The sequence below is a fragment of the Sorangium sp. So ce726 genome (genome assembly GCF_051521405.1).
In the GTDB taxonomy this organism is placed as follows: domain Bacteria; phylum Myxococcota_A; class Polyangia; order Polyangiales; family Polyangiaceae; genus Sorangium.
Genome location: NZ_CP150349.1, coordinates 11944315 through 12001985, shown reverse-complemented (window position 1 = coordinate 12001985; position 57671 = coordinate 11944315). Strand labels below are relative to the sequence as shown.

Genomic DNA, 57671 nt, shown 5'->3' with positions numbered 1-57671 from the left:
CCACCCCTCCCCTCACCCCTCCCCGAGGTTCGGCCGCGGCAAAACGACCGCATGGGTCACCCGAGCGGGTGCACTTCGTACCTCGGAACGCTGATGATCCCCTCGTCGCTCACGAGGCCGCACAGCGCCGGGTCGAGAAGGACGTCGGCCACACAGCGCTGGTCCGACCCGACGGCCATCAGGCCGCCGATCAGCCGCACCCCATGGCTGTAGTCGGCGTAGGTGTCCTCGTGCGGCAGCCGCCGCCGGAGCGACGTGTCCAGCGGCTGCCACGGCTTGCCGTCCGCCTTGTAGAAGCCGAAGATCGCCAGCCGGCGCGCGTAGTGGTGCAGCCGGTTGGTCACCACGACGTCCTTCTTGTGTCCCGCGAGCAGCTCGCCGAGCTCGCCGACCCGGTGCTGCTCGATGGCCAGGTGGTGGTCACGAAAGCGCTCCACCTTGGTGCCGTCCTGGGGATCGAACGGGATGGCCGTCTGCTTCCGCGAGGCGGCATAGATGTCCTTCACGAGCTTCTTCGTCGGCAGCACGCAGCCGCACGCATCCGCGACGCGCTGGGCGGTGACGCCGGTGAGCGGCATGCGCAGGAAATCGTTGTCCGGCCCGATCGCCAGGTAGTCGGCGCACACGTACGCGACACCGCGCTTTCCGCCGGGCGCCTCGACCGTGACGCGATGGAAGCGGCGCAGGAAGCTGGGCACGTTCCCCCGCAGCACCTCCTGGAGAAAGAGCTCCTCCCGCGCCGCGAGCGACAGGCCCCGGACCTGCTCGTAGAACCTCGTACCGGTCAGCGCGCCCGGATCGCGCGGCGGCAGCCAGTCGAGGCCCGTCCCGTCGAACACCGATGCCAGCTGCGCGGACGCGGGCTGCGCCTGGCTCGATGCGAAGAACGCCACGGCGCCCCCGGCGTCGTTCGCCCGAGCCGCCACGACCGGCTCGGGGGTGGCCGTCACCGTGAACCGGAAGCCGCTCCCCGCGAACGTGTAGCTGCGGGTGCCGGCCACGTCGTAGCCCGGAGTCGCCGTCGGCCCGCTCGCCGCTCCCTGGAGCTCTGCCTGCGGCCCCGCCGCGCGTAGCGCGCCTCCCGCGGCCGCCCCCTGGCCGACGATGCCCATGAGCGCTCGGCCCAGCGCGCGCGGCAGCTCGAGCGCGCAGGGCGGGCGCGGCAGCGCGCGCTGCATGGCGTCGCGCGTCTCGGGCCCGACCGCGCCGGTCACGGGCAACCCCATCTCCTGCTGGAAGATCCGCGTGGCCGCCTCGGTCTCCTCGCCGAAGTCACCGTCCGCGCCGAACCGCGGCAGGAGCCCGGCGCGCCACATCAACAGGTGCTGTTGCCAGGCCTTCACCTCGGGCCCCGTGGCGCCGCGCGCGAGGCCAACGCCGGGCGGCGCGGCGCCGTAGTCGATACCGGGTATCCGGCCCGCGTGTGTCCAGCCGCGGTCCAGCGCCGGGAACACCCCGACGCCATGCGCGGTGTCGCGCGCCTCGATGGTGCGGCCGTCGCCCAGGCTCATGGCCACGTGGGCGTGCTCGGGGCGCCCGCCCGTGAACGGGTCCGCCGAGAAGCGGAACAGGAGGGCGCCGCGGGTCGCGATCGCCGTGTCCACCGGCATGAGCAGCCGCGCCGCCTTCACGTGGCGCGCCTGCATCCAGGAGCCGTCAGGCATCGTGGGCTCGACGGCGAGCTGGGCGCAGCCCCACTCGATGAGCTCGGAGCAATCGAACGCGGAGGGATTGGGATCGGTCAGGCGCACCTCGTGGCCGAAGATGTATCTGTCATCCGCCTGCGAGAGCAGCTTCTGGCAGAGCGCGTCGGCCGTGGGTAGCGGGTCAGACGTCACGGACCCGGCCTCGAGCCTGGCGAGGCGCCGCAGCTCGCTCACCGTTCCATTGAACAGGTTGGCGTCCACCGTGTTGGTCCGGATGCCCGGCATCACGGCCTTGGCGGTGATCTGCCAGAACGACCACGCAGACCAGGGGTCCCAGGTCCTGAGCGGCTTCTTGTGCGCCCAGTCCGCCCATGCCTTCGGGTCGGCCGGGGGCCTCGCCCGCACCGAGTCGAGTCCATAGGTATAGTTCGCGATCCAGAGCGGGCAGTCGACGAACTCGGAGCTGCCGCCGAGGTGATCGTGCCAGAAGTTGTGGCGGGTATAGAGGATCACCGAGCGGCCCGGGTAGCGCGACTTCACCTCCTGGACGAAGCGACGGGTCCACACCTGAAGAGCCAGGGTGTCCTGCGACGTCCAGACATGGCCATTGTCGCCCGCGTGCTGCGTCTCCTCGAGGTCGAGCACGATGTCGAGCTCCCCGGGCTCCAGGTCGCCGACCACGCTGCAGAGCTTCTGTGCCTGCTCGGCGGGGTCGAGGCGCGGCAACGCATAGTGGTAGTACCCCCGGAGCAGCCCGCAGCGCGCCGCCTCGGCCCGGTTGGTTGCGAACTTCCTGTCGACCCCCTCCGTCCCGTACGTCGCCCGGATGAAGACGAAATCGAGACGTGAGGCGAAGGCGTCCCACTGGATATTTCCCTGGTGGACCGAAACATCAGCACCGCTCAACATAGGCTCTCACCTCCCCCGCACGCGCGGAGCGCGGCCTCGTGTCTAAAAGCCGTGCCCTGCGTGCGCGCCCTCACGCTCATGTCGCGCCGCCCGGGCGACGTGATCCCCGGGGTAGTTCAATTGCTATAGCAGGGCGGCGCGTCCGTCGAGGAGGTCGCCGTCGCGGCGCATCCGTCCCTGCGGTCATGACGGCTATGGCGACGGCGGAGGGCGGCGATCAGCGCGTGTGTTGGAAGCCGAACGAGCTCGAGAACGAGGCATTCGAGAGCGTGCTTCGGCTGGAGGAGTCGGGTACAGCGACACACTCGCCAAGTGCAAGGAGAGGGGGTTGACGCTCTCGCGACTTCGATTGTCCGGCGCGCCCGGCGGGATGCCCAACCTGTGAACCAACCCTCGCATCGAGCACCAACGCAAGCTCGGAACACGCGCATGGATAAACAGCGCGCGGAGATGCAGGCAAAGCTAAGCAAGGAGCTCTCGGTCTGGGAGCAACAGAGAGCGCTGGCGCTCGACACCACGACGAAGGAGATCGTCATTGCTCTCAAGAAGCAGCTTGACGGTTCGCACATCCACTATGTCCTCCGGGTGCATAAGGACAAGCAGCTCGTGCAGCTCATGGACACCGGCAACGGAGCCAACTTCTGGGCGAAGATCAAGCGGGAACGCCCGGGGCGCGGAGCGCTCGTCGAGTACATGCAAGCCGGCATCGTCGACGGCAGCGCACAGAACAAGGTCGGCCCCGGGCAGATGCTCGGCTTCTGCGGCATGGGCGTCACGCCACCTCCTCCCGAGGACCTCGGTGAGATGGCCGGGTTCATCAAGAAGGCGCGCCCGATCGGCCTGTTTCGCCTTGTGGTGACGCGGCGGGCCAGCAAGGCGGCGCTGACACTGGACGACGTGCTCTATGTGAGCCGGCTCGCGCGCATGTACGGCAGCTCGCCGGAGGAGAACTACACGATCGCACAGATGCTCTGGGCGATCCGGAACACCCCCGGCTTCACGAACCTGCAGCCGTGGGTGATCTTCTTCATTCCGCGAGGGGTCCTCGCCCGGTCGATGTGGGCGCATGGCGGGCGCGAGATGACGCTGAGCATGTTCATGTCTGAAGTCGCCCCCAGCCAGGAAGACTTCGGTAAAGCTCGAAGCCTGGTATTCTACAAGCACTATTTGCCCGCCGTGGCGATCACGAACAGCGGGCAGCAGCACCCGGACAACGCGGGCAAGGCGCAGTTCCAGTGCCGATGGAAGTACATGACCGGCGGCTCAGGCAAGGCAGAACCGAGCGCCGCGTGGCCCTCGCCGATAGAGAACAAACTCAAGGCGACCGCCTGGAATAAGATCCTTGTGCACCCGAGCTTCGAAAAATGGTCCGAGGAGCGGATCGACGCGCTCACGCCCTCGATGTTCCTGGACGGCGCCGCCTCAGCCGAGGGAGATGACGATGCTCAAGCGATTTCGTGACGGCTCGACCCTGATCACGGCAGCCATCTCGGTCCTCCTCGCCGGCTGCGGCGCAGCGAGCGCGCCCTCGAAGAAGGGTGAGGGGCGGCAGCTCGGCGTGCGTACGCCGGCGACGGCGAGCGCCGCGCCGACCGGACCAGATGAGGATCCGGGTGCGGGTCTGTTCTCGTTGCCACGAACGGAAGACCCCGCTCCCGCCTTGGGCCGCTGCGAGCGGGGAGACATGGAGTCTTGCCGCGCCGCCGGCTGGCTGTTCCTCCACGGATTCGGTCTGGTAGAGGACGCGGCGCGCGCGGAGACTCTCTTCAAAAAGGCGTGTCTCGGCAAGGACACGAAGGCGTGCATGGATCTGGCCGTGGAGTACCACCACTGGCATGAATGGCCCAGTAAACCGAGCGCGGCTGTCGCGGAGGCCAGCCAGCACGAGCTGGTCTGCGCACGCGGTGAGCAGCGAGGTTGCGTAGCGCTCGCGCTGGATGTGCTCCGCCATCCGGACGAGCTGAGCGTTTTTCAGGGCACCGTGGGCAAGACAGCACTGAAGACCGCCGAGGACGCGTGCGCGGCGTCCAACGTCGAGGCCTGCTCGACGCTTCTGGAGATCGCCTGGCAGGATGACGATAAGCCCCGTGCGGAGGTCATGAGCGCGAAGCTCCTCGAGATGTGCCTTGCGGGCGAGGCGCGCGCGTGCGAGCCAATCGTCAACCACCACTGGCCGAATAAAGCAGCAGACGAGCAGCGCAGCCTCAGGAAAGAGATCTACCTCAAGGCGTGCGAGTTCTCCCAGGATGAGTGCCGCGCTGGCCGAGCGGAGGAATGCTCGTTCGCCGTCGCCTGTGCCGGCCAGTACGGCGACGAGCCACGCCGGCGGGACGCTACCCGCGCGGAGCTCACTTACCACGCGTGTGTCAGTGGTCGAGATTTCAAGGAGTGCGTCGCACTCGCATACCTGTTCGAGTCCGCCAAGGGCGTACCCAGAGACCCCGAAAAGGCGCGCTTCTTCAACCTGGCGGCTTGTCAGCACGGCATCTATGACGGGTGCTCGCGCGTCATCTCCCGCCTTCAGAAGGAGGGCCAAGGACCCGAGATCGACAAGAAGATCTTCGAGCTCGTAAAGATGAGCTGCCGCATGGTCAAGCGCGACTCCGGTGGGTTGACGGGCTGCATGGATCTCGCGGACCTGTACGAGAATGGGCGAGGAACGCAACAGGACGTCGAGAAGGCCGTGGAGATATGGACGGCGGGGTGCCGGCTCATGGTGGCAGCATGCAACGAGCTCCGTCTCCGGAACAGGCCTGTCCCGCCGGACTCGGCCGACGCAGACGAGCCATGACAAGTAGGCCGATCGTGAGCGGAAAGGACGAGAGCGTCATGCGGCTTGAGCGGTATGCCGAGGTCTTGGCCCACGTGGTTCATTTCCGCGGCGCGGACCTCTACGAGGTGCTCGCGCGTCTCGGCGTTGCGCCGGCGGACTGGGAGCGGGCCGACGCCGAGCACACGGCGGAGCTCGCGCTCTCGGCGAAGCGCAACCAGGGGATCCAGGCGCTCCGCTTCAGCTCGGCCTTCGCGAGGACCCGGCGCAGCCTCGAGGCGAAGCGGCCCTCCCTGGTGTCGCTCGGGCCGGCGCAGCGCCCGGCGGCGGAGGACGCCACGCCGGTGCAGGCCCCGCCGCCGCCTGCGGCGCCGCCGGCGCTCGCGCCCCCTCAGGGGCCGGCATTCGTCACGCCGCGCTCGCCGACCGAACGCAACGAGGTCTCGCCCTGGGCCGCAAACGCGCACGCCCGGCCCGCCAGCGACGGCAGCCGGCCCCCGGCGCCGCCCCGCTCCGAGGTGGTCGCCACACCGCCAGGCCCGCCAGCGCCCCTCCGGCGCGGCGGCCCGCCGAGCCCACCGGAACGGGCGGGCATCCCCCAGGGCACGGCCGACATCAAGGAGTTCGTTCCGCGACCCGACATGCCGTTCCAGTCCTGCCAGGCGCAGGCCGCGGGGCAGAGCGCACCGGAGGGAAAGCGGCTCCAGCGGTTCGACTTGCAGACGGGCAAGCCCCTCGATCCACCCCTCGGGGTCGACGCACCGAAGCCGGGTGACGAGGGGAGCGGCTGACGCCGGTACATGCGTTCGCGATCCCCCAGCCCAGGAAAGCCAGCGGCGAAGCAAGGCGACAAGATCGTCGGCATCGACACGCATGTGCTGATGGTCCCGTCGCCGGGCGGGCCTGTGCCCACGCCGACGCCGATGCCGTTTAGCGGGAACCTGTCCGGCGATCTGAGCGCAGACGTTCTCGTGGAGGGCAAGCCAGCCGCGACCCAGGGCAGCACCGCGACGAACGCGCCCGCGCATGTGCCCGCGGGGGGCACGTTCCAGCGCCCGCCGTCGAACCAGGCCCGTGTTCAGATGGGCAGCAAGACGGTGCTCATCAACAACAAGCCCGCCGCGCACCTCGGAGATCCGGCGATGACCTGCAACGACCCGGGCGACGCGCCGAACGGGAGCGTGATCGCCTCCGGGACCGTGCTGGTCGGCGACTAGGGGCCGGGGATGGCGGCAGCCACGAAGCCCGCAGCGGGGACGCAGGAAGCGAGCGAAGGGATCTCGCTGGCGCAGTACGCGGCTGTCAGGGCGGCGGTGACGGAGGGGTTCGCGCTCGCAAACGTGCTGGCGGTCGAGGGGCTGGCGCCGCGTACGTTCGCGCGGGCCGATCTTGCCTGGAAGCAGCGGCTTGCCGCCGAGCCGGAGCTGCTCGCGGCCTATGCGCAAGAGCTGGCACAGGCGGAGGACTGGCTGGATCGAAAGGTCGAGCCGCTCGCAGAGGACCCGACGGCCTGGGCGGGCTTTCTTGCTGCTTTCGGCGCGCACCCGGCCCCGTTCGAGCTGCTGCAGGAGAACGACCTGGGCATGAACGACGTTGCGCGGCTCCGCCGCCGATGGGCGCGGCGCGCTGAAGAGGAGGCGAAGGTCGGCGAGCTTCTCAAGGATCTGCACACGCAGCCTGGGAAGCTGGGGTCGCTCCGGGTTGGTCCCCGGGTGCTGCGTCCATCGAGGGTGGCCGAGGCGCGGGGATCGGCGGAGAGACCCGCAGATGAGCATGCCGCGGCGGTACCGCTGGGCGAGCCCAGGCTGGGCCTGGCCGAGTACGCTGCGCTCTGCGCGGAGCTCGATGCGCTGCCGGGGCAACGCGAGCGAGTGCTACGGCGCCACGGGCTAGCCGATGAGGAGATGCGGGCCGCGCTGGATCGGCGCTGGCAGGCAACGCTCGAGGGTGACGCGGCGTTGGCGAAGGACTTCGAGCGGCTCCAGGCGCATCACGCGCGTCGACTGGAGATACTCCTCGCCCGAGCGCGGGAGGTTGACGGTGTCGAGCGCTCGCCAGCATTCGTCGCCGCACCGTTTGCGCCTGCCGCCCCATCCTCCGGGGCGATCGCCGGCCCTGGGGCGTCGTTCGTGACCGCGGTGGCCCTGCAGGGCACAGGGCCCTTGCTGGATGTCCCCCGAGGCGGAGTGGTCCCCTTCGTTCCCGCACGCGCCGAGCTCGCGACCGTAAAGGCCAAGCCGAAGCCTCCTTGCGCTGCAGAGTCGCTCACCGGCACCGCCCCCTTGCCCGACATTCCGCGAGGGCCAGAGCTGCCGTTCCTTCAATCCGGTGCAGCGAAGGTGGTGAAGCACCCGCCTCCTGCGATCGCAGAGACCGCGCCGCTCTCGGACATTCCCCGTGGCCCCGCTCTCCCGTTCACAGCCGGAGCATCGGGGACTCCCGTGCCGTCCACACCGGCAGCCGTGCCGCAGCAACCGCGAGCCCCCTGGACCGTCGCACAGACGTCACCGTTGCAGGCTCCCCCTCGTGGCCCGGTGATCCCCTTCGCGGCGGCGGATCCCACGAAGCCTGCCGGCGCTCTCGCAGCATCGAGACCCCCTCCGCAGATCGCGACAGAGCTCCGAGAGACATCGCTGAACCTCGCAATTCCTCGTGAGCTGCTGACACAAACCGCGCCCTCGCCGACCCCAGTGACCGGAGTAGCCTCCCAGTCCGCCACGGTATCGCCGCGCTCCGAACCGTCGAGCACGGCCGGCGATGACGGTGCAGCGCCCCCCTCCGAGCCACTGGAGACGATCCTGCCGCTCGCGCGGTATGCCGCGCTCTGCGCGGAACTGGCCCTGTCCCCCGCCATGGCCGAGTCGATCTTCCAGCGCTACGGCCTGGGTTCAGGCGAGATGCGGTCAGCAGTCGATGCGGCCTGGAAGGAGAGGCTGCGCGAGCACCCGGCGGAGTACGCGAGGTGGCGGGACATGGTCCAGCGCTACTACGCGCACTTCGCCAGGCGAGGTGAGCCCCCGCGGTGAACCGTCTCGATCTCCCGACGCCCCACTGCCCTCCATGCGATCACTCCTCGCCCGCCGTCGCAAGCGCAAGCGCCCATCCCGTGTCGATCCACCGCGTCGCCGCCCGTGGCGTCCCCTCGAGATAGCGCAGCCGGTTAACCCGCTGCTCGTCCAGCAGTCCGCCGTTCTTCCTGACGTCGTCGCTCGCGACGATCACCCACGCGAGATCGGTCAGCGACACCGTTCGCTCTCCAAAGCCGTCCGGGCCACCGTCGATGCGCAGCCCACCGCCGTCGGCCAGGCCGACGATCCTGCAGCGCCTGCCGTCCCGCTCCACGAAGGCGCCCGCGCCGGGCCGCCGGAGCAACTCCTCCACGAGCGCCCGCGCGCGCTCGCGGGTCCCCGCCGGGAGCGACCGGGACGCTCCGCGGCCTGATCCCAGGGTGCGGTATGCGGCATGATCGATCCCCGGACAGGCCCAGAGCCCCTCCTCATCGAGGTAACGAGCCACGCCAAGGTATTGCCAGCCGGGCTCGCCGGGCGGCCGCGCGAGCACGAAGGCCGTCTCCCCAGGGCGGCGCTCCTGCGCCGGCACCGGCGATCGAATGCGATCGGGCGCGACCAGCGCTCCGGGCGTCTCCAGACAGAAGAAGAGGTGACCGCCGACACGGCCGGTCCGCGGCGGCTCCTCCAGCCCGAACGCGCGGACTGCGCCCTCGTCGTCCTCGAAGCGCTCGCCGGCGCTCGGGCCGATGTCCTCGGGGCGGACCACCTCGACCAGGATCGCGATAGGCACCGTCTCGGCCGTGGCCTCATACGACGGCCCGTCCGGATTGTCCGAGCGGAGCCACCATCGCGACCGATCGCGCACGATCCGCTTGATCTGGTAGGCAAACCCCAGATCGCGATCGGGTACCTGAAGCAGCGCCACCTTGCCGTCCAGCGCATCGTACGAGGCGCCGCGCGCAAACCTCATGATCAGCCAGTCCCCGTCACGGATCGGGCGCTTCCCGCCATCCATCGAGTCGCCCGCAGCGCGCACCGCAAAGAGCCCATCGCCGCGCGCAGCCACGATCGGGAGCCGCACCGTCTCGGCCTCGGGAGGGAGCTCCGTCGGCGCGCCCGCGGCGCCGGCCGCCGCGCGCAGATCGGGGAAAGCGATGAGCGCGCCGCGCGGCGCCGTGGAGGCCCCTTCGGGGCTCTCCGGCTCGACCCATAGCCCATCGGGCGAGCGGACGAAGCGGACGTGGAACGCCGTTCCAGGCCGGCCAGCAGCGAGGCCGAACCAGCGGCGCAACAGATCCGGGAGCTCGTTGCGCTGCGAGCCCACGCGGTGCGCGACGTTGCAGAACTCCTTCATGAAGCGAAAGCGCCACACCTGGCCGTCCGGAAGCCGGACGTCGACGTCCCCTGAAGGGCGGTCAGGGTGGGCTGCGCGCGAGGGCAGCTTGAGGATGGGGTCGCGCTTGTTCCACAGCACCTTGGCCGAGAACGACGCGCCGGAGCCCTCATCGCGGCGGCGCGCACGGTACATGGCGAGCCGGTAATCGACGAGCTCCCGCGTCATCGCGGCAAAGGCCTCCTCGTCGCCAGGAGGACAGGAGAGCTTCGAGACGAAGCGGTCCACGTCGAGCGCGAACCAGCGGCGGCCTCGCGCGCCCGTCCAGGCGGCGATGGGGTTCTCCTTCCAGTAGCTGACGAAGCGCGGCTCGTCGAACGTCCGGCCGCCGCCCAGCTCGGCCACACCGTCGAGATCGCGGGAGAGCTCCGGAGAGCGGGCGAGAATGGACTGGCTCCTGCGCGCGAGCTCGACGATCGAGATCCCGTCAAAGAGCGCACCCGTCTCGAGAAGCGCTTCGAGCGTGACCATCTTGGTACACTTGCTCATCGCGGTGATCTCGAGCTCCCGGAGCCACGCGCCGGCGGCGCGAAGGACCCCGAGCTCCGGCGGGCTCAGATCACCTTCGGAAGCCACGAAATCGAACCAGCCCTGGTGGGCTGGCCGCAGCGTGGCAGGCCGATAGCCCATCCGGAACAGCTCGCCGGCCGTCGGGCGCTCGCCGCGCGCGTCGCGGAGATCGCGGTACGCGCGCTCCACTTCGCTCTTCCCGCGGGCAGGAAGCAGGCTGAGCAAGAGATCCTTGGCCTCGAGATCGAGGTCCACGGTGCAGCCCGGCGGCAGGCGCGCGGCGCGGATGCCGCCGAGGAAATCGCGTAGATCGGACGGCTCGGAGCCGAGCGAGACCAGCGCCCGCACGCGGTCGAGGAACACGCGGTGATTGCCCACGAAGTCGAGCACGGTGAGGCGCGCCTTCCCGTCCGCTACGCGCAGGCCGCGGCCGAGCTGCTGCAAGAAGACGACAGGGGACTCCGTGGGACGGAGCATCACCACGCGATCGACGCTCGGCAGATCGATGCCCTCGTTGAAGAGATCGACAGCGCACAGCGCGTCGAGCTTGCCAGTGACGAGATCCGCCAGCGCCTCCTCGCGCGGCGCCGACTCCGGACCAGAATGGACGGCGGCGACACGAACCCCTCGGGCGACAAGGAAGCCGCTGGCATGGTGCGCGTGCCGGATCGAGCAGCAGAACACGAGCGTGCGCTCCCCCGGGTGCTCCTGCCACGCGCGCCACATCTGCTCGAGGCGCCGATCCGTGTCGATGGCCTTCTCCAGCTCTCCTGGTTCGAACCTCCGGTTCTGGAAGGTGACAGCGCGGTAGTCGGTCTCGTCCCTGAGGCCGAAATACGCAAAGGGGACGAGCAAGCTCCGCTCGATGCCAGCGCCGATGTCTGCCCGGTAGGCGACGTGATCGTCGAACAGCCCGACGACATCCGCGCCATCGGCCCGCTCGGGCGTGGCGGTCAGGCCGAGCAGGAAGCCCGGATCGAGCCGGTCCAGGATGGCGCGGTAGCTCGGCGCGGTGCCGTGGTGGACCTCGTCGACGATGGCGTAGTCGAAGCTCCCCGGGGCGAGGCGCGCGAGGTGCTCGGGACGGGACAGCTTCTGCACCGAGGCGAAGACCACATCGCCGGCCAGCTCACCGGCGCTCCCGGCGCACCAGCCGAAGCGCGCGGCGCCGCCCCGCAGGAGGCGGCGGAAGGTCCGGGCGGCCTGGACGAGGAGCTCCTCGCGGTGGGCGAGCACGAGGACACGCGGACGGCGGCCGTGGTGCTCGGCCCAGGCCTCGACGTCGAGCGCGGCGAGGTACGTCTTGCCCAGGCCGGTGGCGAGCACCACGAGCGCGCGGCGCCGCCCCTCGTCCGTGCGACTCCGCTGCAGCGCGGCGAGCGCCTCGCGCTGGATGGGGTGTGGCGGAGGCGGGGGCTCGATGGGCTCCGCGTCCTCCTCGCCCGCCGGCAGGCCCACGGTGACCTGCCGCGCGCGCCGGGCGTAGCTCTCGACCCAGTCGGCCGTGAGCGGCCGGGCGCGGGACCACCAGCGCTCGAAGGCGCCGGCGGTGGCCCGGTAGGCGTCCGGATCGCGGTGGCGGTCGACGCGGAGGTTCCACTCGATGCCGTGACCGAGCGCGGCGCGGGAGATGTTGCTCGATCCGACGAACGCGGCGCCAAAGCCCGGGCCCTCGAAGCGCCACGACTTGGGGTGGAACGAGCGGATCTTGCCGGGAAGCGCGTCGACCTCGACCACGCGCGCCTCGAAGCTGCCCCGGGTGCATCCAGCGCCCGCCAGCGCGGCGTTGCCACCGGCCCAGTCGAGCAGCTCGGCGAGCGCCGTCGCCTGGGTGATGTGGAGGTAATCGCCGGTGACGAGCCGGACGCGAGCGCCGCGCGCGAGGGCTGCGAACACGTGACTCTCCAGGACATCGAGGCCGCTCTCCTGGACGAAGGCCGAGAGGATGGCCACATCGGTCGCGCGCGCGAAGGCCGGCGCGAGGTGGCGCAAGAAGGGGTCCTCGGCGCCGCCGGTCGCGAGCGGCGGGGCTCGCCCGGCGAGGTAGTTCCCCCGGCCCGGGATGACGTGGCGCACGCCGCCGCGCGGGTCGTCCACGTCGCCGCGGAAGCGCGGGATCACGTGGACGTGCAGGTGCATCACGGTCTGCCCTGCGGCCTCGCCAGCGTTGATCCCGATGTTGTAGCCGTCCGGGCGGAGCTCGGCGTCGAGGTCCCGCTTGACCGTGTCGACCAGCTCGAAGATCGCGGCGCGCTCCTCGGTGGTGGCGTCGAACCAGGTCGCGATGAGCCGGCGCGGGACGACGAGCGTGTGGCCGGGGCTGACCGGGAAGCGGTCGCGCAGCGCGAACGCGAGCGCGTTGCTCGCCACCCAGGCGGATTCGGGGGCCTCGAGGAACGGGGAAGTCACCGGCCGGGGGATGATACTTCGGAGCGGGCGCGAGGTGTCCTCCGGTCGCCGCCCTCTGCTACTTCCCGAGGAGCTCGTTCATGGCTACCCCGGCAACCGTTCCCATCACCTGCATGGTCAGCGCGAGGTACATGAAGTCCAGGGTCTCTTCTTCGGGCGCGAGCGGAAAGTCCTCGAGAGCGGCCCGTGGTGCCGATCGCGCCGACACAACATGAACGCGGTAGACGAGGTTCTGCGATGCAGGAGGGGGCCCCTTCTCTGCTCTTATCCCCCGCTGAGAGCTACTTGTCGTGCGGGCTCCGTCCTACAGCTCGTCGCTACCAGCCGACGGCTTCGAGCCGGGTGCAGGCGCGGCGCTGTCGAAGAGCGCGAGGTACGGTGCGAAGGAGAAGCGGCGGTTGCGCTTGTAGCCGGTCATCTCGTGCAGGATCCCGAGCTCCTCCAGCCGTGCGACATGGTTGTTCGCGGTGACGTACGAGACGCCGAGTTTCGCTTCCAGCGTGGCCGGCGTCAGCACGGGTTGCGCGAACAGGACGTCGAGCACACGCAGCAAAGTCGCTGCGGCTTTCCCTTCGCGCTGCAGGAGATCCTGGTAGCGCGTGCGCAGGTCGAGGATCTTCCGGGCCGTTTCCTGGGCCTGAGCTGCCACGTCGCGCACGCCTCGCAGGAAGAAGGCGAGCCATGCCTCCCACGCGCCCTTCGCGCGAACATCCTGCAGGCGGTCGTAATACTCGGTGCGGTTCTGCTTTAGGAAGTGGCTAAGGTAGAGCAGTGGCCGCGAGAGGATGCCGCGCTGACAAAGCAAGAAGGTGATCAACAGGCGCCCGACCCTGCCGTTGCCGTCGAGGAAGGGGTGGATCGTCTCGAACTGCGCGTGCGCAAGCCCCGCGTGGATCAAGGGCGGCAGCGTCTCGTCGTAGAGGAACCGCTCGAGGTCACCCATCAGCGGGAGCAGGAGGTGGGGCGGCGGGGGAACGAAGGCCGCCGTGCTCAGGGTGCAGCCCGCGGGGCCGATCCAATTCTGGCTCCGGCGAAACTCTCCAGGCTCGAGGCGCTCGCCCCGGACCCCCTGCATCAGGCGGGCGTGGATTTCCCGGATCAGGCGGAGGGAGAGCGGCAGGGCCGTCTGCTCGAGTCCGTAGTTCATCGCGGCGACGTAGTTCACGACCTCCTGGACGTCCCGCAGCTTGCTGTCCTCCCCCTCGCCGGCCTCGAACTGGAGGACGTCCGTGAGCGACGCCTGCGTCCCCTCGATCTGAGAGCTGAGGACAGCCTCTTGGCGGACGTACATCGCGACGAAGAGGTCCGGGTTCGGCAAGATCTGGGTGATCCCATCGAGACGGCCGAGCGCGAGGTCCGCTGCCGAGAGCAACCGAGCGAGCTCGGTGCCAAGCTGGACTGGCGGCGCGGGCGGCAGGGGGGCCGGTTCGAAGGCGCTGTAGCCGGTGGGTTGCTGGACGAAGCGGCCTGCGCGCATGATTCACCTTCCTTGACCATGGGACGGTCCGTCCTCCCATGATAAAGCGTGTGGCGGTCTTCCTTTAACATGGACCCCTCCGGCCTGGCCATGGTCAAGCAAAACGAACCGTGGCTCCCGTCTCCTCCGGGAACAGCATCCTGGGCGCTCATCCCTAGGGAGTCCTGGCGAACCCGTCCATCACGGCCCGCCGTGGTGCGCACACCCGGGCTCGGCCGGCGGAGGCGGCTCGGCCGCGGTTCAAGGCGAGACAGACCGCCCCGTCCCCGGGTAGAAGCACATCCCGATGCCCCTCCCCGCCGACTTCGAGAAGCGCCTCTGGGCCGCCGCCGACCAGCTCTGGACCAACTCTGCGCTCCAGCCGTCCGAGTACGCGACGCCGGTCCTCGCGCTGATCTTCCTGAAGTACGCAGACCACCGCTTCGCCGAGGTCGAGAAGAGGCTCGCCTCGTCCCGCCGCCGCCGCGCCGTCGGCAAGGACGACTACCACGCCGAGGGCGTCCTGTTCGTCCCGGAGGCGGCCCGCTTCGGTCGCCTTCTCCAGCTCCCCGAGGGAGCCGACATCGGCAAGGCGATCAACGAGGCGATGAAGGCGATCGAGGCCGAGAACGAGGACCTCAAGGAGGTCCTGCCGAAGACCTACGGCCGCTTCGACGCGCAGATGCTGAAGGAGCTGCTCAAGATCTTCGGCACCATCCCGGAGAACGTCGAGGGCGACGTCTTCGGGCGCATCTACGAGTACTTCCTCGGCAACTTCGCGCCGCGCACCCTGCAGAAAGGCGGCGAGTACTTCACGCCCTACTCGGTCGTGCGCCTCATCGTCGAGATCGTCGAGCCGTATCACGGCCGCGTGTACGACCCGTGCTGCGGCTCCGGCGGCATGTTCGTGCAGAGCGCGAACTTTATCGCGGAGCACCAGAAGAAGGCCGCGGAGGAGATCTCGGTGTACGGCGTCGAGAAGCTCGCCCAGACGCTGCGGCTCGCGAAGATGAACCTGGCCGTGCACGGCCTTTCCGGCGACATCCGCGAGGCGAACACCTACTATGAAGACATCCATGAGCAGGTCGGCCGGTTCGACTTCGTGATGGCGAATCCGCCGTTCAACCAGAACGCGGTCGACAAGGAGCGGACCAAGGACGACAAGAAGCGCTTTCCGTTCGGGATGCCCTCGATCGACAGCGCGAACTACCTCTGGATCCAGCTCTTCTACAGCGCGCTCAACGCCACGGGCCGCGCGGGCTTCGTCATGGCGAACAGCGCGAGCGACGCGCGCGGCAGCGAGCTCGAGCTCCGGAAGAAGCTGATTGGGACGGGCGCCGTCGACGTGCTGATCACGCTGAGCCCGAATTTCTTCTACACCGTCACGCTGCCGGTGACGCTCTGGTTCCTCGACAAGGGCAAGGCGAAAGGGCCCCGCAAGGACAAGGTGCTCTTCATCGACGCGCGGCATATCTATCGGCAGGTGGATCGCGCCCACCGCGACTTCATGCCCGAGCAGATCGAGTTCCTCGCGAACATCGTGCGGCTCTACCGCGGCGAGAAGCCGGAGAATACGCACGGAAGCGCGAATCTCCACAAGGAGAGCTTTCCGAAGGGGAAGTATGTCGACGTGCCCGGCCTCTGCAAGGTAGCGATGCTCGGCGAGATCGAGGCGCAGGGCTTCAGTTTGAACCCGGGGCGCTACGTCGGTGTGGCCGATCGCGTGATGGAGGACTTCGACTTCAAGGAGCGGCTTGAGAAGCTGAACGAGGACCTCGAGCGGCTAAATGGCGAGGCGCGGGAATTCGAGGCGAAGATTGCCGAGAACGTCGCGGCGCTCCTGGAGGCGTGATGCTCGGCGGGTACAGACTCGGCAATGGGTGTTCTATCGCCCACGGCTATGCCTTCAGCGGCATGACGGAGTTGCATGATCAGTCCCTCCCGATCGTCGTGAACATCGGCAATTTCAAGTACAACGGCGGGTTCCGGTTCGAGAGTACTAAGATCCAGCAGTATGCGGACGACTACCCCGATCGCTTCCGGCTTGCTCCGGGCGATGTCCTCCTGGTGATGACGTGCCAGACTGCGGGTGGTGAAATTCTCGGGATATCTGGGCGCATTCCCGATGATGGCCGGACATATCTGCACAATCAGCGACTCGGAAAAGTCGTAATTCACCGGCCCGATGACCTCAACCTCGGCTATCTCTACTACCTTTTCCTATCTCCAGCGTTTAATGCTCATCTCGTTGCGACGGCGAGTGGCGCAAAGATCCTCCACACTGCCCCATCTCGAATCGAGAGCTTCACCTGGAACCGGCCGCCGCTGCCCGTTCAGCGCCGTATCGCAGATATCCTCTCCGCATACGACGACCTTATCGAGAACAACACGAAGCGCATCAAGATCCTCGAGGAGATGGCCCGCTCGCTGTACCGCGAGTGGTTCGTGAACTTCCGGTTCCCCGGGCACGAGAAGGTGCAGCTGGTCGAATCGCCAATCGGGAAGGTGCCGAAGGGATGGACGATCCGTCGGATTGACGAGTACGGACCCGTTATCACAGGCAAGACGCCCTCGAAAGCAGACCCTTCAAACTTCGGCTCCGACATTGCCTTCATCAAGCTCCCCGACATGCATGGCAACGTCTTCTGCATCAAGACCTCGGAAATGCTGTCCGCGAAGGGTGCCATGACCCAGTCGAACAAGATGCTTCCATCCAATGCTATATGTGTAAGTTGCATCGGAACGGCTGGTATCGTATGTATCACGAGCGAGCCTTCTCACACCAATCAGCAGATCAATTCAATCGTTCCAGCAGAGCCGTCCGCGCGTGAATACATCTTCTTCATCGTGCAGGGACTCGGCGATGGTCTGCGTGCTCTGGGTGCGAACGGCGCGACCATGGTAAACGTGAACAAGGAGAAGTTCGCGTCAATCAAGACCTTGTGGCCGGAACCGTCTGTCGTGCACCAGTTTCACCAGAAGGCGGGGCCATGCTTTGAGCAGATATTGAAGCTGCAACAAGTGAACGCTCGCCTGGTGCAGACGCGCGACATCCTGCTCCCCCGCCTCATCTCCGGCGACATCGACGTGAGCCGTCTCCCGGCGCCACGAGCCTGATCACCAACACGGCACTGCCCCCCGACCGAGCCATACGCGCGAGGTAGCCCCTGCGGCTATCGGTAGACGCCTGCGTCCGTGCTGCTCGTGCTGAAGGACCAAGGCGTCGAGACCAAGGAGGTCGAGGGACGCGATCCGGTGATGGCAGACGCAGTCCTGCTCATGCGCCGCTTCACACCTACCTCCACCCGACGGCACCGGCAGTGCCCGACAGTGCCGGGCGGACTTCCCCAAGGGCTCCCTACGCGTATTACGTCCAACCAGTCCGGATCGTGGCACAATCGACAGGGTGAGCGCGAACACCCGGGAGAGCCACATCGAGCAGGCAGCTGCCGGCCTCTTCCGGGCGATGGGGTGGTCCACCGCGTACGCCATGGAGGAAGTGCTCGGCGAGCGCGGCACCCTCGGGCGGGAGCACCAAGGGGAGGTGGTGCTCCGCCCCCGCCTTCGGGCCGCGCTCGAGAAGCTCAACCCCGAGGCGCCGCCGGAGGCCCTCGCGCAGGCGATCGACGAGCTCACCCGAGACCGGTCCGCGATGAGCCTGGTGCAGGCCAACCGCGAGATCTACGAGCTGCTCAAGAAGGGCATCGTGGTGCGCGCCGGCGCCGCCGACGAGGAGGGGGAGGGCGACCTGCGGGTGCGTGTGATCGACTGGGAGGAGCCCGGGAAGAACGACTTCCTGGCGGTCCAGCAATTCTGGGTGCAAGGGGAGATGCACCGGCGCCGCGCCGATCTGGTCGGGTTCGTCAACGGGATGCCGCTGGTCTTCCTGGAGCTGAAGAGCCTCGAGCACCATGTGGAGGAGGCTTTCCAGAAGAACTTCCGCGATTACCTCGATACAGTCCCCCACCTGTTCTGGTTCAACGCGGTGGTGCTGCTCTCGACGGGGATCGTCAACCGGGTGGGGACCATCACCGGGAGCTGGGACCATTTCAAGGAGTGGAAGCGGATCGAGCGCGAGGACGAGCCCCGGCGGGTGAGCCTGGAGGTGCTGCTCCGCGGAATCTGCGGCAAGCGGCGGCTGCTCGACCTCGTGGAGAACTTCACCCTGTTCTCCGAACAGCGGTCAGGCGTCGCAAAGATCTTCGCGCAGAACCACCAGTACCTCGGCGTGACAGGCGCGATCGAGGCGGTGCGACGCCGCGACCGGGACAGCCGTCTTGGAGTCGTATGGCATACCCAGGGGTCGGGCAAATCGTTCTCGATGGTCTTCTTCTCGCAGAAGATCCTGCGGAAGTTACCCGGGAACTGGACCTTCGTGGTCGTCACCGACAGGGAGGACCTCGACGCGCAGATCTACAAGGCGTTCGCAGGATGCGAGGCGGTCTCGCCGCCGGGACGCTCGAAGAAGGGGGAGGGGGCGCAGGGCGCGCAGGCCAAGAGCGCGGAGCACCTGAAGCAGCTCCTCCAGGAAGACCACCGCTACGTCTTCACGCTGATCCATAAGTTCCGCACCGACGTCAAGGGGGCGAAGTACCCGAAGCTCTCGAACCGGAGCGACATCATCGTGATCGCCGACGAGGCGCACCGGACACAATATGACACGTTCGCGATGAACCTGCGCAGCGCCCTTCCCAATGCGGCCTTCATCGGCTTCACCGGGACGCCGCTCATGGCAGGAGAGGAGAAGACGCGCGAGGTCTTCGGCGACTATGTCAGCGTCTACAACTTCCGGCAGGCGATCGAGGACAACGCCACCGTCCCTCTCTACTACGAGGCCCGGGTCTCGGAGCTCGCACTGAGCAACGAGGATCTGGCCGATGATCTGGCCGATCTACTCGACGAGGCGGACCTCAACGAAGAGCAGCAGAAGAAGGTCGAGCGCGAATTCAAGAAGCAGTACCAGTGGCTCACCGGCGAGGAGCGGCTCACAACCCTTGGCAGCGACGTGGTGACCCACCTGCTCGCGATGCCGCGCGGGACGAAGGCGATGGTGGTCAGCATTGACAAGCTGACTGCCGTGCGGATGTACGACAAGGTGAAGGCCACCTGGGCGGCGCGGCTCGCAGAGGCCAAGGCGCGGCTCGCGAACACGCCCTACGACGACGTCGCTGCGAGGGCAGCGCTTGAGGAGAAGATCGCGTACCTCGGCGAGACGGACATGGCCGTGGTGGTGTCGCAGTCGCAAAACGAGGTAGACACCTTCCGGAAGAAGGGGCTCGACATCGCACCGCACCGGCGGCGGATGCTGAAGGAGGATCTGGACACGCGCTTCAAGGATGGCGAGGACAAGCTCCGGATCGTGTTCGTCTGCGCGATGTGGATGACGGGCTTCGATGTGCCGAGCTGCGGTGTGATCTACCTCGACAAGCCGATGAAGGACCACACGCTGATGCAGACGATCGCCCGAGCCAACCGCGTGTACAAGGGGAAGCAAAGCGGGATCATCGTCGACTACGTGGGTGTGTTCCGCAACCTGAAGAAGGCGCTCAAGATTTACGGCGCAGACTCGGGCGGTGGGGTGCATGCGGGGGATATGCCGGTGCAGCCCAAGGAGGTGCTGGTCAAGGAGCTCGGTACCGCCATCGAGGAGGCGAGGCGGCTCTGCACGGCGCGCGGCGTAGACCTGGAGGAGGTGAAGGGTCTCAAGGGGACGCTCCGACGGCTAGGCTGGTTGCAGGACGGCGTGGACCGGCTGGTGCATCCGGCGGAGGAGAAGCGGGCTTTTTTGGAGCTTGCGAGCCGCGTGGACCGCCTCTACCGCGCGATCGGCCTGAGCAGGCGAAAGGAGGCGTTTGCCGCCGAATGGGCCGCGCTCACCGACCTCGCCAGGGGGCTGCACGGGATGGAGGAGCCGGTGGATGTCTCGCACGTGATGCAGCGCGTGGAGCGGCTGCTCGACGCGTCGATCACCACACGCGGACCCACGATGCTTGACGTTCGCGAGAAGACGCTTCCCATCGGCGAGCGGTTTCACCTCGGCGCGATCGACTTCGACGCGCTCGCCCAATACTTCGCGAGGGCAAAGCGCAAGGCCACCGTGGCGGCAGCAGCGAGTGTGGCCGCGCGCGTGCAGACGGAGACACTGGTGCGCCTGAACCCGACGCGGAAGTACTTGGGGGAGCAGCTCGAGCGGCTGATCGCGGACTACAACGCTGGGGCGCGAAACGTCGAGCAATTCTTCGAGGACCTGCTCACTTTCATGAAGAAGTTGGAAGCCGAGGATGCACGCGCCGAGCACGAGGGGCTGAGCCGGGAGGAGTTCGCCCTCTTCGATCTACTGGCCGCCGGAGCGGTGAAGCTCAACGTGAACGAGAGAGATGTGGTGAAAACGATCGCGCGTGAGCTTCCGAAGAAGCTCGCGCCGAAGCTCGTGATCGACTGGCGGAAGAGGCAGCGCGCACGGGCGGCCGTGAAGGTGACGATCGAGCGTGAGCTGGAGGCGCTGCCCGAGGAGACGTACAGCACGGATATGTACGAGATGCTTGTCGGCGCCGTCTACGAGCACGTCTACGAGTCGTACTGGGGGGAGGGGAAAAGCAAGTATAGCGACGCGGCGACATGACGGATCCGCCGTTGCCTAGAGTTCGGCTCGACCCACGCCCCGGCCCGATCGCGAGGGTGAGGCAGACTCGCGGCGTCTTTTATATACAATCCATCATCATGGATATTACAAGGGTTACTTTCCAACGGCGTCCTGCTGCATCATGAAGGCATGATGGACTTCTGTGGGTATTACACCTCGCATGCGTTCGAACCCTGGAAAGAGCCGCTGCACATCTGGTTCTCGCTTCTCGATAAATACGCCAGCATCTACAAGAACGAGGATGCCGCGTACTGGTACAACGAGCGTGCCACGCTGAGCAGTTTTGTCGGCGCGCTGTGGCGTTCCGACGCTGTTGCGCTGGAAGAGTACCGTTGCAGCCGTCGCTTCGGCGGGCAGCCTGTACCGGGGCGCACCGACCTCTGGTTCCAGCTCGGCCCGAGCGAGTACGTCGTCGAAGCAAAGCAGTGCTGGCCGTGCCGAGCGAGCAGACTGCCGGAGTACGCCAAAGGGCCGTTCGACAGCGCGACGTCGCAGCTCCATGCCGAGGTGGACGGGGGCGCCAGCCGCGTCGCGCTCCTCTTCGTCGTGCCCAGCCTCGCCGGTCAGCCTGATGCCTCGTTCGCGGACGAATGGATCCAGGTCGCCAGCAAGATCAGCGCGGATGTCCGTGCGTGGTACTTCCCCACAACCATGCGAACGTTGAAGAGCCGCCGCACTCTGCGATTCTACCCCGGGATACTGCTCCTTGCTCGCAGCACGTAGCGCGTCCGTCGCGTCATCGGCCCCAGGTCCGTCCGTCGAGTACCCGCCCCTTCCGCGACTTCCTCGACCCCGCCCAGCTTGGGCTCCGATCGAGAGCGACATGCTCGTGGTCGCGATCCCGTGCCGAGGACCATGCCGAGATCGGTGTCCCGATCAGGGCCCACGAGGGCCCTCTTGTCCTGGGCCCACACCGGACAAAACCTCGGAATTACTCGATAATCAGCGGAGGAGAAGGGATTCGAACCCCTGGTTGAGTTGCCCCAACGGCGGTTTTCAAAACCGCTGCCTTCGACCGCTCGGCCACTCCTCCAAACATCCAGAACGACTCGCTTTTCTGCCTCTTCTACCGCCCCCTGTCAACGCCGCCCTGAGACCCGCCCCCCACCCCGCCGTGCTCTGGGCAGCGCCTGACCTCTCCAGCCCCGGTCCCGGCGCTTCCGCCCCCACCGGCGTCTCCCACTGCCCCCACCGCCCTTCGCCCCCTACTTCTCCCTCCCCGCCGCTGCCGCCGCCCCCACCGCCACCGCCCCGGCGCCCTGCCCCCCCGCCCCGCCCTTCATCACCTCTGCCAGCCACTTCCCCGCGCCCGCGCACGTCCCCGCCGCGCTGACCTCCCCTCCCCCGCGCCTCGCGTACGGCCCTGCCACGATCGCCACGTCGCTCCCTCGCGCCGTCCACGCGATCGGCCCGAGCGACGGCCGCCGCCGGCACACCTTCCCGAAGCGCCGCTCGATCACCTTCCCCGCCTCTGCCGCGTCGGCCGCGCTGTCGAACCGCAGCCGCCACGCGAGCGCGAACTCTTTCCGCGACGGGTCCTCCGGGTCGTCCCGCCGCACCACGGCGAACCGATCCCCGCCCCACCCCGCCGCCGCGCCGATGGCCGCATCGCGGTGGGCATACGCCGCGAACGCGATGCGCAGCGCCTGCTCGCCCATCACGTCATCGAAGACGACGCGGAACCCCGGGCCGAGCGCCGCAGCCGTCGGGACCGCCACCGCGACGGCGGGCTCCCGCGCGGCGAGCTTCTCGGGATGGAGCAGCTGCTCGGTGGTCTCCGGCAGCGCGCGCCAGACCGCATCCACCGAAGCCCAGCCGCCCTCGCGGCGCAGCGCCTGCACGAACGCGAAGCCGTCCGTGTACGGGGCGCCCAGCGACTCCTGCAGCACGATCGGCGTGTCGCCCACCGACGACAGCGCCGTCGACATCGCCACGAGCCTGCGGAGCATCGCCTCGTCGACCTGAAACGCCGAGCCGACAAGCACATCGAACATCGCGCTCATCGCCTCTCCCTCGACGAGCGCGTGCGTGGCCGCCAGGCGATCGCTGTCGCCGAGCTTGAAGTCGAGCAGCCTCCCCAGCGAGAAGCTCTGGTCCTGGAGCGCGTGGACGAGCTCGTGCGCCAGCGTCTCCTCGGCCTCGGCCTCGCTGAGATCGTCGACGAGGTACATCGTCGCGTCCTCCGGCTCGTAGAAGCCCGCGATGCGGCCCTCGAGCAGGCGGTACATCCCGGCGGTGAAGTCGTAGTCGGCAGGGATGAGCTCGAGCGCCGCGAGCACCTCGCGCTGGTGATCGAGCACGCCCTCGGGGATCTCTCGCTCCACGTGCGCGCGGACCCGCTCCAGGATCTGCCCGCGGGCGAGCACGCGGCTCCGCACATCGCGGCGCACCGGCAGGCCCCGCGCCTTCGCCACGCGAGCGAGCACGCGCGCGATCTCGCCGTCGGTCAGGCGAGCCGCGTCCTCGTCAACCTCGCCCGCATCCACCGGGCCTGCGCCCCCAGCCGGCCGAGGCGCGGCTGACGCCACGGGGAGCGCCACTGCCGATGCCTGCGCTCGCGGCGGCGCTGCCGGCGCTGCCGCAGGCGCGCACCCCGCAAGCACAGCCGCCCCGACCAACCCGACCAGCCCAACCCCCCCAACCGGCGCCGCCGCAAGCCCCGCCACCGCCGCGAGCGCCGCGCTGCGCCAGCGGCCGCTCTTCGACGTAGCGCACGTCGCGCCCCTTCCACCCATCGCGCAGCGCGCCTGGCCCACCGCGGCAGCGTCCTCGACGCGCCGGGTCACGACGGCTCCCTGGCGGGCGTGCGGAGCGCGCGGATCGCCTCGGCATAACGCGCGACGCGCACGTCGAACGGCAGATCCTCGCCCGGCGCCACCGCGCCGAACACCGCAGAGCCCGCGACGAGCGCCCGCGCCCCGGCGGCGATGACCTGCCCGGCGGTCGACGGGGCAACCCCGCCATCGACCTCGAGCGCGATATCCAGGCCTGCCTGGTCGATCGTCTGGCGCAGGCTCCGCAGCTTGGTGAGCGCCCCCGGGATGAACCGCTGGCCGCCGAACCCGGGGTTGACGCTCATCACCAGCACCAGATCAAGATCCGCCATCACGTGCCGGATCGACTCCTCCGGCGTATGGGGGTTCAGCACGACGCCCGGCTTCGCGCCTGCATCCCTGATCTGCTGGAGCGTCCGGTGCAGGTGAGGCGACGCCTCGACGTGGACCGAGATGCGATCGGCGCCGGCGGCCGCGAACTCCGCGACGTAGCGCTCGGGCTCGACGATCATCAGGTGGACATCGAGGGGAAGACGCGTCGCGGCGCGAACCGCGCGAACGACGAGCGGCCCGATCGTGATGTTTGGCACAAACCGGCCATCCATCACGTCAACGTGGATCCAGTCGGCGCCGGCGGCCTCAGCGGCCCGTACTTCCTCCGCGAGACGACCGAAGTCAGCCGACAGGATCGACGGAGCGACGATGATTTTCTCGTGACGCACAGGGTAGCGCTAGCAGGCGTGACGCGCGGCGGCTAGCCGAGCATCCACGAGCGCGCTTACGGGGAGGCCGGCGCGGCTGCTAGGCTGCGCAGGGTCTTCGCGATGCGTTCGTGTCGTGCGCGCGGATGCTGCAGATCGAAGGCAGGGGATCCGAACCGTTCGAGTGAGGTGATGCATGGAGACACGGCCGCTGACGAAGCCCGACTACGACCGGATCGTGGGCGAGATCGATCGGTGGTGGGCAGGCCCAACCAGCGCGCTCGCGCACCCGATCTTCTTCTACGAGCTCGGCAGGCTCGCGCGCGTCGTCGAGGATCGCGGGCTGCTCGTCGGTTTCCTGCTCGGGTTCAGGTGCCCCGACGCGGCGGTCGGGTACGTGCACCTCGTCGGCATTCACCCGGACTATCGTCGCCGCGGCGTCGGCAGGATGCTCTACGCGGCGTTCGAGGAGGACTGCCGCCGCGAGGGCTGCCGGCAGCTCAAGGCGATCACGACGCTGGGCAACGAGGGCTCGGTGCGCTTCCACGCCGCGGTCGGCTGGTCGGCGGCCGAGGTCGAGGACTACGCTGGGCCTGGGCGTCCGCGGATCGTGTTCACCAAGGACCTCTAGGTGCAGATCGCGCGGAGCACGCTCGTGTTGCGGCGTACGCTCTCGACGGGGTACATCTGCTCGGGACCGCGAGGTGGAGCGATGCGAGAAGGCGAGCATGTTCGCGACGTGGTGGTAGGCGTTGTCGGGTCAGCCGACAGGACGGTCGCCGCGGGCGCCCTCGGTGCATCCAGGTGAGCCATAACCCTGCGCTGATCACGCAGCTGCGCGAGATCGGGCTGTTCGGAGGCCTGGGCGATCACGTCCTCCAGGGCCTCGCCGACACCCTGGAGCTGCTCGATCTGGAGCCGGGGTCTGTCGCCTTTCGCGAGGGCGACAGCGGCCGCGAGATGTTCGTGCTGCTCTCGGGGGAGATGGAAGTGCTCAAGCGGTCGAAGCGCGACGTCGAGGCGCGGGTCGCGGTCCTCGGGCCGAACGACTGGTTCGGCGAGATGTCGATCCTCGACGTGATGCCTCGCTCGGCGACCGTCCGGGCGATCGCCCCGTCGCGCTTGCTGCGCGTCACCGCGCACGATCTCGACACCCTCTACCGGCGCGATCTCAAGTCGTACACGCTGCTGGTGCTGAACATCGCGCGCGAGATGTCGCGCCGCCTTCGCGTGGCGGACAGCCTGCTCGCCGAGCTGGTAGCGAACATGCTCGACGAGTACGCGCGGCCACGGCGACCCGGGATCTGAGCCGGCGCCGCCGCGTCAGGCGGCGCCGAGCGCTCTGCCCGCGGGCGCCGGGCCCATCGGTCGCCTCATCCGCCGTCTGGACCGATCGCTCCACCGCCGCCGGCGTCGCCGCCCGCGCCGCCGGCTTCGCCACCCGCGCCGCCAGCACCACCGCTGCCGGCTTCGCCACCGGCGCCGCCTTCGCCGCCCACACCACCGTCGTCGGCTTTGCCACCCGCGCCGCCCGCACCACCGCTGCCAGCTGGGCTGCTCTGCTCGCCCCCCGTGCTGGTTGAGCCGGTGCTGCTACTGGCCCCAGTGCTGTTACCGGCCCCAGTCGAACCGGAGCCGCTCGAACCGGCCGCGTCTGGCGCCAGGTCACCGCCGCCCGCGCCGTCCGCTTCTCCGGGATCGCCGGCGGCGACGCCCCCTCCTGCGCCGGTCGCGCCGAGGTCTTCGCAATCACCGCACCCGATGCCCCCCTCAGCGGGAGGCTCCGGTTGTGGATTGAAGACGCAGCCCGCGAAGACGACCCCGAACACAAGGACGACAAGCTGGCGCATAAGCTCCCTCCTCATAGCACCCTGCGCATCTTCCTGCCCGCTTGTGCGGCGCTCTCGTCCGCGGGAATGCTGCGTCGAGCGCGATCCGTCGGCTGCTTCTCGGTCGCTCTTACCGCCGGGTCGACGCCGCCGTCAGGCCCGGGCGGCGCGCTCCTTCAGCCGCATTCCACCGCTCCAGCGCCTCCAGCGCCCCCCACACCGCAGGGCTCGCCGCCCGCGCCCCCTGCACCGCCCGCGCCGCCCTGACCGCCCGAACCGCCCTCGCCGTCCGCGCCGCCCTGACCGCCCGCGCCGCCCTCGCCCCCTCCTGCACCGCCGTCAGCGCTGCCGCCCTGGCCGCTCGCCGCGCCCCCACCGCCAGCGCCGCCGCCCGCGCCCGCAGGATCGCCGCCGCTGCTGGCGCTCGCTGCCGTTGCGTTGCCGGCGCCTGTGCCACTGCCACCCGAACCTGAGCTGCCGACCGCGGCACCGTTCGACGACGACGCCGTGGAAGAGGACTCCTGGAACGGCGGTTCAGGCTGCGGGTTGAACGAGCATCCAACCGCGAGGAGCAGGGCGAGGAACAGCAGGCTTCGCATGGCGGGTACGCCGAGTATGGCAATCAACATGCCACGTGAAAATAGGCGAAAAGAGCCGCGATCGGTCCGTCGTCGACGCGGTACTCAGGCACACTCTGGCACGCCGCTCGGGCGGTTGGATCCGACACTTCCCTCCGTGCCACGACCTGCGCAGACGGGTCCGCTGCAGGATGTCCCCACGGGTGTCCACGGCGGCGGCTCGCGGTATCGTGCGGCGTGATGTCGGAAGACCCAGGGAACGTCGCGTCGCGGCTCGACGAGGTGCGGCGCCGGATCGCCAGCGCCGCCGCGCGGGCAGGACGCGGGCCAGAGGAGGTACGGCTCATCGCCGTGTCCAAGGGGAAGCCCGCGGAGGCCATCCGCGCCGCCTACGCCGCCGGGCAGCGCGATTTCGGCGAGAACTACGCGCAGGAGCTCGTCGAAAAGGCCGAGGCGCTCGCCGATCTCGAAGGGCTCGTGTGGCACGCCATCGGCCAGCTCCAGAGGAACAAGGCGAAGCTCGTCGCGCGCGTCGCGCACGTCGTGCAGTCGGTCGACCGGGAGGAGCTCGCCGTGGAGCTCGATCGGCGCGCGGCCGCGCTCAATCGCACCCTCGACGTCCTGATCGAGGTGAACGTCGGCGACGAAGCATCGAAGGGCGGCTGTGCCCCCGGCGATTTCGCGCCGCTCCTCGGCGCGATCGCCCGATGCGCACACCTCCGGCCGATCGGCCTCATGACCATCGCGCCGTTCCTCGAGGACCCGAACGACGTCGTGCCGTTCTTCGCGCAGCTGCGCGCCCTGCGCGACGCGCACGGCGGCCGGGCCGTGCTGCCCGAGCTCTCGATGGGCATGTCGCACGATTTCGAGGCAGCCATCGCGGAAGGCGCGACATGGGTCCGCGTCGGCACCGCCATCTTCGGAGCCCGCGGATGACGGCGACGTCCGCCGCGTCGCGCCTCGGCTCGGCCATCCCTGGCGGTGGCGTCGCGCGCGCCGCGCGCGGCGCCACGTTGGCCACGTGCGCGTTGCTCGTGCTCGGGTGCGGGCCGGGCGCGATGCCCGCGTCGGTGCGCCACCCGCTCGTCGGCAGCGCCGCGCCGGAGTTCCACGCAGAGTCCACAGCGGCGGTCACCGTCGGCGTGCCCGGCACGCGGAGGACGCGGGTCACCGTGATCGACTTCTGGGCGTCCTGGTGCGCGTCGTGCAGCCGGACCATGCCGGCGCTCGACCGGCTCTGGCGCGACCGCAAGGCGGACGGGGTGGCCGTGATCGGCGTGAACGTCGACGACTCGGAGGCCGCCGCGGAGGCCGCCGCCTACGAGCTCGGCGCGACGTTCCCCATCGTCGCGGATCTCGATCAGCGCCTCACCGGGACCTACGGCGTCGCGCAGGTCCCCCTCACGTTCGTGGTCGACGGCGCGGGCACCGTGCGCTGGGTCGGGCACGATCCGGCGAGCGCGCGCCGCGCCGTCGAGGTCCTCCTCTCGGAGCGCCCCGCGGGCGCGCGGTCGGTCTTCGAATGAGCGCGCCCCGGGGCGGCGGCGGCGCGCGACGGCGGCCCGCGGGCGACGAGCCGACCCTCTTCGACGCCGCCCGGCAGCGGGAGCCGGAGCTCAGGGGCACGGTGCCCCTCGCCGAGCGCATGCGCCCGCGCTCGCTCGAGGACATGATCGGCCAGGGCCACCTCCTCGGCGAGGGCAAGCTGCTCGCTCGCGCGATCGCGGCCGACCGGATCCCCTCCATGATCCTGTGGGGCCCGCCGGGCGCCGGAAAGACCACGCTGGCGCGCGTCGTCGCGCACACGACGAACGCCCGCTTCGTCCCCTTCAACGCCGTGCTGGGCGGCGTGCCGGAGCTCCGCGAGATCCTCGCCCAGGCGCGCACCGCGCGCTCCTACGAGGGCAAGCGGACGATCCTGTTCGTCGACGAGATCCACCGCTTCAACAAGGCCCAGCAGGACGCCTTCCTCCCGCACGTCGAGGACGGGACGATCACGCTCATCGGGGCGACCACCGAGAACCCCTCGTTCGCGGTCAACGCGCCGCTCCTCTCCCGGTGCAAGGTCTTCCGGCTCCAGGGCCTCGACGCCTCGGAGCTCGTCGAGCTCCTGCGCCGCGCCCTCGAGTCGCCCACCGGGCTCGCCGGAGCGATCGCCGCCGACGACGACGCGCTCGCGGCGATCGCGGCGCTCGCGCAGGGCGACGCGCGCAGGGCGCTCACCACGCTGGAGATCGCCGCGGACGAGGCGGGCCGCGCGGGCGCCTCCACGATCACGCGCGAGCTCATCGCCGGCGCGAGCGAGCACAAGACGCTGCTCTACGACAAGGCAGGCGAGGAGCACTACAACGTCATCAGCGCCTTCATCAAGTCGATGCGCGGCTCCGATCCCGACGCCGCGATCTACTGGCTGATGCGCATGATCGAGGCCGGCGACGACCCCCTCTTCCTGCTGCGCCGGATGATGATCTTCGCCTCCGAGGACATCGGCAACGCCGACCCGCGCGCGCTGGAGATCGCCGTCGCTGCAGACGCCGCGTTCCGGCGCATGGGGATGCCGGAGGGGCTCTACCCGCTCACGCAGGCGGCGCTCTACCTCGCCACGGCCCCGAAATCGAACGCCTGCAAGACCGCCTGGCACGCGGCGCAGGCCGCCGTGCGCGAGCACGGCGCGCTCCCGGTCCCGCTCACGCTGCGCAACGCGGTCACGCGGCTGATGCGCGACGAGGGCTACGGCGAAGGCTACCGCTACGCGCACGACGAGCCGGGCGGCGTCGCGCAGGGCGAGGCCTACCTCCCCGAGCCGCTCGTGGGCAGCCGGTTCTACGAGCCGACCGACCGCGGCTACGAGCGGACCATCGGCGAGCGCCTCCGCCGGATCCGCGGCGAGGGTGAGGGCGAGGGCGGCTGAGACGCGCCGCCGTCACGGCGTCACGCGTCGTCGTCGTCGCCGCCCGCACCGGCGAGCGCTTGCTGGAGCTCGCTCAGCGCGTGCTGATCTCCCTTGCTGCGCGCGGCCCCGATGCCGTCGGCCAGCCAGGCGCGCCCCTCGTCGAGGCGGCCTGCCTTCACCAGCATCGTCCCGCACATGAGGTACATCGGCACGTACGTCGGATCCATCGCCCGGAGCGCGCTGAACGTGGCGAGCGCGTCGTCGTGGCGGCCCTGCCCCGTGTACTCCAGCGCGAGCGCGTACCAGTGAAACGGATCCTTCGACCCATCCCGGGTCATCTTCTCGAGCATCAGCAGCCGCTTGCTCACGTCGCCTCCACAACCCCGATGAACGGCAGGTTCCGATAGCGCTCGGCCCAGTCGAGCCCGTAGCCGACCACGAATTTGTCCTCGATCGTGAAGCCCAGGTAGTCGATCGGCACCTCGACCCGCGCGCGCGCCGGCTTGTGCAGGAGCGCGCAGACCTTGACGCTGTTCGGCATCCTCGTGCGGAAGAGCTGGAGCAGGTGCGAGATCGTGAGGCCCGTATCCACGATGTCCTCGATGAGGAGGATGTCCTCGCCCTCGATCGGGCGGGTGAGGTCCTGCGTGATCTGGACGACGCCGGTCGAGGCCGTGCCCTCGCCGTAGCTGCGCACGCCGAGGAACTCGACGCGCACCGGGAGGTCGATGTGGCGCGCGATGTCGGCGGTGAACACGAAGCTCCCCTTGAGCACGGAGACGAGCACGAGCCGGCGCTCCGCGTAGTCCCGGGTGATCTGCGCGCCGAGGTCGCGCACGCGAGCGCCGATCTGTTCGGCGGACAGGAGCGTCCGGACATTCGCCATGGTGCCCGCTAACATCGCGGCGCCCGCGCCACCAGCGCCGAGGCGGGCTCTCCGTCGCCGCTCGCTCGCCGCGCGCTGCGATCCAGATCGCGCAGCCCGGATCGCGCGGTCGCTCTGCTGCTGCCCGGGTCGAAACTGGGTTAGTCTCTGCGCCTTCCGCGATGCCGCTCCCTTCTCTGCCTGACGCGCCCCCGCACCTCACCTCGCGCACGCCCCTGGCCGTCCGCTTCTGCGAGACGGATCTCATGGGCATCGTCCACCACGCGAACTACGTCATCTACCTGGAGGCTGGCCGCATCGACTGGCTGAAGCGCCGCGGCCTCTCCTACGAGGAGATGGTGCGGCGCGACCTCCACCTCGCCGTCGCGGAGCTGCGGATCAAGTACCGCCAGGCCGCGCGGTTCGGCGACGAGCTCGTGGTCGAGACGACCTGCCGCGAGGTCCAGCGGGTCACCGCGCGCTTCAGCTACCGGATCCTCCGGGGCGAGGACGTGATCTGCGACGGCGACATCCTCCTCGCGTGCCTGGGCTCGAACCTGACGCTGACGCGGATCCCGGACGACATCGTCCAGCTCCTGGCGAGCCCCGAGACGACCGCCGATCGCTAGGGCAGGGGGCGCCGTCCTCGCTTCCGCCGCCGTCCGCCGCCCCGCTTCAGCCGCCGTCCGCCGCCTCGGCCCCGCTGCGCACGATGCGCGCCGGCATCTCGACGGTCTGCGGCGGCTCGATGCGCTCGCCGAGGAACGTGCGCCACTGGACGACGTAGCGCCCGCGCAGCGGCCCGATCACGTAGCGCTCGCTCGCCTGCGGCACGGCGACCGCGGGGATGCCATCGACGAGCAGGTAGAGCAGCGCGTCGGTCTGGTTGACCGCGACGAACCCCTCGCCAGGCGCGCCCGGGTCGACGCTCGCGGGCAGCTGGAGCGGCTCTGCTCGGATGGCCGCGAGCTCGTCGCGCGTCAGGAAGACGCCGCCCTGCGCCGACGGGAGCCCGGCGGCGGCGTACGCGGCGCTCGGCGGCGGCATGAGCATGTCGGTCGAGATCAGGTCCGTTCGCCGGGCGATCGACGTGACCTCGAACGCGACGCCGCCGCCGCCTTGCCAGGCGTAACTCGCGTAGAGCGGCACCTCGCCGGCCACGCACTCGGGCGACTTCGGATCCACGCCGAGGATCTCCAGCAGCGCCCGGCAGAGCAGCGGCCCCCCGTCGCCGGCCTCGGAGACCCTGCCGAGCTCGATGTACAGCGCGCCGAGGCTCCCGTGCACCTCGACCTTGCGGACGTCGATCTCGAGCCGCTTGCCATCGCCGACCGGACGCGTCGAGCCCGTCGACAGCGGCGTCACGTCGACGCGCCGCTCGCCGAGGAGCGTGCGGAGCGCCCCCGGCGGCACGACCCGGTACTGGGTCAGAGACGGCCAGAGCAGCACCTCGCCGTACACGTCGTGGCGCGCGCGGAGCTCGGAGCCCGCGGGCAACGGGAGCGCTCGCGACGTGAACTGGACCCGCATCCGGCCCGTCTCCGCGAGCTCGACCTTCCACGTCAGCTCGGTGAGCTTCTGCGCCGCGTGGATCCCGGAGGCCGCCACCTCGGGCGCCTTGGGGGGCTGTGGCACGTCACGGAAGCGAAAGGCCGCCTCGAGCATGACGCCGGGGAGCTCGCGGGGCGAAAGCGCGTCGTCCGGCAGGGGGGTGGCGGGCGAGAGCGGCTGCGGTGACTGCGGGCTGGCCTCGGACATGATGAGCCGGCCGTAGTCGTCGGCGATGATCTTCGCGGTCGCCTCGGCGGCCGAGGCGTCGAGCAGGTCCGGCGTCTCGTTCGCGAGCGGCGCGGGGAGGATCCTCGCGTTCGGGCTCGCGCCGGCCTCCACGGGATCGACGGGCGCGTGGCGCGACGGCTCGCACCCGGCGGCGGCGAGCAGCAGGAAGGCCGCGACGGCGCGCGCGGCGATCACGGCTCCAGCTCGAACGTGTGGATGACGCGCACGCGCGCATCGAGCGGCGGCGGGTCGGGCGCGCACTGCGTGTCCAGGAAGACCGCGGTGCAGCGGGGATGGCAGCCCAGGAGCAGGTTGCAGTTGGCCGCCTCGTTGTCGAACACCGCGATGACCCGCCCGAGCCGCGAGAGCTGCGGCGCGACGCTACGCTTGAACTCGGTGTCGGGCATCTCGAACCTCGGCTTCACGACGAGCTCTGTGCCGATGACCCCGATGGGGAAGCCCAGGTCGCGCAGGCTCGCGAACGAGCCGAGCGCCATCTTCGGCAGGTCGCGGCCGGTGAGGTACACGAGGGTCGCCCCCGCCGCGTGGCAGTCGCGCGCGTACTGGCTCGCGCCCGGCACCTCGACGTCGTGCCGGATGTGCGGATCGTTGAAGAAGCGGGCCCGCCAGAAATCGAACGCGTGCAGGTGGAGCGCCTCGTCGTCGACGCCGAGCCGCCGCAGGTTGTCCTGGAACCCGTACACGATGCCGTCGGGCGTCGCGCGCTCGAGGAGGGCGGCGGCGTGCGGGTGCTTGCGGCGCCACTCCTCCGCCAGCTCGTGGAGGATCGCGACCACCCGCGGCCGGTTGTCCATGAGGGTGCCGTCCAGATCGAAGACGATCACGGGAGGCCCCTCCGACCGATCGGCCGCGCGCTCGACGATGGATCTCAGGAGCCGCGTCCGCTCGAGGGGGACGAGGCGCTTCTCGTGAAACAGCGTGCTCAAGGTGGTCGCGCCGCGGAAATTCGTATCTTCCGCGCGGCTCCTCGGGGCGAAACCCTAGCGCGAACTCGCCCTCCTCAGAAGCGGCGGCGCCCACCCTCCTCGCTGGGCCCTGCGACCCTGCGTAAGTGTGCAGAAATATCCTACATTGTTGGCCTGTTCATTCCGTTCTTCGTAGGATTTTCCAAATCGGGACCCCTCGAGGCTCCGAAGGAAGGCCCATGCAGAACCGCATCAAGACCGCTCTGGCCCTGGGGATGGCGATGACCGCCGTGGTGGGCTGCTCGAAGACCCCTCGCGATCGTCTGCAGGGGCGCTGGTATGGCGATGCCATCGAGAATGCCCCTGTGGACCAGCTCACCAAGGCGACCGGATGGGTGAAGGGAACGGCGCTCGAGTTCAACGGCAGCAAGGTGACGGTGACCGTGCCCGCGGAGACGCCGCGCAGCGGCACCTTCAAGGTGACGAAGGCGGACGGCGACCAGGTGACCGTCGCGTTCCTCCGCCCCGAGGGCGGGCTCGATGAAGCGGCGTTCCGCTTCGCCGCGGATCAGACGCTGCGCTGGGAGATCGGCGATGGCCGCGCCATCGTGCTGACGAAGGCGAAGAACTGACCTCGGCGGCTATCGCCGCACCCGCTCCCTCCGCACCCGCGTGAGCCACCGCGCCTCGCCGCGATCGCCGTCCCGCGCGAGCAGCACCACGACATCCTCCGAGAGCGGCCCGGTGAGGCGCCGCCGCGCTTCCTCGATGGAGCGCACCTCGACGCCGTTCACGGACAGGAGCCGATCGCCCGGCTCGATGCCGGCCTCCTCGGCCTCGCTCGCCGGGGGCACCGACACCACGGTCACGGTCTTTCGCTCCTCGCCGAGCGTCACCGCCAGGCTCCCTGCGCCCTTCGGGTCTTGCCGCGCGGCATCTCCCGGCAGCGCGATCCTCACGCGCTCGATCGTCCTGCCGGCCCGGACCTGCACCGGCTGCGACTCGGCGCGCCCGAGATCCGCGCTGTACGCCTCGATGACCGCCGTGCCCTCGGGCAGTCCGCCGAGCTGGAACCGCCCGTCGCGGTCGGTGGTCACGACGCCCGGCGGCAGCGGGCCGAGCGGCAGGTACGTCGGCACGCGGTCGCGCGCGACGCGGGCCCCCGCGACCGCGTCCCCGCGCTGATCGACGACCTGGCCGGCGACCTCTCCCGCCTCGGACAGGTCGATGCGCCCGAGGTCCGCCGGACGATCGGGATCGCCGGCGATCGTCACCCGCAGCGTCGCCGGCGCGTACCCGTCGCGGCTCACCGTCACGCGGAACTGGCCCGGCGCGAGGTCGGCGAGCGTGAAGGCGCCCTCCGCGTCGCTCGTGGCGCGGCGCGGCCCGGTCGGCGAAAACAGCGTGATCCGCGCGCCCTCGAGCCGCTCCCGCCCGCCGCGCCCGGTCACGGTGCCGGTCGCCTTGAGGGCGGCGCCCATCTCGAGCCGCAGCTCCTTCGGCGCGGCGTCGACCTGCTCGACGCGCGGGGACTTGCCGGAGCGCACAAGGCTGATCCGGAGCGGCAAGCCGGCGGCGTCGGGCAGCAGCGCGTCGCCGTCGTCGTCCGTGAACAGCGTCTTGCGGAGCGGGACGGCCACGTCGAGCGAGAGCACGCGCACCTCCGCGCGATCGAGCGGGTAGCCGCGATCGTCGGTGACGTGGATGGCCACCGCCTCGCGCACCTTCGGGAGGACGACCTCGATCTCCTTGCGATCGCGCTCCGGGACCTCGACGACGAGCCGCGCCACGACGTCGCCGGGCGACTCGGCCCGGGAGACCGAGACGAGCACCTCGTCGGGGACCGCGGCGAAGGCGAAGGTGCCGTCGTCCGCGGAGTACGTCACCCGCTCGAGCGAGCCGGCGGTCGCGGCCAGCTCGACGCGCGCGCCGGCGACCGGCTTGCGGTCCTCCTCGAGGACGCGGCCCTCGAGCAGGCCGCCCTGGCGCATCACCACGCGCACGTGGGCCTCGCCGCCCGGCTGCAGGGTCACGACCTCGCTGGGCGTCTCGACGTACTCCGGGTGCCGGACGATGGCGTGGACGCGCCCGGGGGTGACGGGCTCGGCCCGGAACGTGCCGTCGGCGCGCGTGACCCACGGCTCGCCCGAGCGCACCGAGGCGGCCGGCAGGACCGCGTCGCCATGCGGCAGGTCCGGGATGGGGCCCGGCATGACCCCGAGCTCGCCCGCGGGGATCAGCGGCGCCGGGCCGGGCAGGGCGCGCTCGAACTGCTCGTCCCTGAACTCGGACATCGCGGTGGTCTCGTCGATGGGCATCCCCTCGGCGTCGGCGCCCACGACCTCGATCGTCGCGCCCGGGACCGGGTAACCGCGGTCATCGACGACCTCGCCCACGAGCGCGCCGCCGCGGAGCAGGGGGATGCGCACCTCGGTGGCGCCCGCGTCGACCTGCACGGCGTTCCTCGGCACGAAGCCGGCCGCCAGGGCCGAGGCGCTCGCGTATCCGGGCGCGATGGGCCCGAGCGTCACGGACCCGTCGTCGCCCGTGCGGCCGTGCAGCGGGAACGCCGACAGGCCCTGCTCGACGAGCACGACGCTGGCGCCCTTCACGGGTGGCGCGTCCTCGCCGTCGCCGTCGGTCACGAGGAGCCGCACGTGGCGGCCGGGCCCGAGGACGAGCTTCACCTCCTTGCCCTCGCCGCGCCTCACGGGCACGGCCAGCACGGTCGCGCTCACGGCGGCGCCGCGCCTGGCCTTGAGGTCGTACACCCCGTCGCGGAGCCCGGCGATCCTCGCGGCGCCCGTCGCGTCGGTGGTCGTGCTGCGCGCTGGCCAGAGGCCGGTGCCGGCGGCGAGCACGGTCGCGCCGTCGGCCGGCTGCCCCTCAGCGTCCACCACGCGGACCGTGAGGGCGCCGAGCCGATCCATGCGGATCCTGAGCGGCGCCGGCCCGGGCACGATGCCCGTCCGCACGGTGTCCTCGAAGCCCAGCGCCGACGCGCGGACGACGTAGGGCGCCGCCCCGAGCCGATCGAACCGCGCGCGGCCGCCTTCGGCGGTGGTCGCCACGAAGGGGAGGGGATCGACGGTCGCGACCGTCACCTCGGCGCCGTCGATCGGGCGCTCGGCCTCGTCGACGACCAGCACATCCAGCACCTTCGCGGGCCGCAACACGAGGTCGACGGCGCGGGGGCCTGGCTCGAGCGCGACGCGGGTGGAGGCGCGGGCCCGCTCCGCGCCGTACGCCATGATCCAGGCTTCCCCGGAAGGCAGCCCGGTGAAGCGAGCCTCGCCCGAGGGATCGGTCTTCAGCTCGCCCGCGAAGTAGGCGCGGTCCTCGCGCATGGCGAAGACGCGCACGGTGGCGTCCTTCAGCGGGCGCCCCTGCTCGTCGCGCACGGTGGCGGTGAGCTCTGCCGCGCGCCCTTCCACCCACGCGGGCACCGGCGGCGCCGGGATCGGCGCCCGCGGCAGGAACCGCGGCCCCAGATCGCGCAGCGTGGTCGCGGCGAAGAAGCAGACCAGCGCGGCGATCGCGGCCAGGACGGTATCGAGTCGCGACCGGCGATCGGCCCGGTCGGCTTCCGCTGCGGGTTGCTTGTCCTGCTCGGCCACGGCCTGGATTTCTACTCCGGATCCGTGAAAACGCCGAACGTCCCGCCGCCGTTCCCGCCGCCGTGCCCTGATCCCGCGGCGCCGCGCCGGCGTCCCGAGATCAGGCCTGGCGGCCGCGGTGCAGCTCGATCACGGCCTGGATCTCCTCCTCGGACAGGATGTGATCCGTGGCCTTGGCCTTCGCCAGGATGGCGTCGACGAGCTCCTTCGAGGGCTCGATCTTCCGCTGCCGGAGCCAGTAGTTCACGTTGGAGGCCCCGGACATGTAGCCCACGCAGATCTCCTGCTTTCGCCCGAACATGCCGGCGGGGACGCCGGAGTAGATCCGGTCGGCCATCCAGGAGTCGCCCTTCGACTCGGCCTTGATGATGGCCGCCGCGTGCACGCCGGTCGCCGTACGGAACGCGTCCCGTCCGACCAGGGGATAATTGATGGGCACCTGCCAGCCGACCGCCTGCGCCGCCGTCGTGCAGTACTCGAGGAGGTGGGTGAGGTCCTGGTTCTCGAGGAGGCCGAGGAGCTTCATGTTGAGCAGGATGAGCTCCATCGCGGCGTTGCCGACCCGCTCGCCGATCCCGAGGGCGGTGCCGTGCACCCGGTCCGCGCCGAACTGGAGCGCCCAGATCGCGTTCTCGAGCGCGAGGCCGCGATCGTTGTGGCCGTGCCAGTCGATGCCGACCGACGCCCCGGCCCCCGCGACGATGGCCCGCGTGAAGTTGATGAGGTTGCGAACCCCGTCCGGCGTCGCGTGCCCGACGGTATCGCACAGGCACAGCCGGGACGCGCCGTGATCGATGGCGACCTTGAAGAGCGTCGCCAGCACCTCGGGGCGCGAGCGCGTCGTGTCCTCCGTGACATAGGCGACGGGGAGCCCGGCCTTCACGCCCGCGTCGATCGCCGCGGCGCTCCGCTGCGCGATGAGGTCGACGTCCCACGCCTCCGCGAGCTGGCGGATCGGGCTCGATCCAATGAAGGCGTAGATCTCCACAGGGATCCCTGCGCGCTGGGAGATCTCGATCATGGGCGTGATGTCCGAGACGACCGTGCGGCCTGCGCAGGCGACGCGGAGCGGCAGGTTGTTGTCGGCCACCTCCCTGCACATCCGGAGCACGTCCTCGAACGCCCGTTGCGAGCTGCCGGGCAGGCCGACGTCGGCGATCTGGATGCCGATCTTGGCCATCAGGTGGAGCAGCTTGAGCTTGCTCTCGATGTTCGGGTCGGCGACCGAAGGGTTCTGCAGGCCGTCGCGCAGGGTCTCGTCGAAGAAGCCGATGTTCTCCGGAATGACCCGCCCCACACGACCCACCTCGTTCCAGTCGTAGATCAGCTCGGTCGGGCGGCTACCGGAGGCTGCGATCGGCATGCATTATTATAGTGCGCCGCGCTCGACGCCGAGCCTGAAACGAAAGCTTTTCCGGCGCTCGCGACATGACGCACGGCGCAGGTGAAGACGGGCGATCGGTCGCACGCTGCGGTGCGCTGGCCCTGCGCGCCTGGCAAGCCTAAGCTTGCGGCCACGACGATGTGGCAATCCCTACCTGAGTTCGGGACCGGCGTCCTTTACGCCATTCTGGTCACCGCGGCGTATACCTTCGCCGTCGCGCTCGCGTCGGCGCGCGGGCGGCCGCGGCTGCTCCAGGCGGCGCGGCTCGGCGCGTACGGCACGATCGCGCTGGTCGGCCTCGCGGTGCTCGTGCTCGCGTACGCCTTCGTCAGCCACGATTTCCGCATCGCCTACGTCGCGCAGTACAGCGACCGGTCCATGAGCACGCCGTACCTCATCGCGGCGCTCTGGGGCGGGCAGGACGGCTCGCTGCTCTGGTGGATGTTCCTGACCGCGCTCTTCTCGGGGACCTGCGTCATCTGGCTACAGCGCCGGTACCTGGAGCTCCAGCCCTACGTCATCGCGACGCTGATGAGCGTCCTGCTCTTCTTCGCGGCGCTGATGATCTTCGCGGTGAACCCGTTCCGGACGAGCGTGGCGGGCGCCCCGCTCGACGGCAACGGGCTGAACTACCAGCTGCGCAACTTCTACATGATCATCCACCCGCCGAGCCTCTACATCGGCTTCACGAGCGCGGCGGTCCCGTTCGCGTTCGCGATCGCCGCGCTCGCCACGGGCCGGCTCGACAGCGAGTGGATCGTGGCGACGCGCAAGTGGATGCTCTTCTCCTGGCTGTTCCTCTCCATCGGCAACGTGCTCGGGATGCTGTGGGCTTACGAGGAGCTCGGCTGGGGCGGCCCGTGGGCCTGGGATCCGGTCGAGAACGCCGCGTTCCTCCCGTGGCTCACCGCGAGCGCCTACGTCCACTCAACGATGATCCAGGAGCGCCGCGGCATGCTGAAGGTGTGGAACATCTCGCTCATCTGCGGGACGTTCTTCCTCACCATCTTCGGCACCTGGCTCACGCGGTCCGGCCTCATCGCGAGCGTCCACTCGTTCGCCCAGTCCGGCATCGGCATCTGGTTCGTCGGCTTCATGGCCGTGATCCTGGCGACGTGCACCGCGCTGATCGTCTACCGCCTGCCGCGGCTGCGCAGCGACGGGCAGTTCGAGTCGATGCTGTCGCGCGAGGCTGCGTTCCTCTTCAACAACTGGGGCTTCTTCAGCATCATGATCTTCATCGCGGTCGCGACGGTGTGGCCGCGCATCAGCGAGTGGCTGCTCGACCAGAAGTCGACGCTCGGGCCGACGTTCTACAACATGTGGCTGCCCCCGGTCGCGCTCGTGGTCTTCCTGCTCATGGGCGTCGCGCCGCTGCTCGGGTGGCGGAAGACGTCGCCGGAGCTCTTCCGGAAGAGCTTCCGCTGGCCGGTGCTGGCCACGGTCGTCACGGTGGCGCTCCACCTGACGCTCGGGAAGAGGGTGGGCTTCGCCCCGTTCGTCGCCGTGGACCCGATCTACCCCGGCCAGCTCGGCGACGCGCTCGCGAAGCTCGCGTCGACCTACCCGTTCTTCACGGTGGCCATCGCCGCGTTCAACATCGCCGTGGTCGTGCAGGAGTTCGCCCGCGGCATCGCGGCGCGGCAGAAGCGCGGGAAAGAGCCGCTCTTCACCTCCTTCTACAACCTGATCGCCAGGTCACGGCGCCGCTACGGCGGCTACATCGTGCACGTCGGCATCGCGGTGATGTTCCTCGGGTTCGCCGGCCGCGCGTGGGGCGTCGACAAGGAGATCAGCCTCCACCCGGGCGAGTCCGTGCAGATCGAGGAGTACCACCTCACCTACGCTGGCCCGCGCATGGAGGTCGACAGCGAGAAGCGGATGGTCTTCGCCGACCTCGACGTCGAGCGCCACGGCGCGCCGATCGGCCGGATCAGCCCGGCGAAGTTCATCTACAAGGCGTCCCCGGAGGCGCCTTCGACCGAGGTCGCGCGGCACATCACCGTCAAGAACGACCTCTACGTGATCATCGGGATGGCGAACCCCCAGACGAAGGTCGCTTCGTTCCAGATCCACGTGAACAACCTGATCTCGTTCATGTGGTTCGGCGCGGGCATCCTCATCCTGGGGGCGCTCGTCGCGATGTGGCCTGACATCGCGCTCGAGGAGGCCGGCGCGTTCGGGTATGTGCGGGCGGCGGGGTCCGTCACCGCGTCCGTCGTGTTCGCCTTCCTGCTCGCCGGCGGCCCGTCGCAGGCCTACGGGCACCCCGTCCAGGAGGGGCTCGGGCGGCCCGTCTTGCTCGCGCCGGGCGCGGCGAACGGCGACGTCCCCGCCCCGGGCTCCGGCGCGTCGGTTGATCCCGGGCGGGCGCCCGCGATCGGTGCCATGCTCCCGACCGCTGCCGAATCGAGGTAGCCAGCGTTCGAATGAGCCGCACGCGAAGACTCATCCAAGGCATCACCCTCCTCGTCGCGGGCGCCCTCGCCCTCGTCGTCCTGGTTCGCTCGCCGGAGTTCGCCCACGGGCAGCAGCTCGGCGAGGGGATGCAGCGCTCGGGCGTCGTCGGCATCGCGAACGACATCGAGCGCAAGCTCTTCTGGAGCCTGATCTGCACGTGCGGCTGCCCGCGCGAGACCCTCGGGACGTGCACGTGCGGCACCGCGCACGAGCGCCGCGACCAGCTCCGCGCGGCGCTCGCGTCGGGGCTGTCGATCGAGGCCATCCAGGCCGCCTACGCCGAGCGCTACGGGGCGGAGGCGCTGGCCGTGCCGCCGAACAAGGGGAGCCAGCGGCTGCTCTACCTCCTCCCGCTCGGCGCCATCGTGGTCGGCGCGGGCATCGTCGTCGCGACGCTGCGCCGATGGAAGCGGCGCAGCGACGAGGCGGGCGCCGCCGGCCAGCAGCGATCCCCGAAGGGCGTTGTCCCCGGCGCCCGTGACGATTACGACGACAAGCTCGACGAGGAGCTCAAGAGCCTGGACCGCGAAGACCGCGAATGAGCGCCGAACAGCCCGCCAAAAGCGCCACCTCGGCCACGGCCGACGAGACCGTGACCCGGGGTACTGACTCGCCGCTGGAGCGGCAAATCGTGCACTACGCCCGCTTCGGGGCGCCGCTCGCGGCGCTCATCGGCGCCGGCATCGCGGGGCTCGTCGGTGGGCCGCCCGCGGCGATCCTCGTGCTCGCGGGCGGCGCGCTCGTCGCCGTCATCGCCATCTTCTGGGCGAGCCTCCGCGTGCTGATCGGGGAGACGCCGCTGAGCGGGGCCGACGCGTACGCGATCGGCGCGCCGCGCGCGGAAGAGGAGCAGAAGCAGGCCGTCCTGCGCGCGCTCAAGGACCTCGAGTTCGAGCGGAGCGTCGGGAAGATCAGCGATGAGGATTACGCCGAGCTCGTCGCGAAGTACCGCGCCGAGGCGAAGCGGCTCCTCCGCCTGCTGGACGCCGACGCGCAGCCGCGGCGCGAGCAGGTCGCGGCGCTCGTGGCGAAGCACCTCCGGCGCGCCGGGCTCCAGGACGACGGCGCGCCCAAGGAGCCGGACGAGGACGCCGGCGCGAGCGAGCCGGAAGGCGCTGCCGCGGAGGCCAGGCCGGCGAAGCGGAGGCGCGTCAAGGCCAGGCCGCCGGAGAAGCCGGAGGGCGATCGGGAGCCGGCGGCGGACGGCGAGGGCGAAGAGGCCGCGGCGACGGCGGAGCACGCGGCGACACAGGGCGTGGCGTGCGGGGCATGCGGCACGCTGAACGACGAAGACGCTGTGTTTTGCAAGAAATGCGGGACGAAGTGCGTGCCCGAAGCACCTCAGGACGACCAAGCTGCGACGGACGACGCCGCGGCCAGCGTCGATGAGAACGACCGCAGGAGGGCTTCGTGATGCGCTGGACCAGGTGTACCGCGCTCGCCGCGATCGCCTCGCTGAGCATGACCGCTGCGCAGGCAGTGCAGGCGCAGCCGGCTGCGTCGGCGCAGCCCACGGCGGACAAGGCCGCTCCAGCGCAGCCCGCCACTGGGAAGGCCGCTCCAGCGCAGCCCGCAGCTGGGAAGGCTGCTCCAGCGCAGCCTGCGGCCGGGAAGACCGCGCCGGCGCAGCCCGCAGCGGCGAAGCAGGGTGAGAAGCCGGCGGCGCCGTCGGGCGGAGCCGCGCCTGCCGGCACCGGCGGTCCTGCTGCGACCTCGACGGCCGCGGCGGCGGACGCGGGCGCGCCCGACGCTGCGAGCGCCCTCCCGCCGGGGCATCCCGAGGTGGGGCAGGAGCTGCCGTCCGGCCATCCGCCGGTGGGGAAACCTCGCGCAGCAGATGCGGCCTCCCGGCGCGCTTCCGAGCAGCTGACGGGCCTGTTCGATGCGCCCGATGACACCGTCCAGGAAGACACAGGGCTTCCGCCCGGCGTCCTCGTGCTCACCGTACAGGACGCGGATGGGAACCCCGTCCCGCGCATCTCCGTCAACGTCGACATCTTGCAGAGCTCGGTCGCGAAGGGCGACTCGCGCGAACGCATCAGCCGAGAGACGGACGACGCGGGCACCGTGCGGCTCGAGAACCTCGCGATCGCCGGCGGCACGAGCTACGGCATCTCGGTCACGCGCGACGGCGGAACGTTCTCGATCCCGCATTTCGGGCTGAGCGCCGAGGCCGGGAAGCGGGCTGTGCTCCACATCTACGATGCCACGCCGAACATGGGCGGCCTGATGGTCGGGACGCAGGGCATCGTCTACCTCCAGCTCCGGCAAGACTCGATCTCGGTGGAGCAGCTGTTCCAGGTCTTCAACCTCGGCCGCGTCGCCTGGCTGCCCAACGAGACGTTCGCGCTCCCGCGCGACTACAAGGCCTTCAACAAGACCGACGGCATGGGCGAGGAGATGCGCTTCGACGAGGTCAAGGGCACCGGCGTGGCGCTGCGCGGCACCGTGAGCCCAGGCCGGCACGAAGGGCAGTTCCGCTGGCAGGTCCCGCTCCAGGATCAAGAGCGCCAGACGATCCGCATCGAGCTGCCGCCGCGCATCGCCCAGATGCGGGTGATGGCCGAGGCGTCGAAGTCGATGACGCTGAACGTCGCCGGCTTCCCCGCGGCCCAGCGCACCCAGAACCGGGACGGGAAGAAGATCCTGATCACCGAGATGCAGGGCACCCGCACAGAGGGCGGGATGAAGGTCATCGAGATCACGCTCGGCGGTCTGCCGACGCCGGGCGTGGGCCGGTGGATCGCGCTGGTGCTGGCCGGCGCGACCGTGATCGGCGGGACCGCGCTGAACCTGGTTCGGCGGCGCGACCAGGACCGCGGGCCCGACGACGAGGAGCGGCGGGAGCTGCTCGAGGCGCGGAACGCGCTGCTCGATGAGTTCGTCGAGCTGGAGCGCGCGCGGAAGCGGGGCGATGTCGGCCCGAAGACGTACGATCGCGTCCGTGCGGCGCTCCTCGACGCGCTCGCGCGCATCGTGGCCATGATCGAGGCCAGGCCGGCGCGCGGGAAGGCCGCTGGCGCGCGCGAGGCGGCCGGCGCGCTCAAGGCCGACGCCGCCGGATCGCCGCGCTCCTGAGGGGTGGGGGCAGCACCGGACGACGGGCGGATGCCGGGGTGGAAGACCGGTCTCGCCGCGGGTACGGCCCTCCTGATCGGCGCCATCGTCGCGCTCGCGCTCCGTCGCGCGGAGCCGCCAGCGCGCTGCGCGCCGGGGATGGTCGCGCTCGGCCCGCGGTGTTGCGGCGAGGGCCAGCGCCTCGATGATGCCGGCCGCTGCGCAGGCGCGCCGAGGCGCTGCGGCGCCGGTCTCACGGTGACCGCCGCTGGCTGCGTCGCGCCGGGCGCGGCCGTCCGCATCGCCGCCGGGACGCTGCGCCTCGGGCCAAGCGACTGGGAGGCGCAGGGCATCGTCGACCCGCGCGCGGTGTTCATCCCGGCGTTCTCGCTCGACGCGTTCGAGGTCACCGAGCAGCGCTACGCCGCTTGCGTCGAGGCCGGCGCCTGCGCCCCGCTCCCGCTGCGCGGCGAACCCGGGGTCCCCGTCACGGGCATCACCCTGGCTGAGTCGGCTCGGTATTGCGCCTTTGCGGGCGGGGCGCTCCCCTCGCGTGATCAGCTCGCCTTCGCTGCAGCGGGCCCCTCGGGCCGGCGGTACCCGTGGGGAGACACCGGCGCGGTCTGCCGGCGCGCCGCCTTTGGCTTGCGAGCGGGCCCGTGCGGCTGGGGCGCGACGGGCCCCGAGCTTGCCGGCTCGCGCCCCGACGGCGCCGCCGTACACGCGGACGGGCGGGTGTTCGATCTGGCCGGCAATGTTGCCGAGTGGGCGGCCCCCGATCCGCTCGAGGGCGAGTTCTCGGGAACTCACGGCGGATCATGGACGGATGGGGCCGCGGCGGCGCTTCGCACCTGGAATCGTCGCCTTGTCCCGGTATCCATCCGAGCGCCGGATCTTGGCTTCCGGTGCGTCTATCCACCGTAGCGCTCGCAAGCGCGCCCTGCTCGGCGGCGGGCGGGTGGGGGAGGGATGGGGTAGGGGGACAAAACCACCTCGATTTCCGACCGCAAAACAATCCGGAAACGCGCTCCGGCGGCGCCGGATGGAGTTAGAGTCCCGAGTCCCAATGGCTGTCGCGCTTCTCTCGATCGGGACCGAGCTCACCCGGGGCGAGATCATCAACACCAACGAGGCCTGGCTCGCTGCCGAGCTCACCGCAGCGGGCTTCACGGTCAGCGAATCCAGCACCGTCGACGATGACGTCGATCGCATCGTCGCCGCCGTCCGCCAGCTCGCGGGCGCGCACCGGCTGGTGATCGCCACCGGCGGCCTCGGCCCCACGACCGACGACCTCACCGCGAAGGCCGCGGCGCGTGCGATGGGCACCGACCTCGTGCGCGACGAGAGCACGCTGCTCGCCATTCGCCGGCGCGTCGAGAGCCGGGGCAAGACGATGAACGCGGGCCACGAGAAGCAGGCCGAGGTCCCCGCCGGGTCGGAGATCCTGCCGAACTCATCCGGCAGCGCGCCCGGCTTCGGCATTCACCTTGGCGAGTCCACCGTGTTCTTCCTCCCGGGTGTGCCGCGGGAGATGAAGAGCATGTTCGCCGAGCAGGTGCTGCCGCGCGTGCGGCCGGCTGCGCCGAACAACACCTTTCAGGTCCGCCTCCGCACCTACGGTCTTCCCGAGTCCACGCTGGGCGAGCTCCTGAAGGGCGTGGAGGAGGCCCACCCCGGCATCACGCTCGGCTACCGCGTGCACTACCCGGAGGTCGACGTGAAGGTCCACGCCCGCGCCGCCACGCAGTCGATGGCGCACGAGCTGGCCTTGAAGGCGACGGCCGATGTCCGTGAGCGGCTCGGCACCGCCGTGTACGGGGAGGGGGGCGACGCCTTCCCGGAGATGGTCGGACGTTCCGTGCGCGCCCGCGGCTGGAGGCTCGCCGTGTCGGAGTCGTGCACGGGCGGCCTGATCTCTCACCTGCTCACCAGTTACCCGGCGAGCGACTACCTGGTTGGCGCCGCGGTCACCTACGCGAACAGCGCCAAGACGCGGCTGCTCGGCGTCGCGGAGGACACCCTGCGCGGCCACGGCGCGGTGTCGGCCGAGGTCGCCGCCGAGATGGCGCAGGGCGTCCGCCGCCTCTGCGAGGTCGACGTCGCCATCTCCGTGACCGGCATCGCCGGCCCGACGGGCGGCACGGCGACCAAGCCGGTGGGCCTCTGCTACTGGGCTGTGTCGCACCCCGGCGGCCTCGTCGTGCGCGACCGCGTGTTCTCGGGGGATCGCGAGGAGGTCCAGCTTGGCGCCGCCTACGCCGTCCTGGACCTCCTCCGCCGCATCGCTGGCAATCTCCCTGAGCGCTGACGCAGGCCGAGCGCTGACGCAGGCCGAGCACTAACGCAGGCCGAGCGCTGACGCAGGCCGAGCGCTGGCGCGGGCGCGGGCTGGCGAGCGTCAGTTCGGCGCTGCGCGCGTGAACGTGAGCCCTCCGGCCCCGCGGTCGATCCGCACCGTGTCTCCCTGCTTGAACTCGCCGGCGAGGATCCGCTTCGCGAGCTCGTCCTCGATGCTCCGCTGGATGGCGCGCTTCAACGGCCTCGCGCCGTACTGCGGATCCCACCCCTGCTCGATGAGGTAGCCCTTCGCCTCGGACGAGATGGTGAACAGCAGCCCGCGTCGATCCAGGCGCTTTCGCAGCAGATCGAGCTGGATATCGACGATCTGCTCCATCTGCTCGCGCGCCAGCCGCCGGAACACGATGAGATCGTCGAGGCGATTCAAGAACTCCGGGCGGAAGTGCTTCCGCACCTCCTCGATGACGGCCCTCCTCACGAGCTCGGCCTTCTCGTCCGCCGGCAGGTTCGCTCGCTCCTCGATCGCCGCGGCCGCTGGCGTCCCGAGGTTCGATGTCAGGATGATGATCGTGTTCTTGAAATCGACCGTGTGCCCCTGGCCGTCGGTCAGGCGTCCATCGTCGAGCACCTGGAGGAGCGTGTTCCAGATGTCCGGGTGGGCCTTCTCGATCTCATCGAAGAGCACCACGCTGTACGGCCGCCGGCGCACCGGCTCCGTGAGCTGGCCGCCCTCCTCGTAGCCGACGTACCCGGGCGGCGCGCCGATCAGGCGGGCCACCGCGTGGCGCTCCCCGTACTCGCTCATATCGAGCCGCACCATGGCCCGCTCGTCGTCGAAGAGGATCTCGGCGAGCGCGCGCGCGAGCTCGGTCTTGCCGACGCCGGTCGGCCCGAGGAACAGGAACGATCCGATCGGCCGGCGCTCGTCGCCGAGCCCGGCCCGCGAGCGCCGGATGGCGTTCGACACCGCGCGGAGCGCGTCCTCCTGCCCGACGACGCGCTGGCGCAGCTCCTCCTCGAGGCGCAGCAGCTTCTGCATCTCGCTCTCGAGCATCTTGGAGACGGGGATCCCGGTCCATTTCGAGACGACCGCGGCGATGTCCTCGTCGGTGACCTCCTCCTTCAGGTAGCTCTGCTTCGACTGCACCTGGGAAAGGGTGCCGCGGATCGACTCGAGCTTCTTCTCGATCTCGGGGATCTTGCCGTAATGGATCTCCGCGGCGCGCCCGAGGTCCCCGGCGCGCTTCAGCCGCTCCTCCTCGAGCCGGAGCTCCTCGATCTGCGGCTTGAGCCGGCGCAGCTCGGAGATGAGCTCCTTCTCGCGCATCCACTGCGCCCGCATCGCGTCGCGCTGCCCCTGGAGGTCGGCGATCTCGCGCCGCACCTCGTCGAGGCGGACCTTGCTCGCCTTGTCGCTCTCGCGCTTGAGCGCCTGCTCTTCCATCTGCAGCTTGAGCAGATCGCGCTCGACCTGATCGATCGGCGTGGGCAGGCTATCGATCTCCATACGGATCTTCGACGCCGCCTCGTCGACCAGATCGATCGCCTTGTCGGGCAAGAATCGCTCGGTGATGTACCGGTTCGACAGGACGGCGGCCGAGACGAGCGCCGCGTCCTGGATGCGGATCCCGTGGTGGACCTCGTACTTCTCCTTGAGGCCTCGCAGGATGGCGATCGTGTCCTCGACGCTGGGCTGCGTGACGAGCACCTGCTGGAACCGCCGCTCCAGCGCCGCGTCCTTCTCGATCCGCTTGCGGTACTCGTCGAGGGTGGTCGCGCCGATGCACCGGAGCTCGCCGCGCGCGAGCGCGGGCTTCAGCATGTTGGCCGCGTCCATGGCGCCCTCGGCCGCGCCGGCGCCCACCAGCGTGTGGAGCTCGTCGATGAACAGGATGATGCGGCCGTTCGAGCCCTCGATCTCCTTGAGCACGGCCTTCAGCCGGTCCTCGAACTCCCCTCGGAACTTCGAGCCTGCGACCATGGCGGCGAGATCGAGCGCCGCGATGGTCTTGTCCTTGAGCGACTCCGGCACATCGCCCGCGACGATGCGTTGCGCGATGCCCTCGACGATCGCTGTCTTACCGACGCCGGGCTCGCCGATGAGCACCGGATTGTTCTTGGTGCGCCGCGAGAGCACCTGGATGACGCGCCGGATCTCCTCGTCTCGGCCGATCACCGGATCGATCTTGCCCTGTCGAGCGAGCTTCGTGAGATCCCGAGTGTACTTCTCGAGCGCCTGGAACTTCCCTTCGGGGTCCCGGTCCGTCACGCGCTGATTGCCGCGCACGGCCGCGAGCGACGAGAGGAGCTTGTCGTACGAGAGCCCCGCTCGCTCGAAGATCGATTGGATCTCCTTGTCGGCCTTGATGCCGGCGAGCAGGACGTGCTCTGTCGAGATGTACTCATCCTTGAGCGCCTTCGCCTCGTCTTCGGCCTTTTGCAGGACCGTGAGCGCGCGCCTCGACAGGTTCGGCTCGGCGCCGCCGCTGACGCGAGGGTAGGTGTCGATCTTCGCGTCGAGGAGGCGCAGCACGCTTGCCGGATCGGCGCCTGCCTTCTGCACCAGAGGCGCGCCGACGCCGCCGTCCTGGCTGACGATCGCCCGCACAAGGTGCTCGGGATAGAGCTCGGGGTTTCCCCGACGGCTGCCGAAATCGACAGCCTCTCGTATGGCCTCTTGGGCCTTCGTCGTCATTCGCTCGATTTTCATGGCCCCTCGAAGCTAAGGCGGGTGCCCCGCCTAGCAAGGGGACGGCCAGGCAAGCGGCTTGCCAAAAACGTCGAAGGGACGCTGAAGAGGCGCTGAAGAGGCGCTGAAGCGACGCCGAAGAGGCGCTGAAGAGATGCCGAGCGAACAGGGCAGGTGAGCGATGCAGCGGCAGCGCCGTGTCAACCCCCGACCGTGCGCCTCGAGCGCGGGGCTTGACGCACCGCACGCCCGGGCGCGGAGCCAAGGCGCCGCGCCTCCAGGCGCAGGTGCCGCGCCGGGCGCGCAGGAGCCGCGCGCCGGCGACGCGGGAGGCGTGGGCTCAGATATCGAGGTTCTTCACGTTGAGCGCGTTCTGCTCGATGAAGTTGCGCCGCGGCTCGACCTGATCCCCCATCAGGATCGTGAAGAGCTCGTCCGTCTTCACCGCATCGTCGATGCGGACCTGGAGGAGAGTCCGAGCGTCCGGGTTCATCGTCGTTTCCCAGAGCTCGTCGGCGTTCATCTCGCCGAGGCCCTTGTAACGGCTGATCGAGATGCCCTTCTTGCCGCGCTCCTCGATGTACTCGACGAGCGACTCTCCGTTCTCGATGGTCTCCTCGCCGCTCGAGGTGCGCGCCCGGTACGGGGCCGCGCCGATGGACCGGAGGTCCTGCTCGATCGACCAGGCCTCCTGGTACTCCGGCGAGTTCACCAGATCCCAGTCAATGACGCTCTTTCGCGCGCTCGCGCCCGGGCGCGGCACGACCTCGATCCGGCTCGTCCCGTGCTCCGTGTCCCGGGGCGTCGACAGCGTGAGCGGGAACAGGTCCGGATAGCGCTGCTTCAGGTAGGCGCGGAGCTCGTCGGCGGCCGCGGCGACCTTCTTGGTCTCGCGCAGATCGTCGCGCCCGAGCCCGCTGGACCGCAGCAGCGCCGCCACGATCCGCGCGTCACAGCGCTTGTCGATGTTGGAGAGCACGGCGCGGAACCGCTTCAGCCGCTGCGCCAGCCGGTAGAGCGGCTGGCCCGCGATGCCCGACTGGGCGCCGCTGGCGACGATCTCGAGCCCGTCCACGGCGTTGCCCACGAGGAACTCATCCAGGGCGCCCTGGTCCTTCAGGTACAGGTCCCGCTTGCCCTTGCGCACGCGGTAGAGCGGCGGCTGCGCGATGAACAGGTACCCCTTCTCCATGATCTCCGGCATCTGCCGGAAGAAGAAGGTCAGCAGCAGCGTGCGGATGTGGGAGCCGTCGACGTCGGCGTCCGTCATCAGGATGATCTTCTGGTAGCGGAGCTTGTCGATCTCGAAGCCGCCGGCGTCGTTGATCCCACAGCCGAGCGCGGTGATCAGCGTGCCCACCTCGGCGGAGCTCAGCATCCGGTCGAGCCGCGCGCGCTCGACGTTCAGGATCTTCCCCTTCAGCGGCAGGATCGCCTGGAAGTGCCGGTCGCGCCCCATCTTGGCGCTGCCGCCGGCGCTCTCGCCCTCGACGATGTAGATCTCGCTCTTCTCCGGGTCCTTGGACTGGCAGTCGGCGAGCTTGCCCGAGAGCGAGGTCACGTCGAGCGAGCCCTTGCGGATCACCTCGCGCGCCTTGCGGGCCGCCTCGCGCGCCTTCGCCGCGACGACCGCCTTCTCGATGATCTTCTTCGCGCTCTGGGGGTTCTCTTCGAAGTACTGCCCGAGCTTGTCGCTGACGGCGGCCTCGACGATGCCCTTGACCTCGCTCGACACGAGCTTCGACTTCGTCTGCGAGTCGAACGACGGGTCCGGGTGCTTGATGCTGAGCACGCACGTCAGGCCCTCGCGCGCGTCCTCACCCTGCAGGCCCTGCTTCAGCTCCTTGAAGAGGTTGTGCGCGCTCCCGTAGTTGTTGATCGTCTTCGTGAGCGCGGCGCGGAGCCCGGTGAGGTGGGTGCCGCCGTCCTTGTTGTGAACGTTGTTCGTGTAACAGAAGATGGCTTCCGTATAGGAGCCATTCCACTGCAGCGCGACCTCCACGCCGACCGGCGGAGTCGCGGCGCTGCCGCGGCCGTTCGCGCCGTCGCCTGGGGCGCCGACCTCATGCTGCGACACGAAGCTGATCACGTCGTCGTGAATCGGCTCCTTGGTCTTGTTGAGGAGCGACACGAACTCGGAGATGCCCCCCTTGTACTCGTAGATCTCCGCTCTCCCGTCGGGGCGCTGGTCGTGGAGGTGAATGATGAGCCCGGCGTTCAGGAACGCGAGCTCGCGCAGGCGGCTCGCGAGGATGTCGAAGCTGAACTCGACCGTGCTGAAGACGATGGGATCGGGCTTGAAGGTGAGCTTCGTCCCCGTCTTGTCCGTCACGCCGATCCCCTTGAGCGGGGCCTTCGGCACGCCCCGGGCGTACTCCTGAAACCAGAGCTTTCCTTCGCGCTTGATCTCGAGCTTCAGCCACTCGGAGACGGCGTTCACGGCGCTCACGCCGACGCCGTGCAAGCCCGCAGAGACCTTGTAGCTGGAGTTGTCGAACTTGCCGCCGGCGTGGAGGACGGTCATGACGACCTCTGCCGCGCTGACGCCCTTGGCGTGCATCCCGACCGGGATCCCGCGGCCGTTGTCCTCGATCGACACCGAGCCGTCGAAGTGGACGGTGACCCTGATCTCCGTGCAGGCGCCGGCGAGGTGCTCGTCGACCGCGTTGTCGACGGCCTCCCAGACCAGGTGGTGGAGCCCCGATCCGTCGTGCACATCGCCGATGTACATGCCGGGTCGCTTTCGCACCGCTTCAAGGCCTTCGAGCGCCGTGATGCTGTGGGCGTCATACGACGCCTTGGTGAGGTCGGTCGGCTGGCTCAGGGTGGGTTCCGTCATCTCGGTCCTGGTGGCGCGCCCGCCGCCTCTCACCGGGGGCGCAGAGCGGCGGAGACCGCTCGGATTGCCGGAGTTCTTGCAGTGGAGGGGCCGGCTCGATGGCAGCTCGTCTGGTGAGACCCGGGCGCCGCGGCCGCGGCGCCGGATCGATTCCGGGGCCACGAGCGTTCATGTGCGGACCGCTCGTCGATGCCCCGTAAAGACTGCGGAAATGTAGCCGAAATCAGGGGCTCGGGCAAGCGTTTCGCCGGGTCCGGAAGCCTCGTAACACCGTATTTTCGGTGCCCATCGCGGGCGCGTCCGGAGCATCCCAACTCGCGCGCTCCGAGGCCAGGATCAACGCGTTTGACGGCGGTCGCGGCGCGGTCGGCTGACGTTCGTCGCGGGCGCGCCGGCTGGCGCACGCGCGGGCGACGAACGTCAGCCGACCGCGCCGCCTTCGACGTGGAAATCGCGCCGCTCCGAGGAAGGTACGCCCGGTGTGACGATGAGATCGCGCCGCGTGGTCGTCAGGAATACCTGTCCGCGCGCCATTCCGAGGAACATGAACAGCGCCGCGGTCCGGTCGGGATCGAGCTCGCTCGACACGTCGTCAAGCAAGAGGATTGGTTCTACGCCCCGGACGGAAGCAATGGCAGCGGTCTCTGCTGCTTTGAGCGCGAGCGTGAGGGCCCTGTGCTGGCCCTGGGAGGCGACCACGCGGGCGGGGTGACCGTCGAGCTCGAGCAGCAGGTCGTCTCGGTGGGGGCCGAAGCCCGCGCTCGGCCGGTGCGCGTCGCGGCGGCGCTGCTCGCGCAGCGCCTCGCGCGCCTGCTCGGCATCGCCGCTGCCGCCCGGCGCGTACCGCGCGGCCAGCGTCAGGTTGGGCGCGGCGATGCGGGCGAAGGCGTGCGTGAGCTCCGGCGCCAGCGCCTGGACGGCCGCCTCGCGGGCGCGGGTCAGCGCCGCGCCATGGAGGGCGCAGAGCGCCTCGAACGCGTCGAGCTCGGCGCTCGCCTGGGCCTGCGCGCCCCCGCCGCGGTGGAGCAGCTCGTGGCGCGCGCGGAGCGCCTGCGCGTAGCGGGCCCGGTGGTCGGCGCTCTGCGGGTCCATGAAGAGCGCCAGGCGATCGAGCAACGTGCGCCGCGCGCTCGCGGGCCCGGTGGACAGCGCGAGCTCCTCCGCGTGGAAGGCGACGACCGGCGATCGCGTCGCGAAGCTCGCCAGGCTCGGAGGCCGGTTGCCGTCGATCCGCACGACGCACCGCTTGTTCTCCACGGCGGCTGTTTGCTCGCGCGCGAGCGGCTGCAGCGCATCCCGGCGCTCGACGAAGCGCGCGCGCGCGCTGGCGATGGGGGCGCCGTGGCGGACCAGCTCGGCCAGCCGATGGGTGCGGAAGCTCCTCGAGGTCGCGGCGAAGTAGATCGCCTCGAGAAGGCTCGTCTTTCCCTGCCCGTTGTTGCCGGCGATGACGTTGATGCGCGGCGCGGGCTCGACATCGACGCGACCGAGGTTCCGGAACTCGCGGATGTGGAGCCGCTCGAGGAGGAGGCTCGGGGAGCGCTTCTCCAGCTCGTCCAGCTCGTCGGAGGGCGCGCTCAAATCCGCATCGGCATGATGACGGCGACGTAGCTCTGCTGGTTCGACTCGCTGCCGGGCCGGAGCACGGCGGGGTCGAGCTCGCCGGAGATGCCGAGGATGACCTCCTCGTCGTCGATCGAGGCGAGCACGTCGAGGAAGTACTTCGCGTTGAAGCCGATGGTGACCTCGGGTCCGCTGTAGTCGACGGCCAGCTCGTCGAAGCCGGCGCCGGTGTCGGGGCTCTCGCTGGTGATCCGGAGCGTCCCCGGCGCGATCGACAGCTTGACGCCGCCGGTGCGGTCGTTGGCGGCGAGCGCGATGGCGCGGAGGGCCTCGGCGAACGCGACGCGGGGGGCGCGGACCGAGCGCTCGGTGACGGACGGGATGACCTGCTGGTAGGGCGGGAACTGCGCGTCGACGAGCTTCACCGAGAACTGCATCCCGGCGATGTTGAAGAAGGCGTTCGGCCCGCTCTGGGTGATGGCGACCATCGGGGTCTCCTTCTCGGCGCGCGCTTCCTCGGCGAGGCGGCGGAGCTCCGTGATCGCCTTGAGCGGGATGAGCATGGTGGCCGTCGCGGAGCTGCCCGACACGGTCGCCTCCATCTTGGAGAGGCGATGGCCGTCGGTGGTCACCATCCTGACGCGATCGCCGGCCCACTCGAACAGGGCGCTGTTCACGTGGGCGCGGGTCTCGTCGGTGGAGATCGAGAAGTGGGTCCGGGTGATCAGGAGCGCGAGCTGCTCGACGGGGAGCTCCAGCGAGGGCGCGTCCGCCGCCGGGGCGGGCAGCTGCGGGAACTCCGAGCCGGGGAGGCCGGGGAGCGTGTAGCGCCGGGGCGATCCGACGGCCTTGAGCGACGTGTGCGCGCCCTCGGTGGTGGTGATCTGGATCGGGCCATCGGGCATGGCCTTCACGCGCTCCAGCAGGTCCCTGGCGGGGACCGCGACGGTGCCGCCGGTCTTGATGTCCGCGTGGGTCTGGCCGGTGACGCCGAGGTACAGGTCGGTCGCGGCGACGCGGACGGCGTTGCCCTCGGCGGCGAGCAGGACGTTGGCGAGCGCGGGCATGGCGCTCTTCTTGTCCGCCACGCCTTGGCAGCGCGCGACGAGGCGAAGCAGATCTTTCTTGGGGATCACAAGGTCCATAGCCGACTCCGGAGCCGCTCCCTTTAGCAGGGTTATCGCCCGGGGGTGCGGCGGAAATGAGCGCTCGCGTGACCTTGCGCAACGCCTCTTCTTTCCATGAAATAGATAGATAAAGACATCGTCTTCGTCGTAGGCGCTGTGGAGGGCGGGGATAACTCAGAATGCGCAACGAATCCAATGAGTTAGAAGCGGGTGCCCTGGGGTAAATGGACCGTCCTCAGGGGTAGGTGGACAGGGGAGAGCTGGCGGATGACCGATCTCCCCCGTTTTGCCCCCAGGGTTGCCGGCGGGGTTATCCCCAAGGATCCCCCAGGGGGCGTGCGGGGTGATGTGGAACCGAGCGCAGCCAGCGTGCTCTGCCCGATGCGCTGTGCAGTTTCGAGCGGCACCTGGATGGAGTATTTCAAAATGTACGGACTTGAGTTCGGTGCGGTGCATCCACTGCGGTAGCCACCACGATCTCGCGGCGGTCGTGTGTCCGGTGACCGGGCTTGTCGTTGCTCCGAGCGATCCGCCGCCTTTGCGCGTGGGACCTCGCGCCGGCGTGGCTCCGTTGCAGCCGAGCCCTCGGCCAGCAGCGCATCCTCCGTCGAGGGGGGCGCCGCCGTTGCTGAGGTGGCCGGCGGGCGTGGAACCGAGCTCATCGGTACGCGGCGCGCTGGCGCCGGGTGCGGAACAGCGGGCCTTCGTGTCGCGCGCTCCGTCGTCTGCCGCGGCGGCCTCGCGGACGCCGGCGTGGCCGAGGGACCGCGGCGTGAGCCCGACCTCTTCCGGGCGCTCGCTGCTCGGCCACGTGATCAGCGACAAGTACGCGGTCACCGCCATCATCGGGGAGGGCGGCATGGGCGCCGTGTACGAGGCGGAGCACCTCCAGATCGGGCGGCTGGTTGCTGTCAAGGTGATGCATCCGCGGGAGACGCAGAAGCGCGAGGCCATCTCGAGGCTGGAGCACGAGGCGCGTGTCGCCGGGCGGATCGGTCATCCCAACATCTGTGAAGTATACGACATGGGGTGGCTCCCTGACGGCAGCCCCTACCTCGTGATGGAGCGTCTCCATGGGGAGACGCTGGCGCAGCGGATCGAGCGCTGTGGTGTCGTTCCACCGAACGAGCTCGTCGACATCATGCTTCAGGTGCTCTCGGCGCTGGTGACGGCGCATGATCGGGGGGTCGTCCACCGTGACCTGAAGCCAGAGAACATCTTCCTCTCGGAGCGCACCGGCATGTTGCCGGTGGCCAAGCTGCTCGATTTCGGCATCTCCCAGGCCTCGGGTATGGATGGGGCGATGACGGATCTGACCCGCACCGGCATGGTGATGGGCACGCCGTATTACATGGCGCCCGAGCAGGCACGGGGGGACGTGGAGCTTGACCGCCGGCTCGATCTGTGGGCTGCGGGCGTGATCGTGTACGAGGCGCTGACAGGCCAGCGCCCGTTCGTGGCCCGCAACTACAATGCGCTGCTCGTCCAGATCCTCACGCTGTGGCACCGGCCGATGACGGAGCTCGATCCGACGATTTCGCCCGGCCTCTCGCGACTCGTGGACCGCGCCCTGGCGAAGGCGCGGGATGAGCGATTCCAGAGCGCGCGGGAGTTCCTGGAAGGGCTGCGGCGGTTCAAGAACCAGGTACCGGTGTCACAGAAGCGCCGGCGAGAGCGCGTTGCCGTTCAGAATCTCGTCGACGAACAGTCCGACGACGGCACGATGATGTTCGCTCGGCTCGCAGAGGGCGAGCAGGGGAGTGACCCTGGCAGGGTCGTCGTGGCGGGCGCTCTCGGCACGGAGGCCGCCACGAGCAAGGAACCGCAGACGGCGGACTGCACCAAAGGGCCGCAGGTCCCTCAAGGCGCGCGGCCGCGGTCGTCCGACGATGGCGCTTTGCGCAGGCCAAGCGAGCCGGTCACGGAGACGGATGACGGGCAATCTCGAGACGATGAGTCGGAGGATCGACCGACGATTCCGTCGTTGAGCCCGCTCGAAGAGGAAGCGGTGCTCTCCGACGATTCCGAGGCGACTGTCGTTGATCCGCCAGCGTTCCCGGAGGACATCACCACGGTCGTTCAGGGCGAAGGTCGCGCTCGAGGCGGCGACAAGAGCTGACGGGAACGCGAGCGCAGGAGCAAGGTGAGCGCTGTGAGGACGATCGAGCGCGTGGTGGCCCGTGGCGTCGTGAAGACGTACGGAGCGACGGCGGCGTTGCGTGGGGTGAACGCGACGATCGAGGCAGGGCGATTGACGCTCATCGAGGGGGCGAACGGGTCGGGTAAGTCGACGCTGCTCGGGATCCTCGGGACCGTGATCCGTCCCACGTCGGGCGCTGTGAACTACGAGCCGCTCGGCGACGATGCCGGGATGGCGCGCGGCACCATCGGCTGGCTGTCCCACGAGTCGCTGGCGTACCCGGACCTCTCCGGCCGGCAGAACGTCGAGCTGGCGGCCGGCTTCCACGGGCTCGACGCGCAGGAGGCGTGGCGCCAAGCGGAGGAGCGCTTCGAGCTCGGGAGCTTTGCGCTAAGGCCGCTTCGCACGTGCTCGCGTGGCCAGCGACAAAGAATCGCGCTCGCGAGAGCGTTGGTGCACCAGCCTTCGCTGGTGCTGCTGGATGAGCCGACCACGGGCCTGGACCGCGCAGGGGTGGCGCGGCTCCTTGCGGTCGTGGAGGCGGAGGTGGTGCGGGGCGCCGCGGTGGTCGTTGTGTCCCACGAGCCGGAGGTCTTCCGAGAGCGGGCAGCGGCCCGTCTGGTGCTGGAGCGGGGTCGCGTCGTCACCGACGCTTCCTGACGAGGCGCGCCGGTCCTTCGGAAGTCCCGCGAACCCGCCGAGGGGTCTCCTTCGGCCGAAGCTCAGGACCACGTACTCAGGTCCGGTAGCTCGGCTTGATTTCTCACGAACTCGAGGCTGCTCGCCCCTCGAAGGTGACGCTGTCTCGCTACGACAGTGCGAGTTGCGCCAGGGCGACCTGCGCCGCGGCGAGCGATGCTGGTGCGGTTGGAGCGGCCCGCGGCATCACAACAGCGCCGGAAGCAATGCCGAGCGCCGCGAGCTCCCCTGCGTTCGTGCCGGTTGATGCATCGGGCACGGTCGGCGGGTTCAGCATGACGACGGCCGGCGGAAGACCAGGAGCGAGCGCGCGGAGGGCGAGCGTGCAGCAGGCGATCTCGTGAAGGATGCCCAGCCGGTCGAGGCCGACCAGGACGACGGCATCGGGAGAGAGTGCGCGCACGAGGTCTGCGTTCGTCAGTCCAGGTCCGAGCGGGGAGAGGAGCGCGCCGGCGCTCTCCACGATGGCGAGGGGAGCGGACTGCCTGTCGACCCACGCGGTGGCGACGTCCAGCGAGATGGTGTGTCCGCAACGGCGCGCTGCCAGGTGAGGGGAAAGCGGCTCAGCGAAGCGGTACGGTGCTGGCTCGGGTGGGACCGAGCTGACAAGCGCCAGGTGCTCGGCGTCGGTCGTCGAGGTGCCGTCGACGCCCGATTCGATGGGCTTCAAGCCGCAGACCTTGTCGCCGCGAGCTGCCAGCGCGGC

42 protein-coding genes and 1 tRNA gene (1 of these 43 running past the window's edge) are annotated in these 57671 nt (G+C 69.8%); 24 read left to right on the top strand and 19 right to left on the bottom strand.

Annotated features, from left to right (window positions below; all coding sequences use genetic code 11):
• Window positions 1-56: 56 nt before the first annotated feature.
• Window positions 57-2555, bottom strand: a complete 2499-nt coding sequence (locus tag WME79_RS44835) for a GH25 family lysozyme (protein WP_437528274.1) — start codon at window positions 2553-2555, stop codon at window positions 57-59.
• A 429-nt stretch (window positions 2556-2984) separates the two neighbouring features.
• Between WME79_RS44835 and WME79_RS44830 the strand changes: the two genes are divergently transcribed.
• The 5 genes from WME79_RS44830 to WME79_RS44810 all read left to right on the top strand — a co-directional run bounded on the left by WME79_RS44830 (window position 2985) and on the right by WME79_RS44810 (window position 8351).
• Complete coding sequence (locus tag WME79_RS44830) at window positions 2985-4016, top strand: hypothetical protein (RefSeq protein WP_437528272.1); 1032 nt, start codon at window positions 2985-2987, stop codon at window positions 4014-4016.
• Between the two features lie 199 nt (window positions 4017-4215).
• Complete coding sequence (locus tag WME79_RS44825) at window positions 4216-5346, top strand: hypothetical protein (RefSeq protein ID WP_437528270.1); 1131 nt, start codon at window positions 4216-4218, stop codon at window positions 5344-5346.
• Between the two features lie 38 nt (window positions 5347-5384).
• Complete coding sequence (locus WME79_RS44820) at window positions 5385-6116, top strand: hypothetical protein (RefSeq protein WP_437528268.1); 732 nt, start codon at window positions 5385-5387, stop codon at window positions 6114-6116.
• A gap of 9 nt (window positions 6117-6125) precedes the next feature.
• On the top strand, window positions 6126-6542 hold the full coding sequence (locus tag WME79_RS44815) for a PAAR domain-containing protein (protein WP_437528266.1): 417 nt from the start codon (window positions 6126-6128) through the stop codon (window positions 6540-6542).
• 96 nt (window positions 6543-6638) lie between these two features.
• The gene (locus tag WME79_RS44810) at window positions 6639-8351 is read left to right on the top strand and encodes a hypothetical protein (protein WP_437528264.1); all 1713 of its coding nucleotides are present in this window, start codon (window positions 6639-6641) and stop codon (window positions 8349-8351) included.
• Between the two features lie 40 nt (window positions 8352-8391).
• Here WME79_RS44810 and WME79_RS44805 read toward each other — a convergent pair whose 3' ends face one another.
• Window positions 8392-12648, bottom strand: a complete 4257-nt coding sequence (locus WME79_RS44805) for a DEAD/DEAH box helicase family protein (protein WP_437528262.1) — start codon at window positions 12646-12648, stop codon at window positions 8392-8394.
• Window positions 12649-12952: 304 nt separating this feature from the next.
• Window positions 12953-14125 carry a Fic family protein gene (locus WME79_RS44800; RefSeq protein WP_437528260.1) on the bottom strand — a complete coding sequence of 391 codons (1173 nt, stop codon included), beginning with the start codon at window positions 14123-14125 and terminating at the stop codon, window positions 12953-12955.
• Between the two features lie 286 nt (window positions 14126-14411).
• On the opposite strand from WME79_RS44800, the gene WME79_RS44795 reads away from it, so the two are divergent.
• The 4 genes from WME79_RS44795 to WME79_RS44780 all read left to right on the top strand — a co-directional run bounded on the left by WME79_RS44795 (window position 14412) and on the right by WME79_RS44780 (window position 21470).
• Window positions 14412-15956 carry a type I restriction-modification system subunit M gene (locus WME79_RS44795; RefSeq protein ID WP_437528258.1) on the top strand — a complete coding sequence of 515 codons (1545 nt, stop codon included), beginning with the start codon at window positions 14412-14414 and terminating at the stop codon, window positions 15954-15956.
• Window positions 15956-17221: a restriction endonuclease subunit S gene (locus WME79_RS44790; protein ID WP_437528256.1), complete on the top strand. Its 1266-nt coding sequence runs from the start codon at window positions 15956-15958 to the stop codon at window positions 17219-17221. The genes WME79_RS44795 and WME79_RS44790 overlap by 1 nt, the downstream gene beginning before the upstream one ends.
• Window positions 17222-17510: 289 nt before the next feature.
• Window positions 17511-20726, top strand: a complete 3216-nt coding sequence (locus WME79_RS44785; protein ID WP_437528254.1) for a type I restriction endonuclease subunit R — start codon at window positions 17511-17513, stop codon at window positions 20724-20726.
• 150 nt (window positions 20727-20876) lie between these two features.
• Window positions 20877-21470: a hypothetical protein gene (locus WME79_RS44780; protein ID WP_437528252.1), complete on the top strand. Its 594-nt coding sequence runs from the start codon at window positions 20877-20879 to the stop codon at window positions 21468-21470.
• A gap of 223 nt (window positions 21471-21693) precedes the next feature.
• Here the strand turns inward: WME79_RS44780 and WME79_RS44775 are convergent.
• From WME79_RS44775 to rpe, 3 genes are all read right to left on the bottom strand, one after another.
• Window positions 21694-21780, bottom strand: a tRNA-Ser gene (locus WME79_RS44775).
• 172 nt (window positions 21781-21952) lie between these two features.
• Window positions 21953-23275: a hypothetical protein gene (locus WME79_RS44770; protein WP_437528250.1), complete on the bottom strand. Its 1323-nt coding sequence runs from the start codon at window positions 23273-23275 to the stop codon at window positions 21953-21955.
• A gap of 254 nt (window positions 23276-23529) precedes the next feature.
• Complete coding sequence (gene rpe / locus WME79_RS44765) at window positions 23530-24243, bottom strand: ribulose-phosphate 3-epimerase (protein ID WP_437528248.1); 714 nt, start codon at window positions 24241-24243, stop codon at window positions 23530-23532.
• Window positions 24244-24418: 175 nt separating this feature from the next.
• Here rpe and WME79_RS44760 point away from each other — a divergent pair, with 175 nt between their 5' ends.
• Together WME79_RS44760 and WME79_RS44755 are read left to right on the top strand one after the other, a co-directional pair.
• A complete protein-coding gene (locus tag WME79_RS44760; protein WP_012240797.1) occupies window positions 24419-24853 on the top strand; it encodes a GNAT family N-acetyltransferase in 435 nt (144 codons plus the stop codon).
• Window positions 24854-25026: 173 nt separating this feature from the next.
• Window positions 25027-25530, top strand: a complete 504-nt coding sequence (locus tag WME79_RS44755; protein ID WP_437528246.1) for a cyclic nucleotide-binding domain-containing protein — start codon at window positions 25027-25029, stop codon at window positions 25528-25530.
• 65 nt (window positions 25531-25595) lie between these two features.
• Here the strand turns inward: WME79_RS44755 and WME79_RS44750 are convergent, their stop codons facing one another.
• Together WME79_RS44750 and WME79_RS44745 are read right to left on the bottom strand one after the other, a co-directional pair.
• Window positions 25596-26072, bottom strand: a complete 477-nt coding sequence (locus WME79_RS44750) for a hypothetical protein (RefSeq protein WP_437528244.1) — start codon at window positions 26070-26072, stop codon at window positions 25596-25598.
• A 155-nt stretch (window positions 26073-26227) separates the two neighbouring features.
• Window positions 26228-26650 carry a hypothetical protein gene (locus WME79_RS44745; protein WP_437528243.1) on the bottom strand — a complete coding sequence of 141 codons (423 nt, stop codon included), beginning with the start codon at window positions 26648-26650 and terminating at the stop codon, window positions 26228-26230.
• 219 nt (window positions 26651-26869) lie between these two features.
• On the opposite strand from WME79_RS44745, the gene WME79_RS44740 reads away from it, so the two are divergent.
• The 3 genes from WME79_RS44740 to WME79_RS44730 are packed head-to-tail and all read left to right on the top strand — an operon-like array spanning window position 26870 to window position 29540.
• Window positions 26870-27565: a YggS family pyridoxal phosphate-dependent enzyme gene (locus WME79_RS44740; protein WP_437528241.1), complete on the top strand. Its 696-nt coding sequence runs from the start codon at window positions 26870-26872 to the stop codon at window positions 27563-27565.
• Window positions 27562-28155 (top strand): TlpA family protein disulfide reductase, encoded by a 594-nt coding sequence (locus WME79_RS44735; RefSeq protein WP_437528240.1) that lies wholly within the window; start codon window positions 27562-27564, stop codon window positions 28153-28155. The genes WME79_RS44740 and WME79_RS44735 overlap by 4 nt, the downstream gene beginning before the upstream one ends.
• A complete protein-coding gene (locus WME79_RS44730) occupies window positions 28152-29540 on the top strand; it encodes a replication-associated recombination protein A (protein ID WP_437528238.1) in 1389 nt (462 codons plus the stop codon). The genes WME79_RS44735 and WME79_RS44730 overlap by 4 nt, the downstream gene beginning before the upstream one ends.
• Window positions 29541-29560: 20 nt before the next feature.
• Here WME79_RS44730 and WME79_RS44725 read toward each other — a convergent pair whose 3' ends face one another.
• Both WME79_RS44725 and hpt read right to left on the bottom strand, forming a co-directional pair.
• A complete protein-coding gene (locus WME79_RS44725; RefSeq protein ID WP_437528236.1) occupies window positions 29561-29890 on the bottom strand; it encodes a tetratricopeptide repeat protein in 330 nt (109 codons plus the stop codon).
• On the bottom strand, window positions 29887-30408 hold the full coding sequence (gene hpt, locus WME79_RS44720) for a hypoxanthine phosphoribosyltransferase (protein WP_437528234.1): 522 nt from the start codon (window positions 30406-30408) through the stop codon (window positions 29887-29889). Before hpt ends, WME79_RS44725 begins: the two co-directional genes overlap by 4 nt.
• A gap of 161 nt (window positions 30409-30569) precedes the next feature.
• Here hpt and WME79_RS44715 point away from each other — a divergent pair, with 161 nt between their 5' ends.
• Entirely contained in the window at window positions 30570-31016 is a 447-nt protein-coding gene (locus WME79_RS44715; protein ID WP_437528232.1) for an acyl-CoA thioesterase, read from the top strand.
• A gap of 46 nt (window positions 31017-31062) precedes the next feature.
• Here the strand turns inward: WME79_RS44715 and WME79_RS44710 are convergent, their stop codons facing one another.
• Window positions 31063-32361, bottom strand: coding sequence for a hypothetical protein (locus WME79_RS44710; RefSeq protein WP_437528230.1), 1299 nt, complete (start codon window positions 32359-32361; stop codon window positions 31063-31065).
• A complete protein-coding gene (locus tag WME79_RS44705; protein ID WP_437528229.1) occupies window positions 32358-33113 on the bottom strand; it encodes an HAD family hydrolase in 756 nt (251 codons plus the stop codon). The genes WME79_RS44710 and WME79_RS44705 overlap by 4 nt, the downstream gene beginning before the upstream one ends.
• A gap of 218 nt (window positions 33114-33331) precedes the next feature.
• On the opposite strand from WME79_RS44705, the gene WME79_RS44700 reads away from it, so the two are divergent.
• Window positions 33332-33724, top strand: a complete 393-nt coding sequence (locus WME79_RS44700) for a hypothetical protein (protein ID WP_437528227.1) — start codon at window positions 33332-33334, stop codon at window positions 33722-33724.
• A gap of 9 nt (window positions 33725-33733) precedes the next feature.
• Here the strand turns inward: WME79_RS44700 and WME79_RS44695 are convergent, their stop codons facing one another.
• Both WME79_RS44695 and WME79_RS44690 read right to left on the bottom strand, forming a co-directional pair.
• Window positions 33734-36709 (bottom strand): carboxypeptidase regulatory-like domain-containing protein, encoded by a 2976-nt coding sequence (locus WME79_RS44695; RefSeq protein ID WP_437528225.1) that lies wholly within the window; start codon window positions 36707-36709, stop codon window positions 33734-33736.
• A 100-nt stretch (window positions 36710-36809) separates the two neighbouring features.
• Window positions 36810-38072 (bottom strand): LeuA family protein, encoded by a 1263-nt coding sequence (locus WME79_RS44690; protein WP_437528223.1) that lies wholly within the window; start codon window positions 38070-38072, stop codon window positions 36810-36812.
• Window positions 38073-38231: 159 nt separating this feature from the next.
• On the opposite strand from WME79_RS44690, the gene WME79_RS44685 reads away from it, so the two are divergent.
• The 6 genes from WME79_RS44685 (at window position 38232) to WME79_RS44660 (ending at window position 45918) form a co-directional block, all read left to right on the top strand.
• Window positions 38232-40511 carry a heme lyase CcmF/NrfE family subunit gene (locus WME79_RS44685; protein ID WP_437528221.1) on the top strand — a complete coding sequence of 760 codons (2280 nt, stop codon included), beginning with the start codon at window positions 38232-38234 and terminating at the stop codon, window positions 40509-40511.
• 11 nt (window positions 40512-40522) lie between these two features.
• Window positions 40523-41095 carry a cytochrome c-type biogenesis protein gene (locus WME79_RS44680; RefSeq protein ID WP_437528219.1) on the top strand — a complete coding sequence of 191 codons (573 nt, stop codon included), beginning with the start codon at window positions 40523-40525 and terminating at the stop codon, window positions 41093-41095.
• Entirely contained in the window at window positions 41092-41967 is an 876-nt protein-coding gene (locus tag WME79_RS44675; RefSeq protein WP_437528217.1) for a hypothetical protein, read from the top strand. The genes WME79_RS44680 and WME79_RS44675 overlap by 4 nt, the downstream gene beginning before the upstream one ends.
• Complete coding sequence (locus WME79_RS44670) at window positions 41964-43631, top strand: carboxypeptidase-like regulatory domain-containing protein (RefSeq protein WP_437528215.1); 1668 nt, start codon at window positions 41964-41966, stop codon at window positions 43629-43631. The genes WME79_RS44675 and WME79_RS44670 overlap by 4 nt, the downstream gene beginning before the upstream one ends.
• A 30-nt stretch (window positions 43632-43661) precedes the next feature.
• Window positions 43662-44534 (top strand): formylglycine-generating enzyme family protein, encoded by an 873-nt coding sequence (locus tag WME79_RS44665; RefSeq protein ID WP_437528213.1) that lies wholly within the window; start codon window positions 43662-43664, stop codon window positions 44532-44534.
• A 142-nt stretch (window positions 44535-44676) separates the two neighbouring features.
• Complete coding sequence (locus WME79_RS44660; protein WP_437528211.1) at window positions 44677-45918, top strand: CinA family nicotinamide mononucleotide deamidase-related protein; 1242 nt, start codon at window positions 44677-44679, stop codon at window positions 45916-45918.
• Between the two features lie 90 nt (window positions 45919-46008).
• Here WME79_RS44660 and clpB read toward each other — a convergent pair whose 3' ends face one another.
• From clpB to dnaN, 4 genes are all read right to left on the bottom strand, one after another.
• Window positions 46009-48618 (bottom strand): ATP-dependent chaperone ClpB, encoded by a 2610-nt coding sequence (gene clpB / locus WME79_RS44655; RefSeq protein WP_437528209.1) that lies wholly within the window; start codon window positions 48616-48618, stop codon window positions 46009-46011.
• A 319-nt stretch (window positions 48619-48937) separates the two neighbouring features.
• Complete coding sequence (gene gyrB, locus WME79_RS44650; RefSeq protein ID WP_437528207.1) at window positions 48938-51436, bottom strand: DNA topoisomerase (ATP-hydrolyzing) subunit B; 2499 nt, start codon at window positions 51434-51436, stop codon at window positions 48938-48940.
• Between the two features lie 420 nt (window positions 51437-51856).
• Entirely contained in the window at window positions 51857-53017 is a 1161-nt protein-coding gene (recF, locus tag WME79_RS44645; protein WP_437528205.1) for a DNA replication/repair protein RecF, read from the bottom strand.
• Window positions 53014-54144, bottom strand: coding sequence for a DNA polymerase III subunit beta (gene dnaN / locus WME79_RS44640; protein ID WP_437528203.1), 1131 nt, complete (start codon window positions 54142-54144; stop codon window positions 53014-53016). Before dnaN ends, recF begins: the two co-directional genes overlap by 4 nt.
• Before the next feature lie 754 nt (window positions 54145-54898).
• Between dnaN and WME79_RS44635 the strand changes: the two genes are divergently transcribed.
• Both WME79_RS44635 and WME79_RS44630 read left to right on the top strand, forming a co-directional pair.
• The gene (locus tag WME79_RS44635) at window positions 54899-56245 is read left to right on the top strand and encodes a serine/threonine-protein kinase (RefSeq protein WP_437528201.1); all 1347 of its coding nucleotides are present in this window, start codon (window positions 54899-54901) and stop codon (window positions 56243-56245) included.
• Between the two features lie 24 nt (window positions 56246-56269).
• Window positions 56270-56926 carry an ATP-binding cassette domain-containing protein gene (locus tag WME79_RS44630; RefSeq protein WP_437528199.1) on the top strand — a complete coding sequence of 219 codons (657 nt, stop codon included), beginning with the start codon at window positions 56270-56272 and terminating at the stop codon, window positions 56924-56926.
• Between the two features lie 148 nt (window positions 56927-57074).
• Here the strand turns inward: WME79_RS44630 and bioD are convergent, their stop codons facing one another.
• On the bottom strand, window positions 57075-57671 hold the 3' portion of the coding sequence (gene bioD, locus WME79_RS44625) for an ATP-dependent dethiobiotin synthetase BioD (RefSeq protein WP_437528197.1). The gene runs 54 nt beyond the window's last position; 597 of the gene's 651 nt are visible here — the last part of the coding sequence; the start codon falls outside the window, past its right edge; the stop codon is at window positions 57075-57077.

Bases quoted from the DNA above. Each gene is read 5' to 3' on its own strand.
- WME79_RS44835 (WP_437528274.1), bottom strand. From the start codon at position 2,555: ATGTTGAGCGGTGCTGATGTTTCGGTCCACCAGGGAAATATCCAGTGG.
- WME79_RS44830 (WP_437528272.1), top strand. From the start codon at position 2,985: ATGGATAAACAGCGCGCGGAGATGCAGGCAAAGCTAAGCAAGGAGCTC.
- WME79_RS44820 (WP_437528268.1), top strand. From the start codon at position 5,385: ATGCGGCTTGAGCGGTATGCCGAGGTCTTGGCCCACGTGGTTCATTTC.
- WME79_RS44815 (WP_437528266.1), top strand. From the start codon at position 6,126: ATGCGTTCGCGATCCCCCAGCCCAGGAAAGCCAGCGGCGAAGCAAGGC.
- WME79_RS44800 (WP_437528260.1), bottom strand. From the start codon at position 14,125: ATGCGCGCAGGCCGCTTCGTCCAGCAACCCACCGGCTACAGCGCCTTC.
- WME79_RS44795 (WP_437528258.1), top strand. From the start codon at position 14,412: ATGCCCCTCCCCGCCGACTTCGAGAAGCGCCTCTGGGCCGCCGCCGAC.
- WME79_RS44790 (WP_437528256.1), top strand. From the start codon at position 15,956: ATGCTCGGCGGGTACAGACTCGGCAATGGGTGTTCTATCGCCCACGGC.
- WME79_RS44780 (WP_437528252.1), top strand. From the start codon at position 20,877: ATGATGGACTTCTGTGGGTATTACACCTCGCATGCGTTCGAACCCTGG.
- WME79_RS44760 (WP_012240797.1), top strand. From the start codon at position 24,419: ATGGAGACACGGCCGCTGACGAAGCCCGACTACGACCGGATCGTGGGC.
- WME79_RS44750 (WP_437528244.1), bottom strand. From the start codon at position 26,072: ATGCGCCAGCTTGTCGTCCTTGTGTTCGGGGTCGTCTTCGCGGGCTGC.
- WME79_RS44745 (WP_437528243.1), bottom strand. From the start codon at position 26,650: ATGCGAAGCCTGCTGTTCCTCGCCCTGCTCCTCGCGGTTGGATGCTCG.
- WME79_RS44740 (WP_437528241.1), top strand. From the start codon at position 26,870: ATGTCGGAAGACCCAGGGAACGTCGCGTCGCGGCTCGACGAGGTGCGG.
- WME79_RS44735 (WP_437528240.1), top strand. From the start codon at position 27,562: ATGACGGCGACGTCCGCCGCGTCGCGCCTCGGCTCGGCCATCCCTGGC.
- WME79_RS44730 (WP_437528238.1), top strand. From the start codon at position 28,152: ATGAGCGCGCCCCGGGGCGGCGGCGGCGCGCGACGGCGGCCCGCGGGC.
- hpt (WP_437528234.1), bottom strand. From the start codon at position 30,408: ATGGCGAATGTCCGGACGCTCCTGTCCGCCGAACAGATCGGCGCTCGC.
- WME79_RS44715 (WP_437528232.1), top strand. From the start codon at position 30,570: ATGCCGCTCCCTTCTCTGCCTGACGCGCCCCCGCACCTCACCTCGCGC.
- WME79_RS44700 (WP_437528227.1), top strand. From the start codon at position 33,332: ATGCAGAACCGCATCAAGACCGCTCTGGCCCTGGGGATGGCGATGACC.
- WME79_RS44690 (WP_437528223.1), bottom strand. From the start codon at position 38,072: ATGCCGATCGCAGCCTCCGGTAGCCGCCCGACCGAGCTGATCTACGAC.
- WME79_RS44685 (WP_437528221.1), top strand. From the start codon at position 38,232: ATGTGGCAATCCCTACCTGAGTTCGGGACCGGCGTCCTTTACGCCATT.
- WME79_RS44680 (WP_437528219.1), top strand. From the start codon at position 40,523: ATGAGCCGCACGCGAAGACTCATCCAAGGCATCACCCTCCTCGTCGCG.
- WME79_RS44675 (WP_437528217.1), top strand. From the start codon at position 41,092: ATGAGCGCCGAACAGCCCGCCAAAAGCGCCACCTCGGCCACGGCCGAC.
- WME79_RS44665 (WP_437528213.1), top strand. From the start codon at position 43,662: ATGCCGGGGTGGAAGACCGGTCTCGCCGCGGGTACGGCCCTCCTGATC.
- WME79_RS44660 (WP_437528211.1), top strand. From the start codon at position 44,677: ATGGCTGTCGCGCTTCTCTCGATCGGGACCGAGCTCACCCGGGGCGAG.
- clpB (WP_437528209.1), bottom strand. From the start codon at position 48,618: ATGAAAATCGAGCGAATGACGACGAAGGCCCAAGAGGCCATACGAGAG.
- gyrB (WP_437528207.1), bottom strand. From the start codon at position 51,436: ATGACGGAACCCACCCTGAGCCAGCCGACCGACCTCACCAAGGCGTCG.
- dnaN (WP_437528203.1), bottom strand. From the start codon at position 54,144: ATGGACCTTGTGATCCCCAAGAAAGATCTGCTTCGCCTCGTCGCGCGC.